The sequence below is a fragment of the Kitasatospora sp. NA04385 genome (genome assembly GCF_013364235.1).
Taxonomy (GTDB): Bacteria; Actinomycetota; Actinomycetes; order Streptomycetales; family Streptomycetaceae; genus Kitasatospora.
The window spans coordinates 5,325,002-5,382,134 of record NZ_CP054919.1 but is presented as its reverse complement, the minus strand read 5'-3'; the positions used below and the strand labels follow the sequence as shown (position 1 = coordinate 5,382,134).

Annotated in this window: 48 protein-coding genes, 5 tRNA genes and 1 pseudogene (1 of these 54 only partly in view); 16 read left to right on the top strand and 38 right to left on the bottom strand. The window is 73.6% G+C overall.

Going from position 1 to position 57,133, the window contains the following annotated elements; genetic code table 11:
- Positions 1-26 precede the first annotated feature (26 nt).
- A complete protein-coding gene (gene rpmB, locus HUT16_RS24065; protein WP_014138233.1) occupies positions 27-212 on the top strand; it encodes a 50S ribosomal protein L28 in 186 nt (61 codons plus the stop codon).
- A gap of 130 nt (positions 213-342) precedes the next feature.
- Here the strand turns inward: rpmB and thiD are convergent, their stop codons facing one another.
- The 3 genes from thiD to HUT16_RS24050 all read right to left on the bottom strand — a co-directional run bounded on the left by thiD (position 343) and on the right by HUT16_RS24050 (position 3,308).
- Complete coding sequence (gene thiD, locus HUT16_RS24060; protein ID WP_176190153.1) at positions 343-1,149, bottom strand: bifunctional hydroxymethylpyrimidine kinase/phosphomethylpyrimidine kinase; 807 nt, start codon at positions 1,147-1,149, stop codon at positions 343-345.
- 30 nt (positions 1,150-1,179) lie between these two features.
- Complete coding sequence (locus HUT16_RS24055; protein ID WP_176190152.1) at positions 1,180-2,205, bottom strand: 6-phosphofructokinase; 1,026 nt, start codon at positions 2,203-2,205, stop codon at positions 1,180-1,182.
- Between the two features lie 134 nt (positions 2,206-2,339).
- Complete coding sequence (locus HUT16_RS24050) at positions 2,340-3,308, bottom strand: thiamine-phosphate kinase (protein WP_176190151.1); 969 nt, start codon at positions 3,306-3,308, stop codon at positions 2,340-2,342.
- Positions 3,309-3,507: 199 nt separating this feature from the next.
- On the opposite strand from HUT16_RS24050, the gene HUT16_RS24045 reads away from it, so the two are divergent.
- Both HUT16_RS24045 and HUT16_RS24040 read left to right on the top strand, forming a co-directional pair.
- Entirely contained in the window at positions 3,508-3,741 is a 234-nt protein-coding gene (locus tag HUT16_RS24045; protein WP_176190150.1) for an Lrp/AsnC ligand binding domain-containing protein, read from the top strand.
- A 19-nt stretch (positions 3,742-3,760) separates the two neighbouring features.
- Positions 3,761-4,297, top strand: a complete 537-nt coding sequence (locus HUT16_RS24040) for a DUF3515 family protein (protein WP_176190149.1) — start codon at positions 3,761-3,763, stop codon at positions 4,295-4,297.
- A gap of 3 nt (positions 4,298-4,300) precedes the next feature.
- Here HUT16_RS24040 and HUT16_RS24035 read toward each other — a convergent pair whose 3' ends face one another.
- From HUT16_RS24035 to HUT16_RS24025, 3 genes are read right to left on the bottom strand one after another with little or no spacing between them, the layout of a single operon-like run.
- Complete coding sequence (locus HUT16_RS24035) at positions 4,301-5,443, bottom strand: D-alanine--D-alanine ligase family protein (RefSeq protein ID WP_176190148.1); 1,143 nt, start codon at positions 5,441-5,443, stop codon at positions 4,301-4,303.
- A 30-nt stretch (positions 5,444-5,473) separates the two neighbouring features.
- Positions 5,474-6,457 (bottom strand): NAD(P)H-dependent glycerol-3-phosphate dehydrogenase, encoded by a 984-nt coding sequence (locus HUT16_RS24030; protein ID WP_176192845.1) that lies wholly within the window; start codon positions 6,455-6,457, stop codon positions 5,474-5,476.
- Positions 6,458-6,471: 14 nt separating this feature from the next.
- Positions 6,472-7,272, bottom strand: a complete 801-nt coding sequence (locus tag HUT16_RS24025) for a 1-acyl-sn-glycerol-3-phosphate acyltransferase (RefSeq protein ID WP_176190147.1) — start codon at positions 7,270-7,272, stop codon at positions 6,472-6,474.
- A 313-nt stretch (positions 7,273-7,585) separates the two neighbouring features.
- Here HUT16_RS24025 and cofC point away from each other — a divergent pair.
- Positions 7,586-8,171: pseudogene (gene cofC, locus HUT16_RS24020) on the top strand (2-phospho-L-lactate guanylyltransferase); the annotation flags it as partial.
- Between the two features lie 208 nt (positions 8,172-8,379).
- Here cofC and HUT16_RS24010 read toward each other — a convergent pair.
- Entirely contained in the window at positions 8,380-8,865 is a 486-nt protein-coding gene (locus HUT16_RS24010; RefSeq protein WP_176190146.1) for a hypothetical protein, read from the bottom strand.
- Positions 8,862-9,107 carry a hypothetical protein gene (locus HUT16_RS24005; RefSeq protein ID WP_176190145.1) on the bottom strand — a complete coding sequence of 82 codons (246 nt, stop codon included), beginning with the start codon at positions 9,105-9,107 and terminating at the stop codon, positions 8,862-8,864. The genes HUT16_RS24010 and HUT16_RS24005 overlap by 4 nt, the downstream gene beginning before the upstream one ends.
- Before the next feature lie 152 nt (positions 9,108-9,259).
- Between HUT16_RS24005 and HUT16_RS24000 the strand changes: the two genes are divergently transcribed.
- Entirely contained in the window at positions 9,260-10,003 is a 744-nt protein-coding gene (locus HUT16_RS24000; protein WP_176190144.1) for a GntR family transcriptional regulator, read from the top strand.
- 307 nt (positions 10,004-10,310) lie between these two features.
- Here HUT16_RS24000 and HUT16_RS23995 read toward each other — a convergent pair whose 3' ends face one another.
- The 4 genes from HUT16_RS23995 to leuC form a co-directional block, all read right to left on the bottom strand.
- On the bottom strand, positions 10,311-10,988 hold the full coding sequence (locus HUT16_RS23995) for an HU family DNA-binding protein (RefSeq protein ID WP_176190143.1): 678 nt from the start codon (positions 10,986-10,988) through the stop codon (positions 10,311-10,313).
- Positions 10,989-11,121: 133 nt separating this feature from the next.
- On the bottom strand, positions 11,122-11,325 hold the full coding sequence (locus HUT16_RS23990; protein ID WP_033252732.1) for a hypothetical protein: 204 nt from the start codon (positions 11,323-11,325) through the stop codon (positions 11,122-11,124).
- A 221-nt stretch (positions 11,326-11,546) separates the two neighbouring features.
- Complete coding sequence (gene leuD, locus HUT16_RS23985; RefSeq protein ID WP_176190142.1) at positions 11,547-12,143, bottom strand: 3-isopropylmalate dehydratase small subunit; 597 nt, start codon at positions 12,141-12,143, stop codon at positions 11,547-11,549.
- Between the two features lie 3 nt (positions 12,144-12,146).
- Positions 12,147-13,568: a 3-isopropylmalate dehydratase large subunit gene (gene leuC / locus HUT16_RS23980; protein ID WP_176190141.1), complete on the bottom strand. Its 1,422-nt coding sequence runs from the start codon at positions 13,566-13,568 to the stop codon at positions 12,147-12,149.
- A gap of 233 nt (positions 13,569-13,801) precedes the next feature.
- On the opposite strand from leuC, the gene HUT16_RS23975 reads away from it, so the two are divergent.
- A complete protein-coding gene (locus tag HUT16_RS23975) occupies positions 13,802-14,515 on the top strand; it encodes an IclR family transcriptional regulator (RefSeq protein ID WP_176190140.1) in 714 nt (237 codons plus the stop codon).
- Positions 14,516-14,673: 158 nt separating this feature from the next.
- Here HUT16_RS23975 and HUT16_RS23970 read toward each other — a convergent pair.
- From HUT16_RS23970 to HUT16_RS23935, 8 genes are all read right to left on the bottom strand, one after another.
- Positions 14,674-14,748 (bottom strand) — tRNA-Gln (locus HUT16_RS23970).
- 4 nt (positions 14,749-14,752) lie between these two features.
- Positions 14,753-14,825, bottom strand: a tRNA-Glu gene (locus tag HUT16_RS23965).
- Positions 14,826-14,838: 13 nt separating this feature from the next.
- A tRNA-Glu gene (locus tag HUT16_RS23960) sits at positions 14,839-14,911 on the bottom strand.
- Positions 14,912-14,946: 35 nt separating this feature from the next.
- A tRNA-Glu gene (locus HUT16_RS23955) sits at positions 14,947-15,019 on the bottom strand.
- Positions 15,020-15,040: 21 nt separating this feature from the next.
- Positions 15,041-15,112, bottom strand: a tRNA-Gln gene (locus HUT16_RS23950).
- Between the two features lie 189 nt (positions 15,113-15,301).
- The gene (gene gltX / locus HUT16_RS23945) at positions 15,302-16,828 is read right to left on the bottom strand and encodes a glutamate--tRNA ligase (RefSeq protein WP_254897965.1); all 1,527 of its coding nucleotides are present in this window, start codon (positions 16,826-16,828) and stop codon (positions 15,302-15,304) included.
- Between the two features lie 14 nt (positions 16,829-16,842).
- A complete protein-coding gene (locus tag HUT16_RS23940) occupies positions 16,843-17,640 on the bottom strand; it encodes a fumarylacetoacetate hydrolase family protein (RefSeq protein WP_176190139.1) in 798 nt (265 codons plus the stop codon).
- Positions 17,641-17,744: 104 nt separating this feature from the next.
- Positions 17,745-17,939: a hypothetical protein gene (locus HUT16_RS23935; protein WP_176190138.1), complete on the bottom strand. Its 195-nt coding sequence runs from the start codon at positions 17,937-17,939 to the stop codon at positions 17,745-17,747.
- A 464-nt stretch (positions 17,940-18,403) separates the two neighbouring features.
- Between HUT16_RS23935 and HUT16_RS23930 the strand changes: the two genes are divergently transcribed.
- The 8 genes from HUT16_RS23930 to HUT16_RS23895 all read left to right on the top strand — a co-directional run bounded on the left by HUT16_RS23930 (position 18,404) and on the right by HUT16_RS23895 (position 29,638).
- Positions 18,404-22,369 carry a nitrate- and nitrite sensing domain-containing protein gene (locus HUT16_RS23930; RefSeq protein WP_254897964.1) on the top strand — a complete coding sequence of 1,322 codons (3,966 nt, stop codon included), beginning with the start codon at positions 18,404-18,406 and terminating at the stop codon, positions 22,367-22,369.
- 5 nt (positions 22,370-22,374) lie between these two features.
- On the top strand, positions 22,375-22,788 hold the full coding sequence (locus HUT16_RS23925; protein ID WP_176192842.1) for a roadblock/LC7 domain-containing protein: 414 nt from the start codon (positions 22,375-22,377) through the stop codon (positions 22,786-22,788).
- 175 nt (positions 22,789-22,963) lie between these two features.
- Positions 22,964-23,410 (top strand): DUF742 domain-containing protein, encoded by a 447-nt coding sequence (locus HUT16_RS23920; RefSeq protein WP_176190137.1) that lies wholly within the window; start codon positions 22,964-22,966, stop codon positions 23,408-23,410.
- Positions 23,391-23,978, top strand: a complete 588-nt coding sequence (locus HUT16_RS23915) for an ATP/GTP-binding protein (RefSeq protein ID WP_176190134.1) — start codon at positions 23,391-23,393, stop codon at positions 23,976-23,978. Before HUT16_RS23920 ends, HUT16_RS23915 begins: the two co-directional genes overlap by 20 nt.
- Positions 23,979-24,297: 319 nt before the next feature.
- Positions 24,298-27,843 (top strand): nitrate- and nitrite sensing domain-containing protein, encoded by a 3,546-nt coding sequence (locus HUT16_RS39320; protein ID WP_303392095.1) that lies wholly within the window; start codon positions 24,298-24,300, stop codon positions 27,841-27,843.
- A 10-nt stretch (positions 27,844-27,853) separates the two neighbouring features.
- A complete protein-coding gene (locus HUT16_RS23905) occupies positions 27,854-28,267 on the top strand; it encodes a roadblock/LC7 domain-containing protein (RefSeq protein WP_014138208.1) in 414 nt (137 codons plus the stop codon).
- 167 nt (positions 28,268-28,434) lie between these two features.
- Positions 28,435-29,070 (top strand): DUF742 domain-containing protein, encoded by a 636-nt coding sequence (locus HUT16_RS23900; RefSeq protein ID WP_176190135.1) that lies wholly within the window; start codon positions 28,435-28,437, stop codon positions 29,068-29,070.
- Positions 29,051-29,638, top strand: a complete 588-nt coding sequence (locus HUT16_RS23895; protein ID WP_176190134.1) for an ATP/GTP-binding protein — start codon at positions 29,051-29,053, stop codon at positions 29,636-29,638. Before HUT16_RS23900 ends, HUT16_RS23895 begins: the two co-directional genes overlap by 20 nt.
- Positions 29,639-29,731: 93 nt before the next feature.
- Here the strand turns inward: HUT16_RS23895 and cimA are convergent, their stop codons facing one another.
- The 17 genes from cimA to HUT16_RS23810 all read right to left on the bottom strand — a co-directional run bounded on the left by cimA (position 29,732) and on the right by HUT16_RS23810 (position 53,524).
- A complete protein-coding gene (gene cimA, locus HUT16_RS23890) occupies positions 29,732-31,339 on the bottom strand; it encodes a citramalate synthase (RefSeq protein WP_176190133.1) in 1,608 nt (535 codons plus the stop codon).
- A 334-nt stretch (positions 31,340-31,673) separates the two neighbouring features.
- Positions 31,674-32,237, bottom strand: a complete 564-nt coding sequence (locus tag HUT16_RS23885; protein WP_176190132.1) for a Uma2 family endonuclease — start codon at positions 32,235-32,237, stop codon at positions 31,674-31,676.
- A gap of 99 nt (positions 32,238-32,336) precedes the next feature.
- Positions 32,337-33,449 carry a branched-chain amino acid aminotransferase gene (locus tag HUT16_RS23880; protein ID WP_176190131.1) on the bottom strand — a complete coding sequence of 371 codons (1,113 nt, stop codon included), beginning with the start codon at positions 33,447-33,449 and terminating at the stop codon, positions 32,337-32,339.
- A 172-nt stretch (positions 33,450-33,621) separates the two neighbouring features.
- A complete protein-coding gene (locus HUT16_RS23875) occupies positions 33,622-34,659 on the bottom strand; it encodes a 3-isopropylmalate dehydrogenase (protein WP_176190130.1) in 1,038 nt (345 codons plus the stop codon).
- A gap of 62 nt (positions 34,660-34,721) precedes the next feature.
- The gene (locus HUT16_RS23870; protein ID WP_176190129.1) at positions 34,722-35,303 is read right to left on the bottom strand and encodes a Uma2 family endonuclease; all 582 of its coding nucleotides are present in this window, start codon (positions 35,301-35,303) and stop codon (positions 34,722-34,724) included.
- Between the two features lie 28 nt (positions 35,304-35,331).
- The gene (locus HUT16_RS23865) at positions 35,332-38,205 is read right to left on the bottom strand and encodes a S8 family serine peptidase (protein WP_176190128.1); all 2,874 of its coding nucleotides are present in this window, start codon (positions 38,203-38,205) and stop codon (positions 35,332-35,334) included.
- 342 nt (positions 38,206-38,547) lie between these two features.
- The gene (locus HUT16_RS23860; RefSeq protein WP_176190127.1) at positions 38,548-38,718 is read right to left on the bottom strand and encodes a hypothetical protein; all 171 of its coding nucleotides are present in this window, start codon (positions 38,716-38,718) and stop codon (positions 38,548-38,550) included.
- Between the two features lie 282 nt (positions 38,719-39,000).
- Positions 39,001-40,581, bottom strand: a complete 1,581-nt coding sequence (serA, locus tag HUT16_RS23855; RefSeq protein ID WP_176190126.1) for a phosphoglycerate dehydrogenase — start codon at positions 40,579-40,581, stop codon at positions 39,001-39,003.
- A gap of 212 nt (positions 40,582-40,793) precedes the next feature.
- A complete protein-coding gene (gene ilvC, locus HUT16_RS23850) occupies positions 40,794-41,792 on the bottom strand; it encodes a ketol-acid reductoisomerase (protein WP_111556140.1) in 999 nt (332 codons plus the stop codon).
- A gap of 121 nt (positions 41,793-41,913) precedes the next feature.
- On the bottom strand, positions 41,914-42,438 hold the full coding sequence (gene ilvN, locus HUT16_RS23845) for an acetolactate synthase small subunit (RefSeq protein WP_176192841.1): 525 nt from the start codon (positions 42,436-42,438) through the stop codon (positions 41,914-41,916).
- Positions 42,439-42,462: 24 nt separating this feature from the next.
- Positions 42,463-44,313 carry an acetolactate synthase large subunit gene (locus HUT16_RS23840; protein ID WP_176190125.1) on the bottom strand — a complete coding sequence of 617 codons (1,851 nt, stop codon included), beginning with the start codon at positions 44,311-44,313 and terminating at the stop codon, positions 42,463-42,465.
- A gap of 273 nt (positions 44,314-44,586) precedes the next feature.
- Positions 44,587-47,565, bottom strand: a complete 2,979-nt coding sequence (locus HUT16_RS23835; RefSeq protein ID WP_176190124.1) for a bifunctional diguanylate cyclase/phosphodiesterase — start codon at positions 47,563-47,565, stop codon at positions 44,587-44,589.
- Positions 47,566-47,783: 218 nt separating this feature from the next.
- Positions 47,784-48,800: a Gfo/Idh/MocA family protein gene (locus HUT16_RS23830; protein WP_176190123.1), complete on the bottom strand. Its 1,017-nt coding sequence runs from the start codon at positions 48,798-48,800 to the stop codon at positions 47,784-47,786.
- Positions 48,793-50,169 (bottom strand): NDP-hexose 2,3-dehydratase family protein, encoded by a 1,377-nt coding sequence (locus HUT16_RS23825; protein WP_176190122.1) that lies wholly within the window; start codon positions 50,167-50,169, stop codon positions 48,793-48,795. Before HUT16_RS23825 ends, HUT16_RS23830 begins: the two co-directional genes overlap by 8 nt.
- 11 nt (positions 50,170-50,180) lie before the next feature.
- Entirely contained in the window at positions 50,181-51,488 is a 1,308-nt protein-coding gene (gene rfbH / locus HUT16_RS23820) for a lipopolysaccharide biosynthesis protein RfbH (RefSeq protein ID WP_176190121.1), read from the bottom strand.
- Between the two features lie 179 nt (positions 51,489-51,667).
- The gene (locus HUT16_RS23815; RefSeq protein WP_176190120.1) at positions 51,668-52,429 is read right to left on the bottom strand and encodes an SDR family NAD(P)-dependent oxidoreductase; all 762 of its coding nucleotides are present in this window, start codon (positions 52,427-52,429) and stop codon (positions 51,668-51,670) included.
- 150 nt (positions 52,430-52,579) lie between these two features.
- Entirely contained in the window at positions 52,580-53,524 is a 945-nt protein-coding gene (locus HUT16_RS23810; RefSeq protein ID WP_176190119.1) for an NAD(P)-dependent oxidoreductase, read from the bottom strand.
- Positions 53,525-53,743: 219 nt separating this feature from the next.
- Here HUT16_RS23810 and HUT16_RS23805 point away from each other — a divergent pair, with 219 nt between their 5' ends.
- Both HUT16_RS23805 and HUT16_RS23800 read left to right on the top strand, forming a co-directional pair.
- Positions 53,744-54,379, top strand: a complete 636-nt coding sequence (locus tag HUT16_RS23805; RefSeq protein WP_176190118.1) for a dTDP-4-dehydrorhamnose 3,5-epimerase family protein — start codon at positions 53,744-53,746, stop codon at positions 54,377-54,379.
- A gap of 31 nt (positions 54,380-54,410) precedes the next feature.
- Entirely contained in the window at positions 54,411-55,628 is a 1,218-nt protein-coding gene (locus HUT16_RS23800) for a nucleotide disphospho-sugar-binding domain-containing protein (protein WP_176190117.1), read from the top strand.
- Between the two features lie 413 nt (positions 55,629-56,041).
- On the opposite strand, the gene HUT16_RS23795 is transcribed toward HUT16_RS23800, so the two are convergent.
- Positions 56,042-57,133 carry the 3' portion of a nucleotide disphospho-sugar-binding domain-containing protein gene (locus HUT16_RS23795; RefSeq protein ID WP_176190116.1) on the bottom strand. 129 nt of this gene lie beyond the right edge of the window, so the window shows 1,092 of its 1,221 coding nt (coding positions 130-1,221); the start codon falls outside the window, past its right edge; the stop codon is at positions 56,042-56,044.

The window sequence follows — 57,133 nt, the reverse complement described above, 5'->3', positions numbered from 1 at the left end:
TGATCTGAAGTCTTGGAGTGACTCCTGTGGCTGCCAACTGTGACGTCTGCGGCAAGGGCCCGGGCTTCGGCAACAGCATCTCCCACTCGCACCGCCGCACCCCCCGTCGTTGGAACCCCAACATCCAGACGGTGCGCGCTGTGATCGGGCGGACGCCGAAGCGGCTCAACGTCTGCACCTCGTGCATCAAGGCCGGTAAGGTCTCGCGCTGACGCGCAGACCGGTAACCCGGTCACCTGCTTTCCCGAAAGCCGACCACACCCTCCGGGGACCGTGGTCGGCTTTCGGCTTTTCGCATTCGGGGGCTCGGAGGACGGCGAGTCCGAGCCCCCGGCGGGGCTGCTAGCTCCGGGCCTGCCAGAAGTGGTCCACCGGTCCGATGCCGGCGCCGAGCGCGAAGCCGTGCGCGATCGCGCCGGTGACGTACGCCTTGGCGTGCGCGACGGCCGTCGGTACCGGGTCGCCGAGGGCGAGCCGGGCGGCGATCGCGCTGGCGAGGGTGCAGCCGGTGCCGTGGGTGTGGCGGTTGTCGTGGCGCGGGGCCCGGTACCAGTGGGTCTCGCCGTCGGGGCCGAGCAGCAGGTCGGCGGCCTCGCCCGCCAGGTGGCCGCCCTTGACCAGGGCCCAGCCGGGCCCGAGGTCGCGCAGCGCCTTCGCGGCGTCGAGCATGTCCGCCTCGCCGGTGACGGTGCGCCCGGTGAGCTGGGTCACCTCGTGCAGGTTGGGGGTGGCCAGGGTGGCGACCGGCAGCAGCCGGGTCCGCAGGGTGTCGACGGCGTTCGCGGCGAGCAGCGCGTCGCCGTGCTTGGAGACGCCGACCGGGTCGACCACGACGGGGGCGGGGGCGTCGGCGAGCAGCGCGGAGACGGTCTCGACGAGTTCGACCGAGGCGAGCATGCCGGTCTTGACGGCCTGGACGCCGATGTCGTCGACGACGCTGCGGTACTGGGCCCGGACGGCTTCGGCGGGCAGTTCCCAGTAGCCCTGGACGCCGAGCGAGTTCTGCGCGGTGACGGCGGTGATGACGCTCATGCCGTGGACGCCGAGGGCGAGCATGGTCTTGAGGTCGGCCTGGATGCCCGCACCGCCGCCGCTGTCGGAGCCGGCGACGGTGAGGACTCGGGGCGGGGCGGCGGTTTCGGTGCTCATGCGCCCCAACCTACCGACCCGCGGGGCGGCTCAGAGCACGGCCTCGGATTCCGTCCAGCGGTCCTGCGGGACGGTCTTGAGCTGGACGACGGCGTCGGCGATCGGGGTGAGGTGGATCTCGGTGCCGCGCAGCGCGGTGAAGTGCCCGAACGCGCCCTTGTGGACGGCCTCGACGGCGTGCCAGCCGAACCGGGTGGCGAGCACGCGGTCGAGCGCGGTGGGGGTGCCGCCGCGCTGGGTGTGGCCGAGGATGACCGGCCGGGCCTCCTTGCCGAGCAGGTTCTCCAGTTCGATGGCGAGCCGGGTGCCGATGCCGCCGAAGGTCTGGTGGCCGAACTGGTCGACCTGGCCGTGCTCGAAGCGCAGCGTGCCGGGCAGCGGCTGGGCGCCCTCGGCGACGGCGATGATGGCGAACTTCTTGCCGCGCTGGAAGCGCTCCTCGATCATCCGGGCCACGGCCTCGATGTCGAAGGGCTTCTCGGGGATGAGGATGCCGTGGGCGCCGCCGGCCATGCCCGCGGTGAGGGTGATCCAGCCGGTGTGGCGGCCCATCAACTCGACGACCATCACCCGCTGGTGGGACTCGGCGGTGGTCTTGAGCCGGTCGATCGCCTCGGTGGCGACGTGCACGGCGGTGTCGAAGCCGAAGGTGACGTCGGTGGCGTCGATGTCGTTGTCGATGGTCTTGGGGACGGCGACGACGGGCAGTCCGGCGTCGCTGAACAGCTTGGCGGCGGTGAGGGTGCCCTCGCCGCCGATCGCGATCAGCGCGTCGATGCCGATGTCCGCGGCGAGCCGCTGCGAGTTCTCGACCGCCCAGCGGATCTTGTCGCGCTGCACCCGGGCGGAGCCGAGGATGGTGCCGCCGAGGGTGAGCAGGCCGGTGACGTCCTCGTGCGAGACGGGCCGGGCCCGGCCCTCGATCAGGCCGAGGAAGCCGTCCTCGATGCCGAGGATCTCGTCGCCGTGCACGTCGGTGCCGCGGTGCACGATGGAGCGGATGACCGCGTTCAGGCCGGGGCAGTCGCCGCCGCTGGTGAGAACGCCGATTCGCATGGTGGCTGGCTCCTGCTCCTGGGGGTTCGCCCCCGCGTACGTAGGTGGACCGGACCGTCGACGCTGTCGGTCCGCCCGACAGGCGCAACACTACGCGCTCGGGGGCCGACGGCCCGGCAGCCACCAGGGCCGGCCTACTGCTCGGCGAAGTGGTCCCAGCCCGCGGTGCGGTCCCAGGGGGCGCCGTCGACGGTGACGGTGCCGCCGCGGCCGGGGCGGGCGGTCCGCACGACCTCGCCGATGACCCGCCAACGGGCGGGCAGCGCGGCCGACTTGGGGAAGGTCGCGACGATGGCGTGGTCCTCGCCGCCGGACAGCACCCACACCAGCGGGTCGACGCCGACGGCCTGCCCGATGTCGGCCATCTGCGCGGGGACGTCGAAGTCGGCGGCGCGCAGGTCGATGTCGACGTCGCTGGCCCGGGCGACGTGGCCGAGGTCGGCGACCAGGCCGTCGGAGACGTCGACCATGGCGGTGGCGCCGAGCTCGCTGGCGGCGGGGCCCGCGTGGTACGGCGGTTCGGGGCGGCGGTGCGCCTCGACGAAGGCCCGCGGGGAGCGGAAGCCGCGCTGCAGGACGGTCAGCCCGGCGGCGGACCAGCCGAGCCAGCCGGTCACCGCGACCACGTCCCCGACCTGCGCGCCGGAGCGCACCACCGGGCGCCGGCCCTGGAGGTCGCCGAGCGCGGTGATGGCCAGCGTGATGGTGTCGCCGCGCACCACGTCGCCGCCGACCACGGTGGCGCCGGCCACCTGGCACTCGTCGCGCAGCCCGTCCATCAGCTCGGTGGCCCAGGTGGTGGGCAGGTCGGCGGGGGTGACCAGGCCGAGCAGCAGGGCGGTCGGGACGGCGCCCATCGCGGCGATGTCGGCCAGGTTCTGCGCGGCGGACTTGCGGCCGACGTCGTACGCGGTGGACCAGTCGCGGCGGAAGTGCCGGCCCTCGATGAGCACGTCGGTGGTGGCCACCACCCGCCCGTCGGGCGCCTTGACCACGGCCGCGTCGTCACCGGGCCCGAGCTCCACCGCCGGGGTCATCGGCAGCCGCGCGGTCAGCTCCCGGATGAGCCCGAACTCGCCGAGTTCGCCCACGGTCCCCTGCATCAGCCCGTCCTCCGCGTTCCCCGTGTCTGTCCGATTGGTGAGTGTGCGCCCCGTGTCGCCGGGGACCCCCGTCCCCCGCGCCCGCAGCGTACGCCTTCCGGGCCCTCCGGGGTCTCCCGCGTCCGTGCCCCCGCGCGGTAGCGTGGTGATCAGACTGTGACGGTCGCCACTCCCCCACCCAGCCGCCCGGAGGTCCACCGTGGTGCAGGCGTACATCCTGATCCAGACCGAGGTGGGCAAGGCCACCTCGGTGGCCGAGTCCATCGCCAAGATCGCCGGGGTGATCACCGCCGAGGACGTGACGGGCCCCTACGACGTGATCGTCCGGGCCGAGGCGGAGTCGATCGACGAACTGGGCCGCCTGGTGGTGGCCAACGTCCAGCAGGTGGAGGGCATCACCCGGACCCTGACCTGTCCGGTGGTGCGGCTGTAAGGGTGCCTACCATCGGGGGGTGTCCCTCTCCCGGTCGTTGAACCGCCTGCCCGCCCCGGTGCGCTGGCTGGCTCCGCCCGCCGTGCTGCTGGCCCTCACGGCGGGGCTGGTCGCCGCCTGGAGCGGCGAGCCCGACGTCACCCCACCGGTGCCGGACGCCGAGACCGCGAAGTACTGCGCGGCGCTGGACGCCGCGCTGCCCGCCGACGTCCTGGGCCGCGCCCGCAAGGACCCGGCCCCGGCCTCCCCGTACACCGCCGCCTGGGCGTCCTCCCCGCGCACCGTGCTGACCTGCGGCGGGGAACGGCCGGACTTCCTGGACGACGGCACCCGCCTGGGCCCGTGCGTCAACGAGGTCAGCTGGGGCGTGGGCGAGGACGGCGACGGCGGCTACCGCTTCGCCACCGGGCTGCGCAAGGCGTACGTGGTGCTGCACGTCCCGAAGGGCGCGTACGGCAACTACGCGGACCCGCTGGCCTCCCTCGCCGACGCCGTCCGGTCGACCGTCCCGACCATCGACGGGAAGGCCGACTCGGGCTGCCTGGACGGCTCCTGAGGCCTACCGCAGGCCGGTGGAGCGGCGCAGCGCGGCGGCCAGCAGGCGGTCGATCAGCTCGGCGTAGGGCACGCCGGTGGCCTCCCACATCTTGGGGTAGGCCGAGATCGGGGTGAAGCCGGGCATGGTGTTGACCTCGTTGACCATCCACCGGCCGTCGGCCAGCAGGAAGAAGTCGACCCGGGCCAGGCCCTCGCAGCCGAGGCCCTCGAACACCTCGACGGCCTGCCGGCGGATCTCGGCCTGCTCGGCGCCGGTGAGGTCGGCGGGGATGCGGACCTCGGAGGAGTCGATGTACTTGGCCTCGAAGTCGTAGAACTCGAACTCCCCGTCGACCAGCACCTCGGCGGGGACGGAGGCGCGCGGGCCGTCCTCGAACTCCAGCACGCCGCACTCGATCTCGCGGCCCTCGACGCCCTTCTCCACGATGACCTTGGGGTCGTGGCGGCGGGCCTCCTCGACCGCGGCGTCCAGGTCGGCGAGGTCCTTGACCTTGGTGATGCCGATCGAGGAGCCGGCCCGGCAGGGCTTGACGAACAGCGGCAGGCCGAGCGCGGCGATCCGCTCGCGGGCGGCGGCGCGGCCGGCCTCGGACTCCCACTCGCGCGGCTTGAGCACCGTGTACTCGCCCGCGTACAGGCCGAGCGACTCGATGATCCGCTTGGTGAACTCCTTGTCCATGCCGACCGCGGAGGCCAGCACGCCGGAGCCCACGTAGGGCACGCCGGAGAGCTCCAGCAGGCCCTGCAGGGTGCCGTCCTCGCCCCACGGGCCGTGCAGCAGCGGCAGCACCACGTCGACCTCGCCGAGCACCTTCGGCGCGGCACCGGGCTCGCTCCACACCACGTCCCGGCTGCCGGGGGCGAGCGGCAGCGCCACCTGGCCCTCGGTCGACTCGGCCACCTGGTCGACGTCCGGCATCCGGCCGTCGGTGATGGCCATCCGGGCCGGTTCGTCGCCGACCAGGGCCCAGCGGCCCTCGTGGGTGATGCCGATCGGCAGCACCTCGTACTTGCTGCGATCGATCGAGCGCAGCACGCTGGCGGCGGTGACCACGGACACGCCGTGCTCGGAGCTGCGGCCGCCGAAGACGATCGCGACGCGCGGCTTGGCCGCCTGGTTCGGGGTGGTGTGTTCGATGCTCATATCGGCGTTGAGACTACCGTCCGATTCCGGTCACCGGCGCTCAGGCTTGGCCGAACGGGACATCAGTCCCTTCAGCACCTCCTGGGTCGGCCGCCCCTTGTGCACCACGTCCACCACGGCCTCCACGATCGGCATGTCCACCCCGTTGCGCCGGGCCAGGTCGAGCACCGACTCGCAGGACTTCACGCCCTCCGCGGTCTGGCTGGTGGCGGCGATGGTCTCGGCCAGCGTCATGCCGCGGCCCAGGTTGGTGCCGAAGGTGTTGTTCCGGGACAGCGGCGAGGAGCAGGTCGCCACCAGGTCCCCCATGCCGGCCAGCCCGGCGAAGGTGTGCGGGTCCGCGCCCAGCGCCAGGCCCAACCGGGTGGTCTCGGCCAGCCCGCGGGTGATCAGCGTGGCCTTGGTGTTGTCGCCCAGCCCCATGCCGTTGGCCATGCCGACCGCCAGGCCGATCACGTTCTTCACCGCGCCGCCCAGCTCGCAGCCCACCACGTCGGTGTTGGTGTACGGGCGGAAGTACGGGGTGTGGCAGGCCTTCTGGAAGCGCTTGGCGACCTCCTCGTCGGTGCACGCCACCACGGTCGCGGCGGGCTGCCGGTTGGCGATCTCGCCGGCCAGGTTCGGCCCCGAGACCACCACGACCCGCTCCGGGCCGACCCCGGCGACCTCCGCGACCACCTCGCTCATCCGCTTCACGGTGCCCAGCTCGACGCCCTTCATCAGGCTCACCAGCGCCGTCTGCGGCTCGATCAGCGGCGCCCACAGCGCCAGGTTGTCGCGCAGCGTCTGGGACGGCACCGAGAGCACCGCGAAGTCCGCGCCGGCCAGCGCCTCGGCGGCGTCCGTGGTGGCCCGGATGCCCGCGGGCAGCACCAGCTCCGGCAGGTAGTCCCGGTTGACGTGGTCCCGGTCGATCGCGTCGACCAGCTCCTGCCGGCGGCCCCAGAGCGTCACCTCGCAGCCGGCGTCGGCCAGGATCATCGCGAAGACGGTGCCCCAGGAGCCCGTCCCCATCACCGCGCAGCGGGTCACCGGCCGCCCTCCTCGGCGGCGCGCTCGCGCTTGGCCTGGGCGGCCGCGGCCCGCTCCCGGGCCGCCCTGCGCATGTCGTAGCGCTCCTTCGGGGCCTGCTCGCCGCGGATGCCCTCCAGCACGGCGGTGATCGCGGCCATGATGTCGTCGGTGGCCTCCTTGAGCACCTGGGCGGTGATCTCCTGCCCCTGGTACTTGCTCAGGTCGACCGCGGGGCCGGCCGCCACCACGACCCGGTGCCGCGGGAACGGGCGGTACTTGCCCCGGCCCTTCCCGTACGGCGGGATGATCTCGTGCGCGCCCCAGTGCGCCACCGGGATCACCGGCGCGCCGGTCATCAGCGCGACCCGGGCCGCGCCGCTCTTGCCGGTCATCGGCCACAGGTCCGGGTCCCGGGTGAGGGTGCCCTCCGGGTAGAACTGCACGCACTGGCCGCCGTTGACCGCGTCGATCGCGGCCCGGAACGCCTCGGCGGCGTCGGTGGACTCCCGGAACACCGGGATCTGGCCGGTCTTGCGCAGCATGAAGCCGATGAACGGCACCGAGAACAGCGAGGACTTGGCGAGGATCCGCGGCGGGCGGCCCGAGTTGTACTGCCAGTGCGCGTAGAACACCGGGTCGATCACCGAGTTGTGGTTCACCGCGGCGATGAACCCGGTCTTCTCGGGCAGGTGCTCCCAGCCGCGCCACTCCGCCTTTGCCAGGGCGTTGGTCACCGGCTTCACGAGCACCGCCGCGAAGCGGTACCAGATCCCGTAGTCGGCGTTTCCGAACCTGGCGTTAGAGCGGCGGGCCACCCCAGCTCCTCCTCATCCGTGCGGCGCCCCGTAACTGCGCCGCGGTCTCTCCTCGCCGGGGGCCGGCCAGCGGCTCCGGGGCGCCGACCAGTCTCGCCCGGGAGCCGAGCCTGTGTCGAGCAGCCATCACCGCCACCGCCCGACCCGTCCCCCGCCGGCCGCCCCGGGGCGGCCGGGACACGCTGGCCAGGGCTCCCCGGCCGACGCCACAATGGCGCCGATGACAGAGGACACCGTACGCCCCGCCGCGGTCGGCCCGACCGCCCCGGGGCGACCCCGCCCGGAGCGGGCCCGACCGCGGACCGGCTGGTCGGTGGTCGTCCCGGTCAAGCCGCTCGCCGGGGCGAAGAGCCGGCTGGCCGCGCTCGGCCCGCTGCGGCCGCGACTGGCCCTCGCGTTCGCGCTCGACACCGTCGCCGCCGCGCTGGCCTGCCCCGCGGTCGGACGCGTCCTGGTGGTCACCCGGGACGCGCGCGCCGCCGGGCGCTGCGCGCGCTGGGGCCGAGGTGCTGGACGACGAGCCGGGCGGCCTCAACCCCGCGCTCGCGCACGGCGCCGCCACCGCGCACCACCGCTTCCCCCGCTCCTCCGTCACCACCCTCTCCGCGGACCTGCCCGCGCTGCGGCCCGCGGAACTCGACCGGGTGCTGGCCGCGGTGCCCGCCCGGGGGCGGGCCTTCCTGGCCGACGCCCCCGGCACCGGCACCGTGCTGCTCGCCGGGCCGCCCCGCGCACCGCTGCGCCCCGCGTTCGGCCCCGGCTCCCGGGACGCCCACCTGGCCGGCGGCGCGACCGAACTGCTGCTCCCCGACGCGCCCTCCGTCCGCCGCGACGTCGACACCCCCGCGGACCTGGCCGCCGCCCACCTGCTCGGGCTCGGCCCGGCCACCGCCGCCCTGCTCCGAAGCCCTATGCTGGCTCCCATGCAGGCCACCGCGTTCAGCTACGACCCCACGACCCGCTCCGGCTCGGTCCTGCTCGACGACGGCACCCCCGTCCCCTTCGACGCGCCCGCCTTCGACGCGGGCGGTCTGCGCCTGCTCCGGGCCGGCCAGCGGGTGCGCATCCGCACCGCGGGCGAGGGCGCCGAGCGCCGGGTGGTCTTCCTCACCCTGCAGACCTTCCCTGACCCGGAAGCCGGCTGAACCTCCCGCCGATCCCACCACCGGCCCCGCCGCCGACCCCACCACCGGGCCCGAATCCGCCCCCGCCGCCGGGCCCGCCGCCCGGTGACGCCGCGTGACGCCCGCCGTCCAGCCGCAGCGCGGCGACCTCCGGCGAGTCGACCAGTCTGAGCGGCGCGGGCACCGACTGGGGCGTGCCGTGCTCCCCGGGGACGACGGTGATCAGCCTGGTCCGGCCGAGCAGCGCGAAGCCGAGCTGGAGCCGCCCGTCCCGGGCCAGGAACGCCTCGGTGCGCTCGACCGCGCCCGGGCCGAAGAAGTAGCGGTAGGCCTCGAACTGCGTCCAGCCGAGCGGCAGCGTGTTCAGCGTCCACCAGAGCGAGGCCAGGGCCGGGGCCAGGGCGGGGAACGAGGTCGGTTCGGTGATGCCCCCGATGACCACGGTGTAGCCGGTCGGCGTGTTCTTCACGATGGCTCCTGCGGCGGGTCGAATTCGGCCCAGACGGTGTGGGTGCGCGCGCGGTAGCGGTGCCCGTAGCGGTCGGCCCGGCCGAGCAGGTCGAGCACCGCCCGGTGGTCGTGCGTCGCCGGGTCCCCCGACAGCTCCGCCTCCACCCGGTAACCGCCGTCGGGCAGTCGGCTGATCCTGGCTTCGGCTCCGGTGGCCGCCGCGAGCCCGGACGCGAGGTCGAACACCCTCGTGCTCCGCATGCCACACCTCTCCCCGAAGTCAGCTCGTCACGCGCAGTGAATCTAAAGCATTAGATTCCACCTGATGCATTAGATTGTCAAGCCGAACCACCCCGTCCCTCACCCGTCCTGCCGCGACCCGGCAGGCCCCGCCCTCCCCCGGGAGATGCCAGATGCCCAAACAGGACCCTCCGTACCTCCGCATCGCGGACCACCTGCGCCGCCGGGTGCTGGGCGGGGAGTGGAAGGTCGGCGAGCGGCTGCCGTCCCGGGCCAAGATGGCCAAGAGCTACGACGTGGGGACGAACGTGGTCCAGCGGGCCCAGGAGGTGCTCATCGCCGAGGGCCTGCTGGAGGGCAAGACCGGCTCGGGCACCTACCTGCGCGTCCCGGAGCCGCGCCTGCCGCTGGTGCGCACCCGGGCGGTGGAGGCCTTCCCGGCCGCGCCGGGGCCGGGCGGCGAGTGGGAGTCGGAGACCGCGGCGCTCGTCCCGGCCGACGAGGAGGTGGCGCAGCGGCTGCGGATCGAGCCCGGCGCGCTGGTGGTGCACACCAGGTACGAGTTCCTGCTGGAGCGCCGGATCGTCCAACTCGCCGACTCCTGGGAGCCGATGGCGCTCACCGACCGGAGCCCCGTGACGATGCCCGGGTACGGCCCGATGCACGGCCGGACGGTGGTGGCCCGGATGGCCTCGATCGGGATCCGGGTGGTGCGGGCGCTGGAGCGGCCGCGCCCCGCGCGGGCGACGGCGGAGCAGGCCACGCTGCTCGGGATCGGTTCGGGCGATCCGGTGACGGTGATCGAGCGGACGTATCTGGACGACTCCGGGCGGCCGGTGGAGACCGCGGATCTCGTCATTCCGGATTCCCGCTGGGAGATCTGCTACGAGCTGCCGGTGGAAGCGCCCGGGGAGTAATTCCCGCGGTTCCGCGCTTTTCCCCGGGCCCGGCGGCGCTCTGACGCCGCGTCGTTCCGACGGCCGCTCAAGTCGGCCGCCCGGTCGGCCGCCCGGTTCCGTCGGCGCCCGGCCGCGGCGGCCGCCCGAACCGGCCCGCCGGGTTGGGCCGTTCGGGTGAGGCGCGGGCCCGGAGCCGCCGGGGAACGGGAGTCGGCGGAGCGCGGGGGCCGCCGGAAAGCGGACGCGCCGGCCCGGGCCCGGGAGGAACCCGGGCCGGACCGGCGCGTCCGTCGCCCCGGGCCGGACCGGCCGGCGGGGCGGGCGACTACTTGGCGGTGGACTTGCGCGCGGTGGTCTTGCGCGTGGCGGTCTTCTTCGCCGGAGCGGTCTTCTTGGCGGTGGCGGTGGTCTTCTTGGCGGCGGCCGCGGTGGTGGTCTTCTTCGCCGCGGTGGTCGCCTTCTTGGTCGCGGCCGCGCTGGTCTTCTTGGCCACCGCGGTCTTGGCGGTGGTGGCCTTCTTGACCGCGGTCTTGGCGGGAGCCGCCTTCTTGGCCGCGGTGGTCGCGGTCTTCTTGGCGGCGGTCTTCTTGGTCGCGGCGGTGCCCGCGGCGGCGGCGCGCTTGGTCGCGGCGCGCTTGGCGGCCGGGGTGGCGGCCACACCGGACTTGCCCGGGGTGAGCGAGCCCTTGGGCGCCTTCTTGACCGACGGGCCCTCCTTCGGCAGCTTCTTGCTGCCGGAGACCAGGTCCTTGAAGCCCTGGCCCGGGCGGAAGCGCGGGACCGCGGTCTTCTTGACCTTGACCCGCTCGCCGGTCTGCGGGTTGCGGGCGAAGCGCGCCGAGCGCTCCACCTTCTCGAAGGTGCCGAAACCGGTGACCGAGACGCGGTCACCCGCCACGACGGCACGCACCATGGTGTCGAGCACTGCGTCGACGGCCTCTGCGGCAGCCTTGCGACCGCCCAGCTGCTCGGCCACCGCTTCGACAAGCTGAGCCTTGTTCACGTCTTCCCCTTCGGAAACGGGCGCCGGATGATTCCATCCGTTCTTTTCGCACGTTAGGTATGTATCTGCGGACTTTCAATTACCAAACGCGTGAATCACCCTAGTGTCGCAATGGATTTGCGCATGGAGGTGCTCACCGGGGAGGCATCCGCCCCTCGTCGAGGTCCTGCACAAAGCGACTCAACCGCCGTGCCGCCCCCGGGAGATCGCGCTTCGCGGTCTCGGTGACGATCAGCAGTTGTCGGGTGAGAGCGGTCTTTGCGTCCGTCGACACGTTCAGCGCGTGAACGCGGGCGTGGGCTTGCTTCAACCGCTCGGCCACCAGTGCGTAGAGCAGGGTGACTTCCGAGTCGGCAGCACCGTCCCGACCGTCCCCGGACGCCGGTTCGCCGTCCTGGTACGGGGGTTCGGGACTGTGGTGCATGCAACGATTGTGCCATCTGTGCGGAGTTGCGCTACACCAGGGTCTATTCCCGGCTGACGAACTCCCCTGCGAACAACGAAGACCCGCCCCGGAGGGGGGCGGGTCTTGTTGTCGGTCCGTCAGAAAGCGGCGACTCAGGCGGCCGGCTGGGTGCGCGGCTTGTAGGAGGGCCGCTTCGCCTCGAACGCGGCGACGTCGGCCTCGTTCTGCAGGGTGATGCTGATGTCGTCCAGGCCGTTCAGGAGCCGCCAGCGCACGTTGTCGTCCAGTTCGAACGGCGCGGTGACGCCCTCGGCCCGGACCTCGCGGGCCTCCAGGTCGACGGTGATCTCGGCGGTCGGGTCGGCCTCGGTCAGCGCCCAGAGCGCCTCCACGGTCTCCTGCGGCAGGACCACCGTCAGCAGGCCGTTCTTCAGCGAGTTCCCGCGGAAGATGTCGGCGAACCGGGAGGAGATGACGGCCTGGAAGCCGTAGTTCTGCAGCGCCCAGACGGCGTGCTCGCGGGACGAGCCGGTGCCGAACTCGGGGCCGGTCACCAGGACGGACGCGCCCTTGCGCTCGGGCAGGTTCAGGACGAAGGACTCGTCCTTGCGCCAGGCCTCGAACAGGCCGTCCTCGAAGCCGGAGCGGGTGACCTTCTTGAGCCAGTGCGCCGGGATGATCTGGTCGGTGTCCACGTTGGAGCGGCGCAGCGGGACGGCGCGGCCGGTGTGGGTGGTGAACTTCTCCATGGCTCAGGCCTCCACGGCGACGCGGTCGGTCAGGTCGGACGGTGCGGCCAGACGGCCCACCAGCGCGGTGGCGGCGGCCACCTGGGGGGAGACCAGGTGGGTGCGGCCGCCCTTGCCCTGGCGGCCCTCGAAGTTCCGGTTCGAGGTGGAGGCGCAGCGCTCGCCCGGGGCCAGCTGGTCCGGGTTCATGCCCAGGCACATCGAGCAGCCGGCGTGCCGCCACTCGGCGCCCGCGGCGGTGAAGACCTTGTCCAGGCCCTCCTCGACGGCCTGCAGGGCGACCCGGACGGAGCCCGGGACGACCAGCATGCGCAGGCCCTCGGCGATCCGCCGGCCCTCCAGGATGGCCGCGGCGGCCCGCAGGTCCTCGATCCGGCCGTTGGTGCAGGAGCCGACGAACACGGCGTCGACCTTGACCTCGCGCAGCGGGGTGCCGGCCTCCAGGCCCATGTACTTCAGGGCGTTCTCGGCGGCGATCCGCTCCTGCGGGTCCTCGAAGTCCTCCGGGTTCGGGACGTTCGCGCCCAGCGGCGCGCCCTGGCCCGGGTTGGTGCCCCAGGTGACGAACGGGGTCAGCTCGGCGGCGTCGATGAACACCTCGGCGTCGAAGACCGCGTCCTCGTCGGTGGACAGGGTCTCCCAGTAGGCGACCGCGGCGTCCCAGTCCTCGCCCTGCGGGGCGTGCGGGCGGCCCTGCAGGTAGTCGAAGGTGGTGCGGTCCGGGGCGATCATGCCGGCCCGGGCGCCCGCCTCGATGGACATGTTGCAGATCGTCATCCGGGCCTCCATGGAGAGGCTGCGGATCGCCGAGCCGCGGTACTCCAGGACGTAGCCCTGGCCGCCGCCGGTGCCGATCCTGGTGATCACGGCCAGGATCAGGTCCTTGGCGGTGACGCCCTCGGGCAGCTCGCCCTCGACCGTGATCGCCATGGTCTTGAACGGGGCCAGCGGGAGCGTCTGGGTCGCCAGCACGTGCTCGACCTGGCTGGTGCCGATGCCGAAGGCCAGCGCGCCGAAGGCGCCGTGGGTGGAGGTGTGCGAGTCGCCGCAGACCACGGTCATGCCCGGCTGGGTCAGGCCCAGCTGCGGGCCGACCACGTGCACCACGCCCTGCTCGACGTCGCCCAGCGAGTGGATGCGCACGCCGAACTCCTCGGCGTTCTTGCGCAGCGTCTCCAGCTGGACCCGGGAGACCGGGTCGGCGATCGGCTTGTCGATGTCCAGGGTGGGGGTGTTGTGGTCCTCGGTGGCGATCGTCAGATCGGTCCGGCGGACCGGGCGGCCGGCCAGCCGGAGGCCGTCGAACGCCTGCGGGCTGGTCACCTCGTGCAGCAGGTGCAGGTCGATGTAGAGCAGGTCGGGCTCGCCCTCGGCGCGCCGGACGACGTGGTCGTCCCAGACCTTCTCTGCGAGTGTCCGTCCCATCGGATTCCCTCCAGCCGGCCGCTCTGCCGGCCTTCTCGTGATCGTCGAGGTCTTGTCCCGTGCCGCCCTGTGAGGCTCGCTTGGAGTCGCGACCTGCACGCCGGACCGTCCAGGATCCGGACACCCTGGTGGGGTGCCGTCCTAGGTGTCTCCCGGGCTGCTGACTCCAAGAGTGGCGCTTTTCTCGCAAGATTGAACTTGCGTCTCGCTGATTGAGACTGCAGTATCGAGACATGGACAACACTAGCGGCGTCGGCGTTCTCGACAAGGCCGCTCTGGTGCTCAGCGCACTGGAGTCGGGCCCCGCCACGTTGGCGGGGCTGGTCGCCGCCACCGGTCTGGCACGGCCCACGGCCCACCGACTCGCCGTCGCACTCGAACACCACCGCCTGGTCACCCGGGACATGCAGGGCCGCTTCATCCTCGGCCCCCGGCTCGGCGAGCTCTCCGCCGCCGCCGGCGAGGACCGGCTGCTGGCCGCCGCCGGGCCGGTGCTGACGCACCTGCGCGACGTGACGGGCGAGAGCGCCCAGCTCTACCGCCGGCAGGGCGAGATGCGGATCTGCGTGGCCGCCGCCGAGCGGCTGTCGGGCCTGCGCGACACCGTGCCGGTCGGCTCGACGCTGCCGATGAAGGCCGGCTCCGCCGCCCAGGTGCTGCTCGCCTGGGAGGAGCCCGAGCGCCTGCACCGCGGCCTCCAGGGCGCCCGGTTCACCGCCACCGCGCTCAGCGGCGTGCGCCGCCGCGGCTGGGCCCAGTCCATCGGCGAGCGCGAGCCGGGCGTCGCCTCGGTCTCCGCGCCCGTCCGCGGCCCCTCCAACCGGGTGGTCGCCTCGGTCTCGGTCTCCGGCCCGATCGAGCGCCTGACCCGCCACCCCGGCCGGATGCACGCCCAGGCCATCATCGAGGCCGCCAACCGCCTCACCGAGGCCCTCCGCCGCAGCTGAGCCGCCGCGGCAGCGCACGACGCCCTCCCGGCCGGTGGCCGGGAGGGCGTCGTCGGGTTCGGGGCCGGGAGGCGCGGGGAGGCACCGCGGGGAGGCACGGGGCCCGGGCATGCAAAAAGAGCCCCGGATTCCCGGAGCTCGTTCTGTGGAGCGTTTCTTGGCTGGGGTACCAGGACTCGAACCTAGACTAAATGAACCAGAATCACTCGTGCTGCCAATTACACCATACCCCAAAAGTACCCCCGACCGGATTCGAACCGGCGCTACCGCCTTGAGAGGGCGGCGTGCTAGGCCACTACACAACGGGGGCCCGAATGAGCGAGTACCCCCGACCGGATTCGAACCGGCGCTACCGCCTTGAGAGGGCGGCGTGCTAGGCCACTACACAACGGGGGCGGGACTCATTCGTTCTGCAATTGTCAAGAATTGCGTACCCCCGACCGGATTCGAACCGGCGCTACCGCCTTGAGAGGGCGGCGTGCTAGGCCACTACACAACGGGGGCTTACTGCAGTGATGTGCTGCGCTGGGGTACCAGGACTCGAACCTAGACTAACTGAACCAGAATCAGTCGTGCTGCCAATTACACCATACCCCACCAGAGTTCAACCCCTCGTCGGGGTCTTCCTCGGTGTCTTGCGCCTCCCGGCCCGGGCGGCGCAGAAAGAACATTACCCGACGCCCCGCCTCGCTCCAAAATCGATAACCGCAGGCAGCGCGCCGGACACCTGCGGGCCAGGTCAGCGACATGGCCCGCAGGTGTCCCGGAGGCGTCCGGGCGCGGCCGTCAGGAGACCGGGAGCAGCTCCAGGGCGGACAGCAGGCGGCGCAGCGTCTCCTCGCGGCCGAGCAGCTCCATGGACTCGAACAGCGGCGGGGAGACCCGGCGGCCGGTCACCGCGACCCGCAGCGGGGTGAAGGCGAACTTGGGCTTGATGCCCAGGCCGTCGACCAGGGCCGCGCGCAGGGCGGCCTGGATCGGGTCGGGGGTGAAGTCGGGCAGCTCGCCGAGCGCCTTGACCGAGGCCTCCAGCACCGGGCGGGCGTCCGCGGTGAGGACCTTGGCGGCGTCCTCCGGGTCGACGGTGAAGTCGGCGGGGGCGACGAACAGGAAGCCGGCCATGGTGACGATCTCGGAGAGGACGACCATCCGCTCCTGGGTGAGCGGCGCGACCTTCGCCAGCAGGTCGAGCTGCTCGGCGGTGGGCTCGGCCGGGAGCAGGCCGGGGGCCTGCAGGTAGGGCACCAGGCGCCGGACGAACTCCTCCGGCGCGAGGCGGCGGACGTGCTCGGCGTTGATGTGCTCGGCCTTCTTGAGGTCGAAGCGGGCCGGGTTGCCGTTGACGTCGTCGATGTCGAAGGCGGCGACCATCTCGTCGATGTCGAAGATGTCGCGGTCCTCGGCGAGCGACCAGCCCAGCAGGGCCAGGTAGTTGAGCAGGCCCTCGGGGAGGAAGCCGCGCTCGCGGTAGAGGTTGAGCGAGGCCTGCGGGTCGCGCTTGGAGAGCTTCTTGTTGCCCTCGCCCATCACGTACGGCAGGTGGCCGAACCGCGGGGTGGTGCCGTTGCCGACGCCGATCTCCGCCAGCGCGGCGTAGAGGGCGATCTGACGGGGCGTCGAGGAGAGCAGGTCCTCGCCGCGCAGGACGTGGGTGATCTCCATCAGGGCGTCGTCGACCGGGTTGACCAGGGTGTACAGCGGGGCGCCGTTGGCCCGGACGATGCCGTAGTCGGGGACGTCCTTCGGGTCGAAGGAGATCGGGCCGCGGACCAGGTCGTCGAAGGCGAGGATGGTGTCGGGCATCCGGAAGCGGAGGATCGACGGACGGCCCTCGGCCTCGTGGGCGGCGATCTGCTCGGCCGTCAGGTCGCGGCAGTGGCCGTCGTAGCCGGAGGGCCGGCCGGCGGCGCGGGCGGCCTCGCGGCGGGCGTCCAGCTCCTCGGTGGTGCAGTAGCAGGGGTAGGCGTGGCCGGCCGCGCGCAGGCGCTCGGCGACGTCGGCGTAGACGTCCATCCGCTGCGACTGGCGGTAGGGGGCGTGCGGGCCGCCGACCTCGGGGCCCTCGTTCCAGTCGAAGCCGAGCCAGCGCATGGCGCCGAGCAGCTGCTCGTAGGACTCCTCGGAGTCCCGGGCCGCGTCGGTGTCCTCGATCCGGAAGACCAGGGTGCCGCCGTTGTGCCGGGCGTAGGCCCAGTTGAACAGGGCGGTGCGGACCAGGCCGACGTGCGGGTTGCCGGTCGGGGAGGGGCAGAAGCGGACCCGGACGGCGGGGTCCTTGCCCGCGGCGGAGCCGTTGATGTCTGCGTCAGTCACGCTTGCTGCTTCCTTCATCGCTTGACGACCTTGTTGGAGAGGGTGCCGATGCCCTCGACGGAGACGGCGACCTCGTCGCCGATCTCCAGCGGGCCGACGCCCGCGGGGGTGCCGGTGAGGATGACGTCGCCCGGGAGCAGGGTCATCGCCTCGGAGACGTGCACGATCAGCTCGGCGACCGAGCGGACCATCTGGGAGGTGCGGCCGGCCTGGCGGAGCTCGCCGTTGACGGTGCAGGTGACGGCCAGGTCGGCGGGGTCGAGGTCGGTCTCGATCCACGGGCCGAGCGGGCAGGAGGTGTCGAAGCCCTTGGCGCGGGCCCACTGGCCCTCGCGCTGCTGCACGTCGCGGGCGGTGACGTCGTTGGCGCAGGTGTAGCCGAAGACCACCTCGGAGACGCGCTCCAGCGGCACCTCGCGGCACATCCGGCCGATCACCACGGCGAGTTCGGCCTCGTACTGCACGTCCGCGGAGAACGGCGGGTAGGCGATCGACTCGGTGGGGCCGATGACGGCGGTGGAGGGCTTGAAGAACGTCAGCGGGACGGCGGGGACCTCGTTGCCCAGCTCGGCGGCGTGCGCGGCGTAGTTGCGGCCGACCGCGACGATCTTGCTGGGGAGCATCGGGGCCAGCAGCCGGACGTCCTGCAGGCGGTGGGTCTCGCCGGTCGGCTGGGGGGTGCCGAAGGGGTGGCCGGCCAGGGTGTGCACCACCAGCGAGTCGGGTTGTGCGGCGTCCCCCTCGATGATGCCGAAGGAGACCGAGCCCGCCGCGGGGCTCCCTTCACGGACGGAGAACCTGGCGATACGCACAGCCCTGCAACCTCTCGGTTCGTCGGCCGCCCGGACGCTCCCGGGCGGCTGCCGAGCCCGCAGTACCGGGCCCGGCTCGTGCCACCAGGTTATCGGCGCGCGGGTCAGTCCCGCGGCAGGCGGGGGGCCGGGGCGGTCATCAGGACCGTGCGGCGCGGGTTGGCGGTGACGGGGGGCAGCTCGGCGGCGTACGCGGGGGCGGTGCGGCCGGCCGAGCCGGGGAAGTCCGCGACGGAGGCCAGGGTGGTGCGGCGCGGGTTGGCCGTGGAGCGGGCGGCCCCGGTGGTCGTCTCGGACATTTGCGTCAGCACCCTTGTTTCGCTCGAACGGACTTTTGCGCGGGCCGGCCGCTGGGCAGGCTCCGGTCAACCCTGCCAGGTTAGGGAGCCCATTCCACAGCGGCCGTGACCAAAGCTACACATTCGACTGTGAGTTTGCTCACAATTACCGTCACAAAGGGCGCGGAGGTGGCGATTCGGGACCAATGGCGGAATCCACCATTAGGGATATCCCGGACATTCGACGCACAAGCCGATCTTCCCCTTCGTTGACTTGGACACGTCGAGTGTCCGAAAAGGACCGTATTCCGCGGTGGATGGGCAACGGACCGTGAGGCGCCGCGCGCGGAGGGTGGCCCAGGACACCGTGTCGTAACGGCCCTTGTTGGACTTCCCCCGCTGTGCTGGAATGCCACGGAAAAACTCGACACCGCCCTATCTCCGCCCGGCGGGGGAGGGCGCCCGGTCCAGAGGTTGCGACGCCAGTGCAGGGACGTTTCAAGAGGGGCGGCGGCGCCGCGGGTGACCCGGAGTCGCGCGAGCCCGCAGCCGGCCCCCAGCAGGCCGCACCGGCGACTACGGGCCAAGGCGAGCGGCCGTACGGCTCCCCCGCCGAGCCCGCCGCCGACAACGGTGCCCAGGGCGCGAACGGCGCGCCGCAGGAGCAGGGCGGCGACGTGCCTGCCGACCAGAAGAGCCGCCGGTCCAGACTCCGCGGCACGCTCACCCGCCGCCGGGCCACCGGCCTGAGCCGCTTCGCCATGCGCAACTGGCGGATCCGCACCCGCCTGATCGCGCTGCTCTTCCTGCCGGTGGCCGTCGCGCTGCTGCTCGGCGGCCTGCGGGTGCAGACCTCGATGGAGAACTCCCGCGAGCTCTCCCAGATGAGCGACCTGGCCGAGCTCGCCCGGACCGCGACCGACCTGGCGAACGCCCTGCAGACCGAGCGCGACATCGCGGCCGGTCCGATCGTCGCCGACGGCGCCACCCCGGACAGCGACAAGCAGATCGCGCAGGCGTACAAGGACACCAACGCGCTGTCCAAGAAGTTCACCGCCGCGGCCGACAAGTTCGACAACCTGGACCTGGCGGGCTCCAAGACGCTGCTGCTCCAGGTCCGCCGCGACCTGAACGGCCTGCCCCGGGCCCGCACCGGCGCGTACAGCGACCTCAAGAACCTCCAGGCGACGATCACCAACTACAACGTGATCGTCACCGACCTGCTCGGCGCCGCCCAGGACATCGCGGTCACCTCGAACTCCCCCGAGCTGATCACCGCCACCCGGTCGCTGTACCAGTTCTCGCTGGCCAAGGAGAACACCTCGATGCAGCGCGCGCTGCTCTCCGCCGCGTTCGCCAGCACCGACAGCGCCAAGCTCTCCACCTCGGACGAGACCTTCGGCGCCCGGCTGCTGGTCGCCGAGGGCAACGCGCTCCAGAACTTCACCGCCATCTACGGCGAGGCCGAGGCCCGCGCCAAGCAGTCGGCGATGAGCTTCAACAAGGTGGTCGCCGAGGCCGACCGGCTCGCCAAGGCCGCGCTCAGCACCAACGGCATCCAGCAGAACGACAACGTCAGCTACCAGGACTGGTACGAGAAGTCGACCGCGAAGGTCGAGTCCGAGCGCAAGATCGAGAACGACCTGCTCAACGAGCTCGACGGCAAGGCCCAGCGGCTGCAGTCCGACGCCGACACCGAGTCGGTGATCAACGCCTCGCTGGTCGCCCTGGTGCTCATCGTCGCCATCGCCGGGGCCGCCCTGGTGGCCCGCTCGATGGTGCGCTCGCTGACCCGCCTGCAGACCGCCGCCGAGGACGTCGCCGAGCGCCGCCTGCCCGAGCTGGTCAAGACGCTCTCCGAAAGCGACCCGCAGGACGTCGACGTCACCGTCGACCCGGTCGGCGTCGACTCCGCCGACGAGATCGGCCACGTGGCGCACGCCTTCGACATGGTGCACCGCGAGGCGGTCCGACTGGCCGCCGAGCAGGCGCTGCTGCGCGGCAACATCAACGCGATGTTCACCAACCTCTCGCGCCGCAGCCAGGGCCTGATCCAGCGCCAGCTGTCGCTGATCTCCGAGCTGGAGAGCCGCGAGGCCGACCCGGACCAGCTGGCCTCGCTGTTCAAGCTCGACCACCTCGCGACCCGCATGCGCCGCAACGGCGAGAACCTCCTCGTCCTCGCGGGCGAGGACCCGGGCCGCCGCTGGACCCGCCCCGTCCCGCTGGTCGACGTGCTGCGCGCCGCGGCCTCCGAGGTGGAGCAGTACGAGCGCGTCGAGCTGGCCTCGGTGCCCACCGCCGAGGTCGCCGGCCGCGTCGTCAACGACCTCGTCCACCTGCTCGCCGAGCTGCTGGAGAACGCCACCTCGTTCTCCTCCCCGCAGACCCGGGTCCGGGTCACCGGCCACGCCCTGCCGGACGGCCGGGTGCTGATCGAGATCCACGACACCGGCATCGGCCTGTCCCCCGACGACCTCGCCGACATCAACGAGCGCCTCGCCAACCCGCCGGTCGTGGACGTCTCGGTCTCCCGCCGGATGGGTCTGTTCGTGGTCGGCCGCCTGTCCCTGCGGCACGGCATCCGGATCCAGCTCCGCCCGTCCGACTCCGGCGGCACCACCGCGCTGGTCATGCTGCCGGTGGACGTCACCAACTCCGCCGAGCGGCGCGGCAACCGGCCCGGTCCGGGCGCCGGCGCCCCGCAGGGCGGCGGCAAGCAGCGCGGCCTGGCGCCGACGCCGCGCCAGCAGGGCCGCCCCGCGGGCGACCTGCCCGGCGGGCGCACCGCGCTCGGCCAGGCGGGCCCGAACGACCCGCGGGCCGTCCGCAGCTGGGCCAGGGCCCGGCCGGCGGCGGCCCGACCTGTTCTCCCCGGCCGGCTCCCCGGCCCGTCCGCGCCGCGGCGCGCCCCGGTGGTCCCGGTGGTGCGGGCCAGGGCGCGCCGGGCGACGGCGGGTTCGGCCCGGCGGCGCGTTCGGCACCGGTGGCGGCCAGGGCGGCCGCTCCGCCGGGCTGCCGACCCGTTCGGTGGGCCAGTCGCTGCGCGAGAACCCGGCTCCCGGCGGGCCGGGGCCGTCGGCCCCGGCCGGTCCGGCGCAGGTGCGCCGGCCGGCGGCGGGCTGCCGCCGCGGCGGGTGCCGGGCGCCTCGGGCGCTCCGGGCCTGCCGGGCGGCCCCGGCGGCCGGGCGGCGGTCTGCCGCCGCGGCGGCCGCAGCAGCAGGGCCAGCCGGGACAGCAGGGCCAGCCCGGCCAGCCCGGCCAGCCGCAGGGCGGTCCGCAGGGTCCGCGCCGTCCGCAGGGTCCGCAGGCGCCGCAGGGCGGTCCGCTGCCGGGCCGGCCGCAGCGCCCGGGCGGTGAGCCCACCCAGCACGGCCGGGCCGAGCAGCCGCAGCGGCGTCCGCTGCCGCCGCAGGTGCAGCCGGCCGCGCCGATCGAGGCCGCCCCGTCCGAGCAGTCCGGCGCGTTCGCCCGGCCGCGGTTCGAGGCGTCCGACATCGACCCGCGCGACCCGCTGGGCCTCGGCCTGGTGGAGCCGGTGCTGCCGGATCCGGTGGGCCAGGGCGTGCCGCCGCGGCCGCCGCAGGCCCAGCAGCCGCAGCAGCCACAGCAGTTCGCGGAGCGTCCGCAGCCGATGGCGCTGCCGACGGCCGGCGAGCAGCCGTCCGGGCCGGTCGGCCCGGGCCAGGGCCGCGAGCAGTTCCGTCCGCGTCCGTACCAGCCGCAGCGTCCCGGCACCTCCGCGCCGGGCTTCACCCCGCAGCAGGCTCCGCAGGGGCAGGCTCCGCAGGCGGTGCGCCCGCAGGCCGAGCCGGTCGAGCGGCAGCGTCCGCAGGCGCCCGGCCGACCGGGCCAGGGCCTGCCGCCGCGCCCGGTGCAGGGCGGCGCGCCGCAGGGCGCCCCGCAGCGCCCGGCCGGTCCGCAGGGCCAGCCGAACCAGGGCCAGCCGGGCCAGGGTCGGCCGGTTCCCGGCCAGGGCCAGGGCCAGCGTCCGGGGCGCCGTTCGGCGGCGCTCCGGCGGGCGGCCCGGCGGCGGCCCCGCAGGGCGACCCGGACGCGCCGTGGCGCCCGTCGGCGAACGACGAGCGCTGGCGGCGGGCCGAGCAGATGCGCGACCCGCAGACCAGCGGCCTGACCACCTCGGGGCTGCCGCGCCGCACCCCGCAGGCCAACCTGGTCTCCGGCAGCGCCGAGGCCAGCCCGCTGACCGGTCCCCAGGTCTCGCGCAGCCCGGAGGAGGTGCGCGGCCGGCTGACCAACCTGCGCCGCGGCATCCAGCAGGGCCGCCAGGCGGGGACGCAGCAGCCGGGCTTCGGCGGTCCCGCGTCGCAGCAGCGGCCGGGCTTCGACTTCGGCGGGACGTCCGAGGGCTACCGGGGAGCCCGGGGCGGGCGGCCCGACGTCGAGGGCAACAACGGCTTCGGCCCCGAGCACCAGGAGCGTTGAGTTGATCCAGATGAGCCAGGCCGCACAGAACCTGAACTGGCTGATCACCAATTTCGTGGACAACACCCCCGGGGTGTCCCACACCGTGGTGGTCTCCGCCGACGGTCTGCTGCTGTGCATGTCCGAGGGCTTCCCCCGGGACCGTGCCGACCAGCTGGCCGCCGTCGCCTCCGGCCTCACCTCGCTGACCTCGGGCGCCAGCCGGATCTTCGAGGGCGGCGAGGTCAACCAGACCGTCGTGGAGATGGAGCGCGGGTTCCTGTTCCTGATGGCGGTCAGCGACGGTTCGGCCCTCGCCGTCCTCGCCTCGCCGGACTCCGACATCGGCCTGATCGGCTACGAGATGGCCCTGCTGGTCGACCGGGCCGGCGCGGTGCTCACGCCGGCCCTGCGGGCCGAACTGCAGGGCAGCCTGCTGCACTGACGGTCCGGTCCCCCCGACCCCCGACTCCTTCGCACCACCCTCACCGTGCCGGACCCCAACCCGACCCCGGGGTCCGGCACCCCACCCCAGGTCTTCGCCGTACGGTGGCTGACAGCCCGTCAGCCAACGGCCCAGCGGGCTCCGGCCGCGAACGACTGCAGCACAAGGAGGACGCATGACCCCGCCCCCGACACCCGCCGGTGCGTACGGCAACGGGTACGGAAACGGCTACGGCGGCCAGCAGGCCGGCGGGTACGGCGGCCAGCAGTCGGACGGCTACGAGCAGCAGCCGCTGGTCCGCCCGTACGCCATGACCGGCGGACGCACCCGGCCCCGCTACCAGCTGGCCATCGAGGCGCTGATCTCGACCACCGGCACCGCCGCCCCGGGCGGGCTGCTCCCCGAGCACGCCCGCATCGTGTCGCTGTGCCGCGAGGTCAAGTCGGTCGCCGAGATCTCCGCGCTGGCGGGCGTCCCGCTCGGGGTCGCCCGCATCCTCGTCGCAGACCTGGCCGAGGCCGGCCTGGTCGCCATCCACCAGCCCGCCGCCGCGGGCGAGTCGGGCGGTACGCCTGACGTCACGCTGCTCGAAAGGGTCCTCAGTGGACTTCGCAAGCTCTAACGCGGCCGCCGCCCCCAGCCGCGCCACCACCTCCGCCAAGATCGTCGTCGCGGGCGGATTCGGCGTGGGCAAGACGACGCTCGTCGGCGCGGTCTCCGAGATCAACCCCCTGCGCACCGAAGCCGTCATGACCTCGGCCTCCGCCGGCATCGACGACCTCAGCCACGTCTCCGGCAAGACCACCACCACCGTCGCCATGGACTTCGGCCGCATCACCCTCGACGAAGACCTCATCCTCTACCTCTTCGGCACCCCCGGCCAGGACCGCTTCTGGTTCATGTGGGACGACCTCGTCCGCGGCGCCATCGGCGCCGTCGTCCTCGTCGACACCCGACGCCTCGCCGACTGCTTCCCCGCCCTCGACTACTTCGAGAACAGCGGCCTCCCCTTCGTCGTCGCCCTCAACGGCTTCGACGGACAACAGGCCCACACCCCCGAAGAAGTCCGCGAAGCACTCCAACTCAACACCGACATCCCCATCATCACCCTCGACGCCCGACGCCGCGACAGCGCCAAAAGCGCCCTCATCACCCTCGTCGAACACGCCCTCCTCGCCCGACTGCGGTGAGCCCCCGACCTGGCCGGGGGGCGCGCACCAGGGATGGTTCGCACCCCCCGGTAACAGTTCGGTAGGCATTTGCCGGGCCCGTTTGACAGCGCGTAGCCGCTCGAACCCGGTGTGCGCCAATGACCTTGAACTTTGCGGGAGTTCAACCACATATGTCCGTTTTCCACCCCTGGCGTGCGGGCCGGAGGGGCCGTTTGTCCGGCCCACCGGCTCGTGTTGGAATTCCAGCTACCCCGTAGGACACGCGCGGGCCGCGGCCCGTGGGGGGTAGCCGCCGGATAGATCCATGGCCGCCAGTCGGTCGAGAGGTTGTTGTCGAGTGAGGCGTAAGCAGCCAGTCACCCCTCAGCGGCGCTCAGAGCCCCGCCAGCAGGACCCGGGTAGCGGCCCGAACACCGGTCAGTTCTCCGCGTTCACCGCGACCGAGGACCGTGACCGCGCCGAGCAGAACCGCGCCGTCACCGCCGAGCCCGCCGCCCGGCCCGCGACCGGCGCCGGTCCGGCCCCCGCCGAGCAGGCCGCGCGCCGGGGCGGCCGGTACGACTTCCTGTCCCCGCTGAACTGGCGCGTGCCGACCCGCCTGGTGGCCATCCTGGTCATCCCCGTCGTCATCGCCCTGGTCTTCGGCGGCCTGCGCGTCAACACCTCGCTGGACGACTACAACGAGGCCGACCGCGCGGTGCGCATCGCCAACCTGGCCAGCGCCGCCACCAAGCTCGCCGACGCCCTGGAGCAGGAGCGCGACGAGACCCTGGTGCCGCTGCTCACCGGGCAGGGCGACCAGGGCGAGGTGAAGAAGCTCCGGGACAAGACCGACGAGGCCCGCAAGGCCTACGACGCGGCGTTCGCGGACCTCAAGGACGACGCCACCATGAAGCGCCGCAACGCCCAGTTCCAGGAGGCCGCGGCGTACCTCCCGCACCTGCGCGAGAACGCCTACAAGCCGGAGCTGTTCGCGACCGCGACCGCCAACGCCTACTCGCTGATGTTCGCGCCGCTGCTGGCCATCGACAACTCGGTCGGCTTCGGCTCCTCCAACGTCACCTCCAAGGGCCGCGCGATCTACGCGATGTCGCTGGCCAAGGCGTCCGCCTCCACCCAGCGCGCGCTGATGCTCAACCTGCTCGTCGGCCTCGGCGTCGGCGGCGTGGACGGCCACGAGGGCGACGACCTGATCCAGTCGCTGGTGGTCGCCTCCCGCCTGGAGCAGACCGCGCTCAGCGAGTTCAACACCGCCTCCGGCGACGCCGAGATCAAGGTCTACTCGGACGCCCTGGTCGACCAGGCCACCGCCGACCAGCGCCTGCCGCTGCGGATGCCCGACGGCCGCAGCCTGCCCACCATGCAGGGCCTGCTCGCGGTCGGCATGTCCTACGCCGGCCAGCTGTCCAGCACCTCGGCCGGCGGCGACAAGGCCGCCCAGATCATCGACCAGGTCGGCAAGGACGGTCTGACCCGCCCGCTGTGGGACCAGGCCACCAAGAGCCACATGAGCGCGCTGCGCGCCGCCGAGACCGACCTGATCGGCCAGGTCGTGAGCGAGGCCCAGGGCATCAAGGACCGGGCCTTCACCGACTGGGTGCTCAACTCGCTGATCGTGATCGCCTCGCTGGTGCTGGCCGGTCTGCTCACCGGCTACATCGCCCGCTCGATGATCCTCGGCATGCGGACCCTGAACACCGCCGCGCTCGACATCGCCAACCACCGCCTGCCGGAGCTGGTCGACAAGCTCTCCAAGACCGACCCGGAGCGGGTCGACACCTCGGTCAGCCCGATCCCGCTGCACGGCCGGGACGAGATCGGCGAGGTCGCCCGCGCCTTCGACCAGGTCCACCAGCAGGCCGTCTCGCTCGCCGCCGAGCAGGCGCTGCTGCGGGGCAACGTCAACGCGATCTTCACCAACCTGTCGCGCCGCAGCCAGGGCCTGATCCAGCGCCAGCTGGCGCTGATCACCGACCTGGAGAACAACGAGGCCGACCCGGACCAGCTGGAGAACCTCTTCAAGCTGGACCACCTGGCGACCCGCATGCGCCGCAACGGCGAGAACCTCCTCGTCCTCGCGGGCGAGGAGCCCGGCCGCCGCTGGAACACCCCGGTCCCGCTGGTCGACGTGCTGCGCGCCGCCGCCTCCGAGGTGGAGCACTACGAGCGGATCGAACTGGCCGGCATCCCCGAGGCCGACGTGGTCGGCCCCGCCGTGACCGACCTCGTCCACCTGCTCGCCGAGCTGCTGGAGAACGCCACCTCGTTCTCCTCCCCGCAGACCCGGGTGCTGGTCAACGCGACCCGGCTGCCGGACGGCCGGGTGCTGGTCGAGATCCACGACAAGGGCATCGGCCTGACCGCCGAGGACTTCGCCGAGATCAACGAGAAGCTGGCCGAGCCGCCCACCGTCGACGCCACCATCTCCCGCCGGATGGGCCTGTTCGTGGTCGGCCGGCTGTCCCAGCGGCACGACATCCGCGTGCAGCTGCGCCCGTCCGGCGAGTCGGCCGGCACCACCTCGCTGGTCATGCTGCCGCAGCAGCTGACCCACCTGAGCGCGATGGCGCCGGAGCCGCAGGCCGAGGAGTTCACGGTCTCCCGGATCTTCGCGGAGCAGGAGCCGACCGCCGAGTGGGCCTTCGAGGGCCAGGAGCGCACCGCGGCCGAGCTCGGCTTCGACGACCACCTGGCCGGCCAGGGCGCGGTGGCCGGCAACGGCTTCTCCCCCGCGCTGGAGTCCATGCAGCGCTCCCAGCGCCTGGAGGAGCGCCGCCGGGCCGCCCTGGAGATCGGCCCCGGCCCGGCCGCCGACGAGCCCGTGGAGGCGGAGGTCCTGGAGTCGCCCTACGGCGAGCCCGGACGCCCCGGGGACGGCTACGGCTACCCGGAGCCGGAACAGGCCGGCTACGCCCCGCAGGAGGACCCGTACCGGCGTCCCGGGGCGGACGCCTACGGCCGCCCCTTCGAGCCGCAGCAGGCCCCGCGGGACGACGTCTACGGCTACCGCCAGGACGACCCCTACGCGCCCGGGCCGTACGGCGACGAGCCGTACGCCCCGGAGCAGTACCCGCAGGCCCCCTACGGCGACGGGCAGCAGCAGTACGCCGAGGCGTACCAGCAGCAGCCGTACGGGGACGGGGACGGGTACCAGCAGCAGTACGCCGACGAGTACTCGCAGGACGGCTACCCGCAGGACGGCTACGGCCCGGACGGGTACCGGCAGGACGGCTACCCGCAGGACGAGTACGGCTACGAGGAGCCCGCCGGGCACCCGTACCCCGCGGAGGAGCTGCCGGCCCTGCCGCCGGCCCGCTCCGCGGCGGACGCCGCGGCCGGCGGCGGCGCGCTGCCGCAGCGGCGTCCGGGGCAGCAGCTGGCGGGCGGCGGTGCGGGCCGTCCCGCGGGCGGCGAGAGCCCGAACTGGTTCACCGGCGCGCGGGACACCTCGGCCCCGGTCGAGGAGCCGCGCGGCCACGACGTGTCGGCGCTGGGCGGCTACGGGCCGACCGGTCCGACCGCCGCGCCCAGCGAGTGGGAGTCGCCGAACGACGGCGACTGGCAGCGCGCGGAGAAGCTGCGCGAGCCCTCCTCGTCCGGCACGACCCCCTCGGGTCTGCCGCGCCGGGTGCCCCGCCAGAACCTGGTCCCGGGCAACGCCCGGACCACCCCGCAGGAAGGCCCGCAGGTCTCCCGCGACCCGAACGAGGTCCGGGGCCGGCTGACCAACCTGCGCCGGGGCGTCGAGCAGGGCCGCCAGGCCGGCGGCGACCCCGGTGCCACCGGCAGCTTCCGGATCGACCCCGACCAGGGGGCGTACGGTGATGGACCGCACAACAGCAGCACCGATCTCTTCGGCGGCTCGAACCAGCAGGAGCGTTGAGTTGACCCAGATGAGCCAGGCCGCACAGAACCTGAACTGGCTGATCACCAATTTCGTGGACAACACCCCCGGGGTGTCCCACACCGTGGTGGTCTCCGCCGACGGTCTGCTGCTGTGCATGTCCGAGGGTTTCCCCCGGGACCGTGCCGACCAGCTGGCCGCCGTCGCCTCCGGCCTCACTTCGCTGACCTCGGGCGCCAGCCGGATCTTCGAGGGCGGCGACGTGACCCAGACCGTGGTCGAGATGGAACGGGGCTTCCTGTTCCTGATGGCCGTCAGCGACGGTTCGGCCCTCGCCGTCCTCGCCTCGCCGGACTCCGACATCGGTCTGGTCGGGTACGAAATGGCACTCCTCGTGGACCGCGCCGGCGCGGTCCTGACGCCCGCTCTGCGGGCCGAACTCCAGGGCAGTCTCCTGCACTGACGGTTCGTCGGATACCGTCCTGGTATTCGAAAGACCTCATTGCCCGTCCCGAGGTCGCTTCGGCGGCCTCGGGACCGGGCGTTGTACGGCCTTCGCACCACCGGCCACGGCGCTCCCCCGGCGACGCGGCCAGCAACGCACCGCCGCACCCTTTGAGGAGATGAACCGTGACACCGCCCGACCACAGTGGCCAGTTCGGCGTCCCGTACGCGGGCTCCGGCCACGACGCTTTCGGGGTTCCCGGCGTCGGCCACGGTCAGCAGCAGCAGTACGCGCCGCAGTTCGACGGTGGCCAGTCGTACCTGCCCCCGCAGTCCGATCCGCGCTGGTACCAGCAGCCGGACGGATACGGCCAGGCCCACCCCGGCCCCCAGGCGTTCCCCGAACCCGACTTGCCGCACCGGTACGAGGAGCAGCAGCCCGGCCACGTCGAGGAGTACGCCGACGAGGAGGAGGACGCCGGACCGCTGATCCGCCCGTTCGCGATGACCGGCGGACGCACCCGGCCCCGCTACGAACTCGCGCTGGAGGCCCTGGTCTCCGCCGCGGTCGACCCGGCCCGGATGGCCACCCTGTTGCCCGAGCACCAGCAGATCTGCGCCCTGTGCGCCTCCGACGTGAAGTCGGTCGCCGAGATCTCCGCCCTGCTCGGCCTCCCGCTGGGAGTGGCCCGCATCCTCGTGGCGGACCTGGCCGAGGCCGGCCTGGTCGCCATCCACCAGCCCGCAGCCGGCGGCGAATCCGGCAACCAGCCCGACGTCACGCTGCTCGAAAGGGTCCTCAGTGGACTTCGCAAGCTCTAACGCGGCCGCCGCCCCCAGCCGCGCCACCACCTCCGCCAAGATCGTCGTCGCGGGCGGATTCGGCGTGGGCAAGACGACGCTCGTCGGCGCGGTCTCCGAGATCAACCCCCTGCGCACCGAAGCCGTCATGACCTCGGCCTCCGCCGGAATCGACGACCTCAGCCACGTCTCCGGCAAGACCACCACCACCGTCGCCATGGACTTCGGCCGCATCACCCTCGACGAAGACCTCATCCTCTACCTCTTCGGCACCCCCGGCCAGGACCGCTTCTGGTTCATGTGGGACGACCTCGTCCGCGGCGCCATCGGCGCCGTCGTCCTCGTCGACACCCGACGCCTCGCCGACTGCTTCCCCGCCCTCGACTACTTCGAGAACAGCGGCCTCCCCTTCGTCGTCGCCCTCAACGGCTTCGACGGACAACAGGCCCACACCCCCGAAGAAGTCCGCGAAGCACTCCAACTCAACACCGACATCCCCATCATCACCCTCGACGCCCGACGCCGCGACAGCGCCAAAAGCGCCCTCATCACCCTCGTCGAACACGCCCTCCTCGCCCGACTGCGGTGACGACGGGCCCCTCGAAGGGGTAATGAACACGCCAGAAGGGGGCGTGCGGAGCCTTCCGCACGCCCCCTGGGCACTTCCGCGCACCAGCGGCCGTTACGGCTGCTGATCGGCCCTCAGCAGCCCGTAGGTGTACGCGTCCTCCAGCGCCACCCAGGACGCGGCGATCACGTTGTCCGCGACGCCGACCGTGGACCAGGTCGCGGTGCCGTCGGTGGACTCGATCAGCACCCGGGTCTTCGAGCCGGTGCCGTGCTGGCCCTCCAGGATGCGGACCTTGTAGTCCACCAGCTCCAGCTTGGCCAGCGCCGGGTAGACCGGCTCCAGCGCCGTCCGCAGCGCCCGGTCCAGCGCGTCCACCGGGCCGTTGCCCTCGCCGGTGGCGACCTTCCGCTCGCCCCGCGCCCGCAGCTTCACGGTCGCCTCGTTGCCCGCGAAGCCGTTCGGGCCCTGCTCGCTGATGGCCCGCCAGGACTCCAGCTCGAAGAACCGCAGCTTCTCGCCGCCGTTCACCTCGTCGCGCAGCAGCAGCTCGAAGGAGGCGTCCGCCGCCTCGTAGGTGTAGCCGAGGTTCTCCTGCTCCTTCACCCGGGCCACCACCCGGCCGGCCAGGTCGCGGTCGCTGGACAGGTCGTAGCCCAGCTCCTTGCCCTTGAGCTCGATCGAGGCCCGGCCGGCCATGTCGGAGACCAGCATCCGCATGGTGTTGCCGACCAGCTCCGGGTCGATGTGCTGGTACAGGTCCGGGTCGACCTTGATCGCGGAGGCGTGCAGCCCGGCCTTGTGCGCGAACGCCGAGAAGCCCACGTACGGCTGGTGGGTGGAGGGCGCCAGGTTCACCACCTCGGCGACGGCGTGCGAGATCCTGGTCATCTCGGCCAGGGCCCCGGCCGGGAGCACCCGGCGGTCGTACTTGAGCTCCAGCGCCGCGGTGACCGGGAACAGGTTGGCGTTGCCGACCCGCTCGCCGTAGCCGTTGGCGGTGCACTGCACGTGGGTGGCGCCGGCGTCGACCGCGGCCAGCGTGTTGGCGACCGCGCAGCCGGTGTCGTCCTGGGCGTGGATGCCCAGCCGGGCGCCGGTCTGCGCCAGCACGGTGGCGACGATCTCGCGCACGCCCGCGGGCAGCATGCCGCCGTTGGTGTCGCACAGCACCACGACGTCCGCGCCGGCCTCGTGCGCGGTGCGCACCACCGCGAGGGCGTACTCCGGGTTGGCCTTGTAGCCGTCGAAGAAGTGCTCGCAGTCGATGAACACCCGGCGGCCTTGGGAGCGCAGGAACTCCACGCTGTCCCGGACCATCTCCAGGTTCTCCTCCAGCGTGGTGCGCAGCGCCAGCTCCACGTGCCGGTCGTGCGACTTCGCCACCAGCGTCACCACCGGGGCGCCGGAGGCGACCAGCGCGGCCAACTGCGGGTCCTCGGCGGCCTTGCCGCCGGCCCGGCGGGTGGCGCCGAAGGCCACCAGCTGGGCGTGCTTGAACTCCAGCTCCGCCTGGGCCCGGGCGAAGAACTCGGTGTCCCGGGGGTTGGCGCCGGGCCAGCCGCCCTCGATGAAGCCGACCCCGAACTCGTCCAGGTGGCGCGCGATGGCCAGCTTGTCCGCGACCGTGAGGTTGATGCCCTCGCGCTGGGCGCCGTCGCGGAGCGTGGTGTCGAAGACGTGGAAGCCGTCGTTCGGACGGCTGGTGGCCTCGGTGGTCATGGCCCTGGGTTCTCCGTTCGGTGGAGTTACTGCTCTTTGCCGGGATCGGAATCCGGCTCCACTGTCCAGCATCCCGCGCGCGTCCCCGGTGTCTCCGTCCCCTTGTGGGGGCCCGGTGCCGGTCCGGGAGGCAAAACAAAAGACCCCTCGCGGGTGCGAGAGGTCTGCGCGCGGGTCTGGACGCTCGTGGTCGCTCCGCGATCAGGGTGTTGCCGTCGGAGCGGTCACTGCGGACCGGCGCGCCTGCTGCTAATAATCAGCGAAAGCGAGGACACCCTCGCAGTCTTGCACACGCCCGGCCGGACGGGAGGCCCGTCTCGCCATCCGGAACGGGTCAGGCGAACCGGTCGGTGTCGAGCTCGAACCCGAACGGCGCGGGCAGCAACAGGGGGTTGCCGACCGACACCGCGACCGTCACCCCGTAGTCGCCGTCCTCGGGGCGGCTGTACAGCAGGACCTCGTTCCGCCGGCGATCGACCAGCAGGTAGAGCGGGATGCCGGCGGCGGCGTACCCCTGACGCTTGGCCTCACGGTCCCTGGCCGGGTTGCTGGAGGTCACCTCCGCGACCATCAGCACCCCCTTCGGGCGCATCCACGGCGGCTGCGCGTCGAACGCCCCCTCCTCCGCGAACGTCAGGTCCGGAATGTACCTGCCCCCCGGCACGATCAGACCCTTGTTCCCGGCGACGGTGATGTCCTCGCCGGACAGCTTGAACACCCGGCGCACGATCCGGCCGATGACGGCCTCGTGGTCACCGTCCGGCGGTGGCGTCACAGTGATCTCTCCCTCGATGATCTCGGCCTTGAACCCCTGCGGGGTGTCCAGGGCCAGGAAGGCGTCGAGGAGGTCGTCCTCCGGGCTGCGCCACACGTCGGCGTCGTGGATCTCGGCGGCCATGGTCCCTCCCTCCTATCCGGGGCGTTCAACGAGTGGAGTGCTTCCGAGGCCACCGGGCCCGGGCATTCCGCCGTGAAATGCCCGGGCGCCGGTGTCGGGTCAGGCGATGGTGTGCATCCAGCCGTGGGTGTCGGCGGCCTGGCCGCCCTGGATGGCGAGCAGGGACTCGCGCAGGCGCAGGGTGATGGGGCCGGGCTCGCCGGTGGCGACGGTCCAGTCGGCGGCGGCGGACTTGACGTGGCCGACGGGGGTGATGACCGCGGCGGTGCCGCAGGCGAAGACCTCGGTGATGGTGCCGTCGGCGTTGCCCCGCTTCCACTCGTCGGTGGAGATCTTCCGCTCCTCGGTGCCGTAGCCGAGGTCGGCGGCGAGGGCGAGCAGGGAGTCGCGGGTGATGCCGGGGAGCAGCGAGCCGGAGAGCTCGGGGGTGACGACGGTGGCGTCCTCGCCCTCGCCGAGGACGAAGTAGAGGTTCATGCCGCCCATCTCCTCGACCCACTTGTGCTCGGCGGCGTCGAGCCAGACCACCTGGTCGCAGCCCTTGGCGGCGGCCTCGGCCTGGGCGACCAGCGAGGCCGCGTAGTTGCCCGCGCACTTCGCGGCGCCGGTGCCGCCGGGGGCGGCGCGGACGTAGTCCTCGGAGAGCCAGACCGAGACCGGCTTGACGCCACCGGAGAAGTACGCGCCGGCCGGCGAGGCGATGATCATGAAGACGTAGGAGTTGGCGGGGCGCACGCCCAGGCCGACCTCGGTGGCGAACATGAAGGGGCGCAGGTAGAGGCTCTGCTCCGGCTGGCTGGGCACCCAGGCGCGGTCCTGCTGGACGAGCAGCTCGACGGCCTCGACGAAGGTCTCGACCGGCAGCTCGGGCATCGCCAGGCGGCGGGCGGAGGCCTGGAAGCGGGCGGCGTTGGCCTCCGGGCGGAAGGTCGCGATCGAGCCGTCGGCCTGCCGGTACGCCTTGAGCCCCTCGAAGATCGACTGGCCGTAGTGCAGCGTCATGTTGGCCGGGTCGATCTCCAGCGGCGCGTACGGCGTCAGCTGGGCGTCGTGCCAGCCCAGGCCCTCGGTCCAGCGGATGGTCACCATGTGGTCGGTGAAGACGCGGCCGAAGCCGGGGTTGGCCAGTCGGGCCTCGCGCTCCTCGTCGGACAGGGGGTGCGCGGAGGGCTTGAGGTCGAACGTGATGGGCGCCTGGGTGGGCGTGCTCATGGCTGTCTGTCCTTCACCGTGGGGTTGGGCTGGGCCTTCACCGTCGGGCGGGGGAAACGCATGACGGCACGGCCCACTGTCGATACTCGCATCCAGAGGGCCGTGCCGAACAGCCGGGAGGCTGTTGCTCGCTGTGAACCGGCCCACCGGCCGGAGGTTGTCGTCCGGCCGGTCAGCCGGATACTCGGGCGGCCAGCGCGTCGCCGACCTCGGAGGTGGAGCGGGTGCCGGAGCGCTCGGTGAGGTCCGCGGCGACCGCGGCCTCGACGGCGGCGGCCTGCTCGGTGAAGCCGAGGTGCTCCAGCAGCATGGCGACGGACAGCACGGTGGCGGTCGGGTCGGCCTTGCCCTGGCCGGCGATGTCCGGGGCGGAGCCGTGCACCGGCTCGAACATCGACGGGAAGTCGCCGCTCGGGTTGATGTTGCCGGACGCGGCCAGGCCGATGCCGCCGGTGACGGCCGCGGCGAGGTCGGTCAGGATGTCGCCGAACAGGTTGTCGGTGACGATCACGTCGAAGCGCTCGGGCTGGGTGACGAAGAAGATCGTCGCCGCGTCGACGTGCAGGTAGTCGGTGGTGACCTCGGGGAACTCCCGGCCGACCTGCTCGAAGATCCGGGTCCACAGGTGGCCGGCGTGCACCAGCACGTTGTTCTTGTGGACGAGGGTGAGCTTCTTGCGCGGGCGGGCCTGGGCGCGGCGGTAGGCGTCGCGGACGACCCGCTCGATGCCGAACGCGGTGTTCAGCGAGACCTCGGTGGCGACCTCCTGCGGGGTGCCGGTGCGCAGCGTGCCGCCGTTGCCGACGTACGGGCCCTCGGTGCCCTCGCGGACGACCACGAAGTCGATCCGCGGGTCACCCGCGAGCGGCGACTTCACGTTCGGGAAGAGCTTGCCCGGACGCAGGTTGATGTGGTGGTCGAAGGCGAAGCGCAGCTTGAGCAGCAGCCCGCGCTCCAGCACGCCGGAGGGCACGCTCGGGTCGCCGATGGCGCCGAGCAGGATGGCGTCCTGGCCCTTGAGCTCCTCCAGCACCGCGTCGGGGAGGGTCTCCCCGGTGCGGTGGTACAGCCGTGCACCGAGGTCGTACTCGGTGGTCTCCAGCTTGGTGTCGGAGGGCAGGGCGGCGCGGAGCACCTTGAGGCCCTCGGCCACGACCTCCTGGCCGATGCCGTCACCCGGGATCACTGCGAGACGAATGGTGCGAGACATACTGGGACACTACAACCCGTCCCACGGCCTGGGCGCGGAGCGTCCACGATCCGGACGGGCGGTCAGACCAGCTCGACCTCGACCGGGAACGGGTGCTCGACCTTGAGGCGGTCGTGGAAGATCCCGGTGGGGGTGTAGCGGTCGGTCGCCGGGTCCAGCTCGTAGGTGTAGACGACGGGGCGGCCGTCGACGTTCTCCACCCGCCAGAAGTACCGGATGCCGGCGGCGGCGTACTTGCGGGGCTTGACCTCGCGGTCGCGGGTCTGCGACTCGTCGGAGACCACCTCGACCGCGAGCAGGACGTCGGACACCAGGCTGTAGGTCTGGCGCTGGCCCGTGTTCCCCTCCTCGTTGACGACCATGAGGTCGGGTTCCGGCCGATTGCGGGCGTCGATCTTGACCGACATCTCGCGCAGCACCTCCCACCCCGGGGGGACCGCAGCGATCAGCGCGTACTCGAGAGCACGCAGCACCCGCATGTGGAACCTCATCTGCGGACTCACGAAGACCAGGCTCCCGTCGATCAGTTCCGTGTGCGGCGGGAGGTCCGGCAACCGGTCCAGGTCGTCGGCCGTGTAGCCGCCCACGGGCGGGCGGAGCCAGTCCGGGTACGGGTCCGGGTCGACGCTCATCAGTGCTCCCATGGTGGGGATTCTGGCCTGTCCGACCAGGCTACCGGGCCCCTTCCCCGGTGAAGTCACTCTTGGCGGTGAGGAGCTGGATTCGGTTGCCGACCCGGTTGAGGTGGTGGATGACCAACGCGTTCGTGAGCGGGGTGTGCAGGACCTGGCCGGGGTGGACGGGGGTGAGGACGGGGGTGGCGAGGGTCGGGTCGAAGGGGGAGGGGCCGAGGGCGGCGAGGGCCTCGGCCGGGTCCTCGGAGGCGCCGGTCCAGACGGTGTAGCGGGGGTGGGTGAGCGGCGGGAGGGCGGCGAGGCGGACGGGCAGCAGCAGGGTGTCGGAGTCGAGCAGCGCGGTGTCGGTGTCGCCCCAGCGGCCGTTGAGCGGCTGGACGTCGAGTTCGGCGCCGGTGCGGGCGTCCAGGGTGCGGGCGACCAGCACGTCGCTGCCCTTGAGCCGGTCGGCGACCACGGTGGCGTCGGGGGTGCCGTCGCCGTCGGCGTCCAGCGAGGCGCGCACGCCCAGCGGGCCGGCGGGGGTGGCGGCGGGCGCCCACAGCACGGCGGCCAGGTAGAGCGTGCCGTGCCCGTCCACGGCGGCGGCCGCCCGGCGGAGGTTCGCGGAGCGCTCGGCGGGGTCGTCGACGCAGATCTCGTCCCCGGCGACGGGGCAGTCCGGCCAGCGCGGCGCCTCGCCGCCCGGTTGCAGGGCGGTGAGCAGGCCGGGCCGGGGGTTCCCGGAGACCGCGAAGGTCGCGGCGGTGCCGAGCGCGGTGCCGTCGGAGGCGGCGCGCGGGGCGGCGAACAGCGGGACGCGCAGCGGCGGGAGGGTGTCGTCCTCGGGGGTGAGGGTGAGCCGGCCGGAGAGTTCGCCGCGGTAGCTGCGGGCGTGCCCGGCCTGGAGCAGGTCGAGGGTGGGGTCGGGGGCGCGGCCGAGGTCGGGGCCGAGCCGGAGCGTGACGGTGACGGTGGCGCTGCCGTGCGGCGGCAGGTCGACCCGGGCGGGCGAGATCCCGAAGGCGGCGCCGGGCAGCGCGGTGGCGGGCGCGTAGCCGGTGGCGTACGACAGCGGGCGCCCGCCCAGGTTGCGGACGGTCACCTCGCGGGTGGCCGTGGTCGCGCCGGTGGCCTCGACCACGCCGAAGGAGACGCCGACCGCGCCCTCGGTCTGCGCCCCGTACGCGAGCACGGGGGTGCGGACGGCGGCGTCGGCGCGGACCCGGCCGCTGCCGGTGCGCTCGGGGCCGTACACCGGGCCGGTGCGGCCGTCGTGGAGGTAGGTGTCGGTGGCGGTGTCCATCAGCGCGGCCTTGACCTCGGCCGGGTCGTAGTCGGGGTGCGCGGAGCGGACCAGCGCGGCCAGGCCGGCCAGGTGCGGGGTGGCCATCGAGGTGCCGTCCTCGCGCATGCCGCCGGTGCCGGTGCCCGCCTTGGCCGACCAGACGGTCTCGCCGGGTGCGGCCAGGTCGGGCTTGACCACGCCGTCGACGCCGATGCCGCGCGAGGTGAAGGAGGCGAGGGTGTCGGTGCGCTGCGGCTGGTCCTGCGGGACGGCGCCGTGCAGCGGGTTGCCGGGGGTGGCGAGCCGGACGGCGACCGGGCCGCGGGCGGCGGCGTCGAGCAGCCGCTGCCCGTCGGCGCGGGCCAGGATCGCGGCGGGGATGCGGTCGTCCCCGGCGATCTCGCCGAGGTTGTCGCCGTCGGCGGCGTAGAGCGTGCCGACGGCTCCGGCGTCGGCGGCGTGGTCGGCGCGCGGGGCGGAGCCGCAGGCCCGGTCCGGGTCCTTGGTGGTCCAGCGCAGCACGGCGACCTTGCCGCGCAGCCGGTCGGCGTCGGCGGGCGAGAACGGCGCGCAGCCGTCCGACTGGTCGGCGGGGACGGCGAGTTCGCCGCTGACCTCGGTGTCGGCCCAGTGGGTGTACTTGCTGCTCCAGTGCGCGGGGACGTTCCCGGCGAGCGCGGCGGGGGCGAGCACGGTGATGCCGTCGGCGTCGCCGTGCCGGTCGACCGAGGCGGCGGCGGTGAGCACCCGGGCGGCGGTGCCGGGGCTGCCGCCGACGCCGTACACGTCTCCCTCGTTGCCGGCGGCGGCGACCACCACGGTGCCCAGTGCGGCGAGCCGGTCGGCGGCCAGCGCGTCGGCGTCGCCGGGGCGGCCGTAGGGGCTGCCGAGCGAGAGGTTGACCACGTCGAGGCGGTCGGAGAGGTCGCCGTCGCCGTTCGGGTCGGCGGCCAGGTCGAGGGCGGCGGAGAGCTGGTCGGTGGAGCCGTCGCAGCCGAACACCTTGATGGCGTACAACTGGGCGCCGGGGGCCGCGCCGGGGGCGACCCGGAAGCCGGCCGGGTCCAGGCCGGGGCGGTAGGGGCCGGGGTAGGGCCGGCCGTCGGCGGTGACGCCGAACCCGGCGGCGGTGCCGGCCACGTGGGTGCCGTGGCCGTTGGCGGCGCAGTCCAGCGGGTTGTCGTCGGGGTGCGGGTCGGGCTGGTAGTGGGCGGCGGCCGGGTCGGGGTCGTAGTCGTCGCCGACCAGGTCCTTGCCGCCGACCACCTTGGCGTTGGGGAACAGCCCGGCGGGCGCGGGCTTCGCGCCGTCCACCGCGCGGTAGGCCTCGGGGGTGCCGGGGCCGCCGAAGTCGGCGTGGGTGTAGTCGATGCCGGAGTCGACGACGCCGATCCGGACGCCCTCGCCGGTGTGGCCCGCGGGGCCGTCCCAGACCTGCGGGGCGCCGGTGAGCGGCACCGAGTACCCGTTGGCGCGGTGCTTGAGGGCGACGGGGCGCACCGCGCGGACGCCGGGCAGCGCGGCCAGCCGCGGCAGTTCGGCGGCGGGCAGCCGCAGGGCGAGGCCGCTGGCCAGGGTGCGGGTGCGGTAGAGCGGGCGGGCGGCGGGGACGGCGTGCCGCAGGGCGGCGGTGAGCGCGTCCAACGAGCGGTCGGCGACGGCCCGTTGGCGCTGCCGGCGCTCGCGGCGGCGCGCCGGGCCTGGTCGGGGTGCGCAGTTGTCGGCGGGCGTCGTCCCGGGCGCGCTGCCAGGCGGTGGCGGCGGGCTCGGTGGCGAGTTCCACGAACACGGTGGTGCTCGGGCCGCCGGCGGGCCGGTCGTCGGCCAGCGCGGGGGCGGCGGCCGGGGCGAGCAGGGCGAGGGCGGCGAGGAGGCCGAGGGGGGTGCGCACGGCCCCAAGGTAGGAGCCGTCGCGGGGCCGGGGGCGGAGGTTCACCCCGTGGGTGACGCTCCGTCACCCGTCCGGCCCAGCAGGGGCGTCGGCGGTCAGCCGCCGATCGGGCCGCCGTTGTCGCGGCGGTCGAGGGCGCGCTGCAGGGCGGCGGCGGTGCGGGGGTCGGCCGGCAGGGCGCGGCGGCGGCGCGGGGCCGCGGCGCGGGCGGCGGCGGTGGTCGTGGTGGCGGCGGGGGCGGTGGTGCGGTCTGCGACGAACGGCATACCGGGCTCCTTGGTGCGGGGGCGCAGCGGCGCGCTGGAGGGACGAGCGGAGGTACGCCGAGCAGGGGTCGCCTGCCGCACCGCGTACGGGCCCCGCGGGCCTGGCTCCCCGTCGTGACGGGGGTGGCTCACCGTAGGACTACTCCACGGTACGACGCAGAGGGCGTGAGGTCAGCAGATTTACTTGGATTTCCTAGTATCTGAGACGGGTTTCGCTCGCGGGCATGCGAACGGCCCTTCCGCCTCAAGGTCGGAAGGGCCGTCGCGGTGGTGCGGGGGGCGTCAGCCCAGGTTCACCGAGCGGGAGAACCGGGCGCCGATCGCGGCCGCGATCTCGGCCAGCACCTCCTGGGAGACCTCGCTGTCCACGGTGATCGAGGCCAGCGCGTTGTCACCGTCCCGGGCGACCTGCATGCCCGCGATGTTGATGCCCGCGTCGCCGAGGATCCGGCCGAGGGTGCCGACCACGCCGGGGCGGTCCTCGTAGTGGAAGAACGCCATGTGGTCGGTGAGCGCCACGTCGACGTCGAAGCCGTCCACGCCGACGATCTTCTGGGTCTGCTTCGGGCCGGACAGGGTGCCGGAGATCGACACCTCGCCGCCGTCGGCCAGGGTGCCGCGGACGGTGATCACGTTGCGGTGCTCGGGCGACTCGCTGGAGGTGGTCAGCCGCACCTCGACGCCGCGCTCCTGGGCGAACAGCGGGGCGTTGACGTAGGACACCGTCTCGGCCACCACGTCCTCGAACACGCCCTTGAGGGCGGACAGTTCGAGCACCTTGACGTCGTGCTGGGTGATCTCGCCGCGGACCTCGACGTCCAGGCGGACGGCGACCTCGCCGGCCAGCGCGGTGAAGATCCGGCCGAGCTTCTCGGCCAGCGGCAGGCCCGGGCGCACGTCCTCGGCGATCACGCCGCCCTGGACGTTGACCGCGTCCGGCACCAGCTCGCCGGCCAGCGCCAGGCGCACCGACCTGGCGACCGCGATGCCGGCCTTCTCCTGCGCCTCGTCGGTGGAGGCGCCCAGGTGCGGGGTGGCGACCACGTTGTCGAAGGCGAACAGCGGGGAGTCGGTGCACGGCTCCTTGGCGTAGACGTCCAGGCCGGCGCCGGCGACCCGGCCCTCCTGGAGCGCCCGGACCAGCGCCTCCTCGTCGACGATGCCGCCGCGGGCGGCGTTGACGATCCGCACGGTCGGCTTGACCTTGTGCAGCGCCTCGTCGCCGATCAGGCCGACGGTCTCCGGGGTCTTCGGGAGGTGGACGGTGATGAAGTCCGAGACCTCCAGCAGCTCCTCCAGGGAGAGCAGCTTGACGCCCATCTGGGCCGCGCGGGCGGCCTGGATGTAGGGGTCGTAGGCGACGATCTTCATGCCGAACGCGGACATCCGCTGCGCGACCAGCACGCCGATCCGGCCGAGGCCGACCACGCCGAGCACCTTCTCGCTCAGCTCGACGCCGGTGTACTTGTTGCGCTTCCACTCGCCGCCCTTGAGCGCGGCGTTGGCGGGGGCGATGTTGCGGGCGACCGAGATCAGCAGGCCGCAGGCCAGCTCGGCGGCGGTGACGATGTTGGAGGTCGGCGCGTTGACGACCATCACGCCGGCCTTGGTGGAGGCGGCGACGTCCACGTTGTCCAGGCCGACGCCGGCCCGGGCGACGACCTTGAGCTTCTTGGCGGCGGCCAGCGCCTCCGCGTCCACCTTGGTGGCGGAGCGGATCAGGATGGCGTCGACGTCGGCGATCGCGGTCAGCAGCTCGGCGCGGTCGGCGCCGTTGCAGTGGCGGATCTCGAAGTCGGGGCCCAGCGCGTCGACGGTGGCGGGCGACAGCTCTTCGGCGATCAGTACGACAGATTTGCTCACGACAGTGTGTCCTTAACTGTCCGGTCCACCCCGCCGCACGGAGTGGCGCGCACAGGGCGGGGAGAAGGTGGCATGTCGCGTGGCTAGACGCACGACGCTGTGGGCCTGACGCGTGGTTCGGAGTCTATCGGCGGGGTGGTGCGGGGACTGCTCCCGTCCGGCGAAATCACCCGGACGGGAGCAGCCTTGTTGTACAACCGGGACGGGAGGGCTCAGGCCTCCTGGTCCACCCAGCTCATCAGCTTGCGCAGCTTCTTGCCGGTGGTCTCCAGCAGGTGCTCGCCGTCCGCGTTCTTGTACTCGTTGTACTTCGGCAGGCCGGCCTTGTACTCGGCGATCCAGGTGTTGGCGAAGGTGCCGTCCTGGATCTCGGCGAGGACCTTCTTCATCTCGGCCTTGGTGTCGGCGGTGATGATGCGGGGGCCGGTCACGTAGTCGCCCCACTCGGCGGTCTCGGAGACCGACCAGCGCATCTTCTCCAGGCCGCCCTCGTACATCAGGTCGACGATGAGCTTCAGCTCGTGCAGGCACTCGAAGTAGGCGATCTCGGGCTGGTAGCCCGCCTCGACCAGGGTCTCGAAGCCGGCCTTCACCAGGGCGGCGGTGCCGCCGCACAGGACGGCCTGCTCGCCGAACAGGTCGGTCTCGGTCTCCTCGGTGAAGGTGGTCTTGATGACGCCGGCCTTGGTGCCGCCGATGCCCTTGGCGTAGGACAGCGCCAGGTCGAAGGCCTTGCCGGTGGCGTCCTGCTCGACGGCCACGATGCAGGGGACGCCGCGGCCCTCCTGGTACTGGCGGCGGACCAGGTGGCCCGGGCCCTTCGGGGCGACCATGCAGACGTCGACGTCGGCCGGCGGCTGGATGAAGCCGAAGCGGATGTTCAGGCCGTGGCCGAAGAACAGGGCGTCGCCCGCCTTCAGGTTCGGCTCGATCGCGTCCTTGTAGACGTCGGCCTGGATCGGGTCCGGAACCAGGATCATGATGACGTCGGCCTCGGCCGCGGCCTCGGACGGGGTGACCACGCGCAGGCCGGCCTCCTGGGCGGCGGCGCGGGACTTCGAGCCCTCCAGCAGGCCGACGCGGACGTCCACGCCCGAGTCGCGCAGCGACAGCGCGTGGGCGTGGCCCTGGCTGCCGTAGCCGATGACCGCGACCTTGCGGCCCTGGATGATGGACAGGTCGGCGTCGTCTTCGTAGAACAGCTCGGCCACGGGGGCACATCTCCTTGCGTGATGGTGATGCCGGGGTTCCTACCGTAGGCGCACCCGGCGGACTTCGATGGCAGTGCTCAGGTTGTGGGACGGCCGCGTCGGCGGACCGGAGCGGACCGGGTCAGGCGGAGCGCTCCAGCGCGCGCAGCGAGCGGTCGGTGATGGACCGGGCGCCGCGGCCGATCGCGACCAGGCCGGACTGCACCAACTCCTTGATGCCGTACGGCTCCAGCATCCGCAGCATGGCCTCCAGCTTGTCGGAGGAGCCGGTGGCCTCGATGGTCACCGCGTCGGGCGACACGTCGACGGTCTTGGCGCGGAACAGCTGGACGATCTCGGTGACCTGGGAGCGGCTCTCCGCGTCGGCCCGGACCTTGACCAGGACCAGCTCGCGCTGGACGGCCTGGGACTGGTCCAGCTCGACGATCTTGATCACGTTGACCAGCTTGTTGAGCTGCTTGGTGACCTGCTCCAGCGGCAGCTCCTCGACGTTGACCACGATGGTCATCCGGGAGATGTCGGGGTGCTCGGTCGGGCCGACCGCGAGCGAGTCGATGTTGAAGCCCCGGCGGGAGAACAGCGCGGCGATCCGGGCGAGCACGCCGGGCTTGTTCTCGACCAGGACGGACAGGGTGTGCTTGGACATGGTGGTCATCGCTTTCTGGGTCCGTCAGTCCAGGTCGTCGCCGAAGTCGGGGCGCGCGCCCCGGGCGAACTGGATCTCGTCGTTGCTGGTGCCTGCCGCGACCATCGGCCAGACCATCGCGTCCTGGTGCACGATGAAGTCGATGACCACCGGCCGGTCGTTGATCTCCATCGCCTGCTTGATCACGTCGTCCAGGTCCTCGGGGCGCTCGCAGCGCAGGCCGACCGCGCCCATCGCCTCGGAGAGCAGCACGAAGTCCGGGATCCGGGTGCCCTGGGCGGGCGGCTCGATGCCGTCGTGGCCCGGGCCCGAGTGCAGCACGGTGTTGGAGTAGCGCTGGTTGTAGAACAGCGTCTGCCACTGGCGGACCATGCCCAGCGAGCCGTTGTTGATGACCGCGACCTTGATCGGCAGGTTGTTCAGGGTGCAGGTGGTCAGTTCCTGGTTGGTCATCTGGAAGCAGCCGTCGCCGTCGATCGCCCAGACCGGCACGTCCGGCTTGCCGGCCTTGGCGCCCATCGCGGCGGGGACGGCGTAGCCCATCGTCCCGGCGCCGCCGGAGTTCAGCCAGGTGGCCGGCTTCTCGAACCGGATGAACTGGCTGGCCCACATCTGGTGCTGGCCGACGCCCGCGGCGTAGATCGCGTCCGGGCCGACCAGCTGGCCGATCCGCTCGATCACCTGCTGGGGCGACAGCTGCCCCTCGGGGGCGGGCTCGTAGCCGACCGGGTAGGTCTTCTTCCAGTCGTTGAGCCGGGTCCACCACTCGGTGTAGTCGCCGCGGTGGCCGGCGTCGAACTCGGCCTGGACGGCGACGATCAGGTCGGCCAGCACCTCGCGGGCGTCACCGACGATCGGGACGTCCGCCGGGCGGTTCTTGCCGATCTCGGCGGGGTCGATGTCGGCGTGCACGACCTTGGCGTTCGGGGCGAAGGAGTCGAGCTTGCCGGTGACCCGGTCGTCGAAGCGGGCGCCCAGGGTGAACAGCAGGTCGCTCTTCTGCAGCGCGGTGACGGCGGGGACGGAGCCGTGCATGCCGGGCATGCCCAGGTGCTGCGGGTGGCTGTCCGGGAAGACGCCGATCGCCATCAGGGTGGTGACCACGGGCGCGCCGGTCAGCTCGGCCAGGATGCGCAGCTCGGCGCCGGCGTTGGCCTTGAGCACGCCGCCGCCGACGTACAGCACCGGGCGCTTGGCGTTCACCAGCAGCTTGGCGGCCTCGCGGATCTGCTTGGCGTGCGGCTTGGTGACCGGGCGGTAGCCGGGCAGCGAGGCCTCGACCGGCCAGCGGAAGACGGTCTGCGCCTGCAGGGCGTCCTTGGCGATGTCGACCAGGACCGGGCCGGGGCGGCCGGTGGCGGCGATGTGGAAGGCCTCGGCGATCACCCGGGGGATCTCGGCCGGGTCGGTCACCAGGTAGTTGTGCTTGGTGATCGGCATGGTGATGCCGCAGATGTCCGCCTCCTGGAAGGCGTCCGTGCCGATCGCCTTGGAGGCGACCTGGCCGGTGATCGCGACCATCGGCACCGAGTCCATGTACGCGTCGGCGATCGGGGTGACCAGGTTGGTCGCGCCGGGGCCCGAGGTGGCCATGCAGACGCCGACCCGGCCGGTGGCCTGCGCGTAGCCGGTCGCGGCGTGGCCGGCGCCCTGCTCGTGGCGGACCAGGATGTGGCGGACCTTGGTGGAGTCCATCAGCGGGTCGTACGCGGGGAGGATCGCACCGCCGGGGATGCCGAACACGGTGTCGGCGCCCACGGCTTCGAGCGAGCGGATGAGCGACTGCGCGCCGGTCATGGTCTCGGTGGTCTGGGGACCCGGAGCGTGGGCGGCCGGGTGGTCCCCGCGGCGGGGGGTTGCGGCGTGCTCAGTCATCTGCCTGTCTCTTCTCGGGTTCTGCTCGGGGGGTGCCGGTCCGGGCGGCGAACGGTCCCGGCCGGTCTCCGGCTCTGCCTCAATCGTCCGGATTTCAGGTGGTCGAGGCCAGTTGTGGTGCGATGGCCCACCAGCATTCGTGCAACAAAAAACCCCTCGTGCCAAGGGCATGCGAGGGGGAGGCGCGTCGGGCCGGTGTCAGCCGACGCGCCCGCCAAGTACGAGAATTCGGGTGGTCATGGCATCGACCTTCCTCCCACGCAGTGGCGGGTGTCAAGCTGGTGGGACCGCCGTCTCACCATGCGGGCCGCTGCTCGGACCGCCCACCACGTGCCGTTGCGGCAGGTCGAGGCCGGTGTGCGGCGGGCCGGGGCGGGCGGTGGCGGCCTCGGCCAGACCACCCGTTCGCGGGTCCGGGGTGAGCAGCGGGCGGCGGCCCGGGCCGGTCGGCGGCTGGGGCTGGCGCGGCACCGGGTAGCCGCGGCGCAGCAGGGCGCGGCGCAGCCGCAGTTCGTCCAGCGGGCGGTCGAAGGCCAGGCCCTGGCCGCGCCGGCAGCCGAGCTCCTGGAGGACGGCGACCTGCCGGGGGTGGTCGACGCCGTCGGCGGCGGTGACGAGGCCGAGGTCGCGGCCCAGCCGCAGGGCGTGGCCGGCCAGGGCGCGGGTGAGGGCGGAGTCGGCGATGTCCTGCACCAGGCTGCGGTCGAGCTTGAGCGCGTCGAAGGGCAGCCGGGCGAGGGCGCCGAGCGAGCCGGCCCCGGCGCCGAACCCGGCGAGCGCGGTGGACACCCCGAGGCGGCGCAGCGCGGCGAGCCGGCGGCCGAGCTCGTCGGCCAGCTCGTCCGGGCAGGTCCGGGCGACCTCGACGACCAGCAGTTCCGGCGGCAGCCCGGTGTCGCGCAGCGCGCCGGCCAGCGTCTCGTACAGGCCGGGGGCGCAGATCCGTTCGGCGGCGAGCCGGACGGCGACCGGGACGGGCGGGGCGGCCGGGCCGTCGGCGCGGCGGCGGGCGGCGGCGGCGACGGCCTCGGTGAGCAGCCAGCGGGTGAAGCGGGTGGCGGCGTCGCCGGAGTCGGCGGTGCGCAGGAACTCGGCGGGGGTGAGCAGCAGTCCGCCGGCCGAGCGCCAGCGGGCCTGGGCCTCGACGCCGGTGAGCCGGCCGCCGGCCAGTTCGACCACGGGCTGGTGCAGCAGGGTGAAGGCGCCCTCCCGGACGGCGGCCCGCAGCCGCTCCTCCAGTTCGCCGCGGCGGTCGATCTCGGCCCGCATCGCCGGGGTGTAGAGCACCACCCGGCCCTTGCCGCGGGACTTCGCCTGGTACATCGCCAGGTCGGCGTCGCGCAGCAGTTCGTCGGCGGCGGCCCCGGCGGCGGACCGGTCGGGTTCGGCGCCGGCGTGCTCGGGCCCGGCGGGGGCGGGTTCGGGCACCGGCGGCGGGGTGTCGGGGCCGAAGGCGATGCCGATCGAGGCGGCGACGCCGAGTTCGGCGCCGCCGATCCAGTACGGCTCGGAGAGCGCGCCGCGGATGCGCTCGGCCAGGTCCCGGACCTGCGGGTGGCCGAGCCGGCCGCGCACCAGGACGGCGAACTCGTCGCCGCCGAACCGGGCCACGGTGTCCTCGCTGCGGACGGCGGCCTGGAGCCGGCGGGCGGCCTGCACCAGCAGTTCGTCGCCGACCTGGTGCCCGGCGGTGTCGTTGACCGCCTTGAAGCCGTCCAGGTCGAGGAAGAGCACGGCGACGGCGGTGCCGGCCGGGCCCCGGGCGGAGAGCGCGGCCCGGACGCGGTGGGCGAACAGCGCCCGGTTGGGCAGGTCGGTGAGCGGGTCGTGGAACGCGTTGTGCTGCAACTGGGCCTGGAGGCGGACGCGTTCGGTGATGTCCCGGCTGTTGAGGATCAGGCCGTCCCGGTAGGGGTTGACGGTGGACTCCACGTGCAGCCACTCCCCCTCGCCGGAGCGGATCCGGCACTCGACCCGGGCGGAGGGCTCGCCGTTGCTGAACCGGGCGCCCCGGGTGCGGGCCAGGATGCGGCGGACCTCGGCCAGCACCCGGTCGACGTCCTCGGGGTGGACCAGGTTGAGCAGGTTGCCGCCGACCAGGTCCTCCGGGTCCCGGTTGTAGACCCGCAGGGCGGCGGGGCTGACGTAGGACAGCGCCCCGGACGGCCCGGCGATCATGATGACGTCGCTGGAGCCCTGCACCAGGGAGCGGAAGTGCGCCTCCTTGGTGGCGAGTTCCTGGGCCAGCGAGAGGTTGTCCAGCAGCATCACGCCCTGCCGAACGATCAGCGCCAGGCCGACGGTGCTGGCGGCGGCCAGCATCACCCGGTCCAGCGGGCGGCCGCCGAGCGCGTTGTAGAGGATGCCGGCGGTGCAGACCGCGGCGGCCGCGTACGGGGTGAGCGCGCTGAACGTGGACGCCACCCGGCGGCGCGGCGAGCCCTGCGCGGAGGGGTGCTCGCGGGACGGGCGGCGGCGGTGCTGCCAGGGGGCCCAGGCGAGCAGCAGCGAGCCGGCGAACCAGCCGGCGTCCAGCAGTTCGCCGGAGTGGTAGTCGCTGTGGAACTGCGGGGTGGTGAACAGCGCGTCGCAGACCACGGTCAGCGCCAGGCCGATCATCGCGGTGTGCACGGCCGTCCGGTTGCCGTCCCGGCCGCGGAAGCGCAGGCCGACCACCAGGCTGACCAGCAGGATGTCCAGCACCGGGTAGCCGAGGGCGAGGGCGAGCTTCAGCGGGTCGTCGCCGTCGCCGGCCGCGACCCGGCCCAGGGCCAGGCTCCAGCTGAGCGTGAACAGCGAGCCGGCCACCAGCCAGCCGTCCAGCAGCAGGCAGAGCCAGCCCGCCGGGGTGTGCGGGCGCTGGGCCAGCACCAGCAGGCCGGTGATGGCCAGCGGGGCGAACAGCAGGAAGGCGTAGTCGGCGTAGGAGTCCGGGGGCAGCGGCTGCCGGAGCACCACCTCGTACCAGCCCCAGGCGCCGTTGCCGAAGGCGACCATGGCGGAGGACAGGCCGAACAGCAGCCAGGCCGGCCGGGTGTGGCCCCCCACCGCGACGCCGTGCGCCAGACAGGACAGGGCGGCCGCGAGGGCCGCCCCGGCGAGACCGAAGTCCCCCATCACCAGCGCGAGTTCGCTCGACCCCCAGCCGACGGCGGCGCCGGCGGCGTACCCGGTGCAGAGCACCGCGAGCAGGACGGCGGTGACCCGGCGGAACGGGGCTCGGGCAGGCGGCACCGACTCGGTGGAGTTCAATCGACATCTCCCCCTCCGGCCATCGGCCGTACCGGTGTTCCCGCTTCGGACCCTACACCACTGCGGTCACGCACTGGCACGCACTCTCAACTTAGAGTAATGAACCGCAGGTGGCGCGAAGCGGGTTGGGGCCGGGATCGCCCGTTCGGCTCAGGCCGGGGGGACGGGGAGGCGGCGCGGCGGGGCGGCGGGCCGGGAGGCGGCGGGGGGCGGCGGGGTCAGTGGGCGGCGGCCTCGCGCACCTCCCGGAGCAGCTCGGCCTGACGGCGGATCAGCGGGTCGGCGGCGGTGTCCCGGGCGGCGACGGCGGCGGCGAACGCGGCGAGCGCGGCGTCGACCTGGTCGGCCGGTTCGAGGGCGATCCGCTCGCTCTCCCCGCCGCGTTCCAGCAGGACGGTGGGGGCCTGGTCGGCGGGCGGGGTGAAGGCCCGTTCGACCCGGATCCGGCCGGTGCTCCCCCACAGTTCGTAGCTGCTGCGGTAGGCGTGCTCCATGCCGAAGGCCAGCTGCGCGGACACCCCGTCGGGGGTGCGCAGCAGGGCCGCGCCGGAGGTGTCGACCGCGCTGCCGGCGCCGCGGTGCAGGACGGCGCCGGCCACGGTGAGGCGGGGGCCGAGGAAGTGCAGGGCGGCCCGGACGGGGTAGTAGCCGACGTCGAGCAGGGCGCCGCCGCCGAGTTCGGGCCGGTGCCGGATGTCGGTGGGCGGCAGCCCGGGGATCGCGAACGCGGCGGAGAAGGCCCGCAGTTCGCCGATCGCGCCGTCCGCGAGCAGGCCGCGGACCCGCTCGTGCGCGGGGTGGTGGACGAACATCACGTTCTCCCGCAGCACCAGCCCGGCCCGCTCGGCCTGCCGCTGGAGGGCGGCGGTGGCGGCCGGGTCGGCGGTGAGCGGCTTCTCGGCGAGCACGTGCTTGCCGGCCGCCAGCGCGGCGGCCGCCCACTCGGCGTGCAGGGCGATCGGCAGCGGCACGTACACCGCGTCGACGCCGGGGTCCTCGACCAGGGCGCGGTAGCCGGCCACCGCCCGGGCGCCGTACTGGGCGGCGAGCGGGGCGGCGCGCTCCGCGTCCCGGCTGGCGACGGCGGCCAGCCGCAGGCCGGGCCGCGCGGCGATCGCGGGCAGCATCCGCCGCCGGGCGATCTCCGCGCAGCCCAGCACGCCGATCCGCAGGGGAGGCCGGGCTGCGCGGAGATCCGCGCAGCCCGGCACGCCGATCCGCAGCGGCTCAGCCATCGCCGCCGGGGCCGTTCAGCACGGCCAGCAGGGTGCGGGCCTGGACGTTGACGTAGTGGCCGTGCCGGACCAGCGCGGAGAGCTGGCCGGGCGTCACCCAGGCGTAGCCCTCGGGCTCCCGGAGCGGCACCCGGTCGCCGACCTCGACGATCAGGTAGTCGGCCTCGGCGTGCAGGAAGCGCCCGCCCTCCTCGGAGTGCACGGCCCGGTAGCGGACCTGCTCGGGGGCGGCGTCCAGCACCAGGTCGAGGAAGGGCGGCCGGTGCGCGTGGTTGCCGGGGGTGCACTGGACGGTGGGGGCGAGCTCCACCGCGTCCAGGAAGCCGCCCTCGACCTTGGCGTGGGCCAGCACGTGCCGGACGCCGTCGATCTCCCGGGTGAGGAAGGCGGCGACGCCGGGGCCGACCGGTTCGATCAGCGGCTGCGTCCAGCTGGTGACCTCGCGGCTGCCGGCCGTCACGTTGACGGCGACCACCTTGAAGAACCGGCCCTGCTCGTGGTCGATGCTCTCCTCGCCCTGCTTCCAGCCGGGCAGGCCGGCCAGCGGGACGCGCTCGGCCCGGATGTCGTAGCGGGAGCGCTGCCCGGTGAACCAGGACAGCAGTTCGGTGTCGGAGTGCAGGGCCCGGCCCCCGGCGTCCTCGACCGGGGCGCAGGACAGCACGGTGCGGGAGTCCATGTTGACCACGTTGTCGCGGCGCAGCAGTTCGGCGATCTGGCCGAAGGTCAGCCAGCAGAAGTCGTCGTCCTCCGGGACGTCGTCCAGCGCCTCGACGATCATGTTGCGGTTGCTCTTGTGGAAGAACCAGGAGCCGTGCTCGGACTGCAGCACGTCGGCCAGCACCCGGCGGGGGCGGCCGCCGGTGAAGTACTCGATGTACTTCACGTCCGCGCCCCGGTGCACCTTGGTGTAGTTGCTGCGGGTGGCCTGGACGGTGGGCGAGAGCTGGAGCAGGTTGCGGTTGCCGGGCTCCATCTTGGCCTGCATCAGGCAGTGCAGGACGCCGTCGAACTCCTTGACCAGGATGCCGAGGATGCCGACCTCGGGCTGCTTGATGATCGGCTGGTGCCACTCCCGGTAGGGGCCGTCGTCGACGGTGACGTGCAGGCCCTCGACCGAGAAGAAGCGGCCGCTGCGGTGCACCAGGTTGCCGGTGTCCGGGGCGAACGACCAGCCGACCAGGTCGGCGAACGGGATCTTCTCGACCTTGAAGTCGTTGGCCCGGCCGCGCCCGGCCAGCCACGTGGCGAACTGCTCGGTGCTCAGCCGGGCGCCCTGGCGGGCGGCGGCGGAGCGGGCGATCCGGGCCGCGGGGCCGGGGTCCTCGCGGGGTCCGGCGGAGGGCGCCGGGGCGTCCGGTGCGGACATCTGACTGCTCCTCAGCTGTTCTTGGCGACGAACTCGCGGACCGACTCGACGATGTAGTCGAGCTGGGCATCGCTCAGGCCGGGGTACACGCCCACCCAGAAGGTGTGCTCGGTGATGATGTCGCTGTTGGTCAGGTCGCCGACGATCCGGTGCGGCCGGCCGATGTAGGCGGGCTGCCGGGTGAGGTTGCCGGCGAACAGGCGGCGGGTGCCGATCTTCCGGCCCTCCAGGAAGTCGACCAGCGCGGCGCGGGTGAACGGGGCGTCCGGCTTGACGGTGATGACGAAGCCGAACCAGCTCGGGTCGGACTTCTGCGTCGGCTCCGGGAGCAGCAGGCCGGGCACGCCGTCCAGGCCCTCGCGCAGCCGGCGCCAGTTGCGGCGGCGGGCGGCGATGAAGCCGTCGAGCTTGGCGAGCTGGCTGAGGCCGAGGGCGGCCTGGATGTCGGTGCCCTTCAGGTTGTAACCGACGTGGGAGAAGATGTACTTGTGGTCGTAGCCGGCCGGCAGGTCGCCCAGCTGGTACTCGAACCGCTTGAAGCAGGTGTTGTTCACGCCGGGTTCGCACCAGCAGTCCCGGCCCCAGTCGCGCAGCGACTCCACGATCCGGGCCAGGGCCAGGTTGGAGGTCAGCACGCAGCCGCCCTCGCCCATGGTGAGGTGGTGCGCCGGGTAGAAGCTGACCGTGGTCAGGTCGCCGAAGGTGCCGGTGGGCTTGCCGTCGTAGGTGGCGCCGACCGCGTCGCAGTCGTCCTCGATCAGGTAGAGGCCGTGCTCCTTGGCGAGCTGGGCGACCTCGCCGACCTCGAACGGGTTGCCGAGGGCGTGCGCGATGATGATCGCCCGGGTCTTGGGGCCGATCGCGGCGGCCACCCGCTCGGCGGTGGTGTTGTAGGTGCCGAGTTCCACGTCCACGAAGACCGGGATCAGCCCGTTCTGCAGGATCGGGTTGACGGTGGTGGGGAAGCCCGCCGCGACGGTGATCACCTCGTCGCCCGGCTTGAGCGCCTTGTCGCCGAGTTCGGGCTGGCACAGGGCGGAGACCGCCAGCAGGTTCGCGGAGGATCCCGAGTTGGTCAGGTGGGCCTTGCGCCGCCCCAGCCGCTTGGCGAACGCGGACTCGAACTTGCGGGAGCTCGGTCCGGCGGCGATCCGCATGGTCAGTGCGGCCTCGACCAGGGCGACCCGGTCCTCCTCGTCCAGCACCGCGCCGGACGGCCAGATCTCGGTGACGCCGGGCACGAACTCACCGCGCGCCTGTTCCTGCTCCTGATGGAACTTGCGAACCTCGTCGAGGACGAGCTCCTTGTGCACGCTCATCGCCGCTCTCCTTCTGATCGGACGTCCGTTCGGGCTTCTCGCCGGTCCGGTCCAGCTTGCGGGCGGCTGCTGGAGCCGGACTCGACGGGCGGTCGGCGGCGCCCGGTGGGGCGGACGGCCCTGCCGGGCGAGGCCGTCGGGGCCGGTCGGCAGCAGGTCAGCGGCCGGGCAGCGGCCGGTCAGCGGCCGCCGGCCACCGTCAGGGACTCGCCGGTGACGTTGCCGTTGGCGGCCGAGCCCAGGTACAGCACCGCCCGGGCGACCTCCTCCGGGGTGCTGAGCCGGCCGCTCGGGGTGGCGGCGCTCTCCCGGGTGCGGACCGGCTCGGGCAGGCCGGTGACCACCCGGTCGGTGGTGGTCAGGCCCGGGCAGACCACGTTGACCAGCACGTCGGTGCCGGTCAGGTCCCACATCAGGCTGCGGGCCAGGCCGTGCAGGCCGGCCTTCGCGGCGCCGTAGAACTCCTGGCCGCGGTTGCCGCCGAGCGCGTTGTGCGAGGAGATCAGCACGATCCGGCCCCAGCCGCGGGCCCGCATCCCGGCCACCGCGCCCTGCACGGTGCGGATGGTCGGCGCCAGGTTCTGCTGCACCACCGGCAGCCAGTCCTCCTCCGGCACCTCCTCGAACGGGGTGCCGGGGGTGCGGCGCCGGCCCCAGCGGACGGCGCTCGCCACCAGCACGTCCAGCGCGCCCCAGCGCTCCGCCACGGCGGCGACGGCCCGGCCGGGCGAGGCCGGGTCCTCCAGGTCGTAGGGCAGCGCGAAGGCCCGGTCGTCGGCGGCGCCGAGCTCGGCGGCCAGCTTCTCGGCCTCCTCCCGCCCGGAGCGGTAGGCCACCGCGACCCTGGCCCCCTCGGCGGCGTACGCCCGGGCCACCGCGCGGCCGATGCCGCCGGTCGCCCCGGTCACCAGTACGGTGCGGTCCCGCAGTCCCAGGTCCATGCCACTCCTCCGCGCGGCCGGGCTCGGTCGGCCGCGCCCGCTGCGGGCGCGTCCCGGCCGCCGGGCCCCGGCACGACCCGCGGGCGGCCGGACCACCGTCCTGCGGGCGGCTAGAGGTGCGCTCGGCCCGCGCCGGGGCGGGCCGGGGCGTCAGCGGGCGGCCACCGGGACCACCGGGTCGAGCAGGTCGCGCAGCGAGGTGTCCAGGTCGCGCACCGGGTGCCAGCCGAGCATCCGGGCGGCCTTGCCGATGTCGACCCGCTGCCAGTCCACGGCGCCGCGCTGCGGGGTGGCGTCGGTCTCCTCCAGGACGTCCACCGGCAGGCCGCTGAGCTCGATCAGCCGGTCGACCAGGCCGCGCACCGGGACGGCCTCGCCGCGGCCGACGTTGAACACCTCGCCGGCCAACCCTCCCCCGGGCCGGGCCAGCCCGGCGGCCACCGCGGCGTCCGCGACGTCCCGGACGTCGACGAAGTCGCGCCGGGCCCGCAGCGGGGTGAGCCGCAGCGGGGCCGGCGGCTCGGCGCCGGGGTCGACCAGCCGGGCCAGGTGCGCGGCGATCATGCCCAGCAGGCTGCCGGCCGGGGTGCCCGGGCCGGAGACGTTGACCACCCGGAGCACCACGCCGTCCAGCCCGTGGTCGCGGGCGGCCGCCAGGACCGCCTCGGTGCCGAGCAGCTTGGTGCGCCCGTACGGGGTGACCGGGGCGGGCGGGCGGTCCTCGGGGATGGCGATGCCGGGCGGGACCGGCCCGTACTCGTGGACCGAGCCGAGGTGCACCACCCGGGGGCGGCCGGGGAGCAGGCGGGCCGCGGCGGCCAGCAGCGCGGGCAGCTCGGCGTTGGCCAGCACCATCTCCCGCTCGGTGACGCCCCAGACCCCGCCGGCCGCGTTCACCACCACGTCGGCGCCCGCGTCGCGCAGCACCCCGGCCAGGTGCCCGGCGGTGCAGCCGGCCAGGTCCAGCCGGACGGGCGTGAACTCGGGCTCCCCCGCGCGGGCGCCGCGGGCGACGCCGTGCACCCGGGCCCCGGCCTCGGCGTAGGCCCGGCAGACCTGGCGGCCGACGAAGCCGGTGGCCCCGAGCACCACCACGGACCTTCCCTCAGCGGCCGCTGGTCGGCCCGCTCTCCACACCTCGGACTGGGACACCCTCGGCACCTCCGTCTGCATCGGCGCACGGCTCGCGCCGCGTGCTCCCCTCGTGGTCACGGCGCATGGTGGGACAGGCGGCTAGAGTCCCGGTCGACGCCCCGGGGGTCGGCCCGGCGCGCCCTACCGGTGCTCTAGTTCGGCTTCTTACAGTCCGCGGCCATGGGGATACAACCAACCGCGGTGCCCGACGCCTACCGGATCACACCGCGTCTGCGCCCCGACTCCCGGGGCAACTTCTTCGAGTCGTACAAACGCGACGAGCTGGCGGCGGCGACCGGCCACCTGTTCACCCCGCAGCAGGTGAACTACTCGACCTCCGCCCGCAACACGCTGCGCGGCCTGCACGGCGTCGCCTTCCCGCCGGGCCAGGCCAAGTACGTCAGCTGCGTGCGCGGCCGGCTGCTGGACGTGGTGGTGGACGTCCGGCCGGGCTCGCCCGCGTACGGCACGCACGTCACCACCGTCCTGGACGCCGCCGAGGGCACCGCCGTGTACGTGGCGGAGGGGCTGGCCCACGGCTTCGTCGCGCTGACCGACGACGCCTGCATCAGCTACCTGTGCTCCACCCAGTTCGTGCCCGGCACCCAGTTCGACATCCAGCCCTTCGACCCGGAGCTGGCCGTGCCGTGGGAGCGCTGGCTCGACGGGGAGCCGCTGCTGTCCGACAAGGACCTGAAGGCGCCGACGCTGGCCGAACTGGCCCGGCGCGGGGTGCTGTCCGGCTACGACGAGTGCCGCGAGCTGTACGAGCGGCAGCGGCGGGAGTGGCAGCAGCAGGAGCGGCGGCAGCGCTAGCGCCGGCGAGGACGCGGAGAGAGGGAACGAGATGCGTGTGCTGTTCACCACCTGGGCCGAACCGGGGCACCTGTACAGCCTGGTGCAGCTGGCCTGGGCCTGCCAGGCCGCCGGCCACGAGGTGCGGGTGGCGGTGCCGCCGGCCTGCGCGCCCGCGGTGGCCGGGACCGGGCTGATCGGGGTGCCGGTCGGCCGGGACGTCGCGGTCGACCAGATCAGGAACCGGGCCGACCTGGCGCCCTGGCGCAGCCCGGTGCGCTGGCCGGAGGGCTGGAACTCCCGCCCGGAGCTGCTGGACGACGGCCACCGCACGGTGCTGGCCGCGCTGCTGGACAAGCAGCTCGCGGTGGCCGGGGCGATGGCCGACGACCTGGTCGGCTTCGCCCGCGCCTGGCGACCCGACGTGGTCGTGCACGACCCGCTGGCCTTCGCCGGGCCGCTGGCCGCCGCGGTGCTGGGCGTCCCGGCGTTCGGGCACACCTGGGGCACCGCCGCGGTGATGCGGATCGAGGCCGCCGGGCCCGGGGACCGGCTGCTGCCGGGCTACCGGGAGCTGTTCGAGCGGTACGGCGCGGACCCGGAGCACGGCCCGTCCGCCTGGTTCGACCCCTGCCCGCCCCCGCTGCGGCTGCCCGACCCGGCGCCGCGCCGCCGCCTGCCGGTGCGCTACGTGCCGTACAACGGGCCGGGGCTGCTGCCCGGGTGGCTGCACGCGGAGCGCTCCGCGCCGCGGGTGTGCGTCACCGCCGGGGTGTCCGGCGGCAAGATCCGCCCGGACCGGCCGCCGGAGCTGTTCACCCGCACCCTGGCGGCGCTCACCTCGCTGGACGTCGAGGTGGTGCTCGCCGTCGGCGCGGGCCAGGGCGGGCAGTTCGCCGGGCTGCCGGAGCGGGTCCGGGTCGCCGAGTCGCTGCCGATGGCGGCGCTGCTGCCGACCTGCGCGGCGGTGGTACACCACGGCGGCTCCGGGACGGGCCTGACCGCGGCCGCGGTCGGGGTGCCGCAACTGGTGCTGCCGCAGGTGCCGGTGGCGGCGGAGATCGGCGAGCGGCTGGCCGCGGTCGGGGCCGGGCTGATCCCGGAGCCGGAGCGGCAGGACGACCCGGCGGGGATCGCCGCGGCCGTCGCCGAACTGCTGGGCGAGCCGCGGTTCCGCAAGGCCGCGGCGCTGCTGCGCGAGGAGATGCTCGCCGACCCCTCGCCGGCCGACCGGGTCGCGGTGCTGGAGGAGGCCGCGGCGGCCGGGTGAGCACCGGGCCGGTGCGAGAGCGCCAGCGGCGGCTACGGCGGGTGCGGCCGGTGCGCCAGCGGCGGGTACGGGGACGGCCGGGGCTGGCGGTGCGGGAGCAGCGGGTACAGGTGCGGCCGGTACGCGAGTGGCCGGGTGCGCGGGTGGCCGGTGCGGGTGCGTGCCGGGCCTGTGCGGGTGCGCCAACGGCGGGTGCGGGAAAGGCCGGTGCGCCAACGGCCAGTGCGGGCGTGGCCGGTGCGGGTGCGTGCCGGGCCTGTGCGGGTGCGCCAACGGCGGGTGCGCCAACGGCCGGTGTGCCAGCGGCCGGTGTGCCAGCGGCCGGTGCGGTCGGTGCGGGAGCGGCCGGTGCGCCAACGGCCAGTGCGGGAGCGGCCCCGACCTTTGGGTCGGGGCCGCTCCGGTGCGTCGGCTCAGCGGGTCAGGTCGACCAGTTGCTCGACGACCTCGGCCGGGCTGGGCTGGGCCAGCGACTCCTCGCGCAGCCGCAGGGCGGCGGCCCGGTGCGCCGGGTCCTCGACCAGGCCGAGGACGTCCTTGTGCACCCGCTGCCCGGCCGCCTCGTCGTCCGCCAGCTCGTTGAACGGGATGTGCCGGGCCGCACCGGCCCGGGCCAGGCGGTCGCCGGTGAGCATCTGCTCGGGGCGCGGGGAGAGCACCAGCTGCGGGACGCCGGCGCCGGTGGCGGTGGTCGCGGTGCCGCCGCCGCCCTGGTGGACGATGGCCGAGCAGCTGGGCAGCAACAGGTTCAGCGGCAGCATGGAGACCGCCCGGATGCCGGCGGGCTGCTCGCCGATCAGCTCGCGCTGGGCGGCGGTGACGGCGAGGACGACCTCCAGGCCGGCCGCGGCCAGCGAGTGCGCGGCCTGCTGGAGCGGCGCGGGCAGCGCCGACTTGGGGTCGAACTTGCCCGCGGTGACGCCCCAGGTGATGCAGACCCGGGGCGCGGTGGGCTCCTCGCGCAGCCAGTCCGGCAGCTCGCCGGGGCCGTTGTAGGAGACGATCCGGGTGTTCAGCCGGGTCGCCGGGGTGGGCAGGCGCAGGCTGGGCGGGCAGGGGTCGACGAAGACGCCGGTGCCCGCGTCGGGCTCGGCCCCGAAGCGCTCGAACAGCGCCCGGTAGCCGGGGCGGGCCGGGCCGCCGGGCGAGGTGTGCTCGCAGTCCAGGACGGCCGGGCTGCCCCACTGGTGGCTGGCCAGCGGGATGCCGAGCACCTCGGCGACCACCGCGCCGGCGTAGGTGCCGGCGTCCCGGACGATCAGGTCGGGCTTGAAGTGCCGGGCGTAGGCCAGCAGGTCCGGCACCATCTTCTCGGCGACCGCGCACTGCCGGTCGGTGAGCATGTCGAGCAGCGCGATCCGGTCCTCGTCGAGCTGGTCGAGGTGCAGCGGCCAGTCCGCGGGCCAGGGCTTCTGCGCGTGCCAGACCTTGATCCGGCCGCTGCCGACGGCCGGGGCGACCTCGGGGGCGGGGCCGACGGCGACGGGGGTGAGCCCGGCGCCGCT

Excerpts from the sequence above, each read along its gene's own strand:
- thiD (WP_176190153.1), bottom strand. The coding sequence starts at position 1,149 with ATGAGCACCGAAACCGCCGCCCCGCCCCGAGTCCTCACCGTCGCCGGC.
- HUT16_RS24055 (WP_176190152.1), bottom strand. The coding sequence starts at position 2,205 with ATGCGAATCGGCGTTCTCACCAGCGGCGGCGACTGCCCCGGCCTGAAC.
- HUT16_RS24050 (WP_176190151.1), bottom strand. The coding sequence starts at position 3,308 with ATGCAGGGGACCGTGGGCGAACTCGGCGAGTTCGGGCTCATCCGGGAG.
- HUT16_RS24035 (WP_176190148.1), bottom strand. The coding sequence starts at position 5,443 with ATGAGCATCGAACACACCACCCCGAACCAGGCGGCCAAGCCGCGCGTC.
- HUT16_RS24030 (WP_176192845.1), bottom strand. The coding sequence starts at position 6,457 with ATGGGGACGGGCTCCTGGGGCACCGTCTTCGCGATGATCCTGGCCGAC.
- HUT16_RS24005 (WP_176190145.1), bottom strand. The coding sequence starts at position 9,107 with ATGCGGAGCACGAGGGTGTTCGACCTCGCGTCCGGGCTCGCGGCGGCC.
- HUT16_RS24000 (WP_176190144.1), top strand. The coding sequence starts at position 9,260 with ATGCCCAAACAGGACCCTCCGTACCTCCGCATCGCGGACCACCTGCGC.
- leuD (WP_176190142.1), bottom strand. The coding sequence starts at position 12,143 with ATGGAGAAGTTCACCACCCACACCGGCCGCGCCGTCCCGCTGCGCCGC.
- leuC (WP_176190141.1), bottom strand. The coding sequence starts at position 13,568 with ATGGGACGGACACTCGCAGAGAAGGTCTGGGACGACCACGTCGTCCGG.
- HUT16_RS23975 (WP_176190140.1), top strand. The coding sequence starts at position 13,802 with ATGGACAACACTAGCGGCGTCGGCGTTCTCGACAAGGCCGCTCTGGTG.
- HUT16_RS23935 (WP_176190138.1), bottom strand. The coding sequence starts at position 17,939 with ATGTCCGAGACGACCACCGGGGCCGCCCGCTCCACGGCCAACCCGCGC.
- HUT16_RS23925 (WP_176192842.1), top strand. The coding sequence starts at position 22,375 with ATGAGCCAGGCCGCACAGAACCTGAACTGGCTGATCACCAATTTCGTG.
- HUT16_RS23920 (WP_176190137.1), top strand. The coding sequence starts at position 22,964 with ATGACCCCGCCCCCGACACCCGCCGGTGCGTACGGCAACGGGTACGGA.
- HUT16_RS23905 (WP_014138208.1), top strand. The coding sequence starts at position 27,854 with ATGAGCCAGGCCGCACAGAACCTGAACTGGCTGATCACCAATTTCGTG.
- cimA (WP_176190133.1), bottom strand. The coding sequence starts at position 31,339 with ATGACCACCGAGGCCACCAGCCGTCCGAACGACGGCTTCCACGTCTTC.
- HUT16_RS23885 (WP_176190132.1), bottom strand. The coding sequence starts at position 32,237 with ATGGCCGCCGAGATCCACGACGCCGACGTGTGGCGCAGCCCGGAGGAC.
- HUT16_RS23880 (WP_176190131.1), bottom strand. The coding sequence starts at position 33,449 with ATGAGCACGCCCACCCAGGCGCCCATCACGTTCGACCTCAAGCCCTCC.
- HUT16_RS23875 (WP_176190130.1), bottom strand. The coding sequence starts at position 34,659 with ATGTCTCGCACCATTCGTCTCGCAGTGATCCCGGGTGACGGCATCGGC.
- HUT16_RS23870 (WP_176190129.1), bottom strand. The coding sequence starts at position 35,303 with ATGGGAGCACTGATGAGCGTCGACCCGGACCCGTACCCGGACTGGCTC.
- HUT16_RS23860 (WP_176190127.1), bottom strand. The coding sequence starts at position 38,718 with ATGCCGTTCGTCGCAGACCGCACCACCGCCCCCGCCGCCACCACGACC.
- ilvN (WP_176192841.1), bottom strand. The coding sequence starts at position 42,438 with ATGTCCAAGCACACCCTGTCCGTCCTGGTCGAGAACAAGCCCGGCGTG.
- HUT16_RS23840 (WP_176190125.1), bottom strand. The coding sequence starts at position 44,313 with ATGACTGAGCACGCCGCAACCCCCCGCCGCGGGGACCACCCGGCCGCC.
- HUT16_RS23830 (WP_176190123.1), bottom strand. The coding sequence starts at position 48,800 with ATGGCTGAGCCGCTGCGGATCGGCGTGCCGGGCTGCGCGGATCTCCGC.
- HUT16_RS23825 (WP_176190122.1), bottom strand. The coding sequence starts at position 50,169 with ATGTCCGCACCGGACGCCCCGGCGCCCTCCGCCGGACCCCGCGAGGAC.
- rfbH (WP_176190121.1), bottom strand. The coding sequence starts at position 51,488 with ATGAGCGTGCACAAGGAGCTCGTCCTCGACGAGGTTCGCAAGTTCCAT.
- HUT16_RS23815 (WP_176190120.1), bottom strand. The coding sequence starts at position 52,429 with ATGGACCTGGGACTGCGGGACCGCACCGTACTGGTGACCGGGGCGACC.
- HUT16_RS23805 (WP_176190118.1), top strand. The coding sequence starts at position 53,744 with ATGGGGATACAACCAACCGCGGTGCCCGACGCCTACCGGATCACACCG.
- HUT16_RS23800 (WP_176190117.1), top strand. The coding sequence starts at position 54,411 with ATGCGTGTGCTGTTCACCACCTGGGCCGAACCGGGGCACCTGTACAGC.